Origin of the sequence: uncultured Brevundimonas sp., from assembly GCF_963974615.1 — a bacterium.
In the GTDB taxonomy this organism is placed as follows: Bacteria; Pseudomonadota; Alphaproteobacteria; order Caulobacterales; family Caulobacteraceae; genus Brevundimonas.
In genome coordinates this window covers 55,592-111,920 of record NZ_CAXBDH010000010.1, presented here as the reverse complement: position 1 = coordinate 111,920, position 56,329 = coordinate 55,592, and the positions used below count along the sequence as shown (strand labels likewise).

The window sequence follows — 56,329 nt, the reverse complement described above, 5'->3', positions numbered from 1 at the left end:
TCTTCAGGCGCGGTCCGATCCAGTCATCCACAGCCCGTTCGGCAGCGGCTTCGCTCTCCCCGACCGAAGCATCGACAGACCGGGCCACGGCACGGGTCAGCACCATCTGCTCGGACATCAGGTCCTCGATCATCCGGCGTACAGCCAGGCGGTCGAAATGATCCGCCGAAGGGACTGCGCCCGCCGCCGCGCGCAGCCGATCAAAGTCGAACGCCGCACCGACCTGATGATACAGGCGCGCCATCAGAGGCTCCGGCCATTTGGCCTCACGCGCCAGGTCGCCGATATCGGACGTCGCCACCAGCGGCCGAAGCAGGGCAATGGTGCGCGCCATCTCAACCGGAGTGCCCAGGCCGATAAAGGTCTGCACCCGATGTTCCAGACGGTCCTGTTCGAAATGGGACAGGACCGCGCCGCCATTGGCGCGCAACACGTCGGCAGCCGGACGGTAGGCGGCGATCAACCCCCCGACGGTCGCGCCGGCCCGCGCGGCCCGGCGGGCCAGCCAGAAAGTCTGGCGGCGCAGAACCGTGCCGATCTCGGCATAGAGTCGGGTCTGGGCCTCGGCCGATATCTTCAGATCCAGCGCCGAGACCGCATCCCAGGCCTCGTCGAGCCGGAACACGCGTCGGGCCGCTTCGAAGGCAATGACCATGGCGGTGGTGTCGCACTCGGCGCTGAGTCGCAGCCGCTCGGGAAAGGTCGGGCCGGCCATGTTGACGATCTCGTTGGCCAGGATCGTCGCCACGATCTCGCGCCGCAGCCGGTGACGCTTCATATCGGCCTCAAACTTCGCCAGCGGACCGGGGAAGTAGCGCACCAGGGTTTCCTCGAAGAACGGGTCTTCGGGAGCCGCCGATGCGACGATTTCATCAAACAATTCGATCTTCGAATAGGCAGTGAGGACGGCCAGCTCCGGGCGGCTCAGGGCCTGCCCGGACAATTTCATCTCGGCCAGTCGAAGATCGTCGGGCAAACCCTCGACCTTGCGGTCCAGCTTACCCCGGGCCGCGAGCTCGATCATGAAACCCTGCTGGGCCTCAAGGCCACGGGCCCCCTCGGCTTCCTGCAGGGTCAGGGCCAGGGTCTGGTCATAGTTGTGCGCCAGGACCTTGAGACCGACCTCGTCCGTCATTGAGGCCAGAAGCGCGTTGCGATCAGAAGCCTGCAACGCCCCCGAGGCGATCGCCGCCCTGGTCAGGATCTTGATGTTGACCTCATGGTCAGAGGAATCGACCCCGGCGGAGTTGTCGATGGCGTCGGTATTGATACGACCGCCGGCAAGACGCGCAAACTCGATCCGGCCCGCCTGGGTCAGGCCCAGATTGGCCCCCTCACCAACGACCCTGACCCGTAACTCGGCCCCGTCGACGCGAATGGCGTCATTGGTCTTGTCCCCGACCTGGGCGTCGGTCTCGTTTCCGGCCTTCACATAGGTGCCTATGCCGCCGAAATAGAGCAGTTCGGCCGGGGCCTTGAGAATGGCCTTCATCAGGGCCGCGGGATCGAGCTCCTCATCGGTGATGTCCAGCGCTTCCCGAATTTGCGGGGTTAGCGCGATCGATTTTGCCGATCGGGAAAAGACGCCGCCACCCTCGGAAATCAATGACTTGTCATAGTCCTGCCAGGACGAACGCGGCAATTCGAACATGCGCTTGCGTTCGACCCAGGAGGTGGCGGGATCCGGATTGGGGTCGATAAAGATATCCCGGTGATCGAAGGCGGCAACGATCCGGGTGGCCTTCGACAGCAGCATGCCGTTGCCGAACACATCACCCGACATGTCGCCGACCCCGACGACGGTAAAGGGTTCGGTCTGGATGTCCTTGCCCATCTCCCGGAAGTGGCGCTTGACCGCCTCCCAGGTACCGCGCGCGGTAATGCCCATGACCTTGTGGTCGTAACCGACCGAACCGCCACTGGCGAAGGCGTCGTCCAGCCAGAAGCCATAGGAGGCGGAAATGCCGTTGGCGATGTCGGAAAAGGTCGCCGTACCCTTGTCGGCGGCAACCACCAGATAGGGATCATCACCCTCCCAGATGATCGTGTCATGAGGATGCACCACCGAGCCGTCAGCGGCGATATTGTCCGTAATGTCCAGAAGGCCGGACAGGAAGGTCTTGTAGGCTCGGATGGCTTCGGCCTGAACGAGATCGCGGTCGCCGCCCTTGGGCAGGCATTTCGGATAGAACCCCCCCTTTGAGCCGACCGGCACGATCACCGCGTTCTTGACCTGCTGCGCCTTGACCAGACCCAGAACCTCGGTGCGGAAATCGTCCCGGCGATCCGACCACCTCAATCCGCCCCGCGCCACCGGGCCGAAGCGCAGATGCACGCCCTCCACATGAGGGGCCCAAACGAAAATCTCGCGGTACGGGCAGGGTTTGGGCAGGTATTCGAGTTCGCGCGAAGCGATCTTGATCGAAATATAGGGCTTGGGAGCCCCGTCCGGACCCGACTGATAATAGTTGGTTCTCTTGATCGCCTGAACCAGCAGGGCAATGCGGCGAAGGGCGCGATCATCGTCGAGACTTTTCACGTCCTGCAGGAGCCGGGTTATCCGCCCGGTCAGCTCCGTAACCCGCGTCTTGCGGGCTGCAGTGTCACCGCCCTCCAGATCGAATTTGGCCTGAAACAGAAGCAGAATAGCCCGCGCTACCTCGGGATATTGGCGCAGGGCCTCTTCCTGCACCACCTGGCTGGGGTCGAGGCCGGTTTGCTGCCGGTACCGGGCCAGGGTGCGAATCAGTGCGGCCTCACGCCAGCTGACGCCCAGTTCAAGCACCAGTCTGTTGAACCCGTCACTTTCGGTTCGCCCGGACCAGACCGCTGAAAAGGCCTCCTCAAACGGCCCCTTGATGTCGCCAAACGTCAGGGCCTCGCCGTGTGGGTCCTCAAGCAGGAATTCATGAACATGAATGGGGTGATCGCCAATCGGACGGATCGGATGGCCCCACTCCTCCAGCGCCTTCAGGCCCATGTCGGCCAGGATCGGCAAGACATCGGACAGCGGCACCGCCGCCCCTCGCCGATAGAGCTTGAACCGGAAATGCAGGACTCCGTCGGTCGGGGTTCTGAAGGCCCGAACCGAAACCGGCTCTCCGCCATCAAGACGTCCGGAGTTGTTCAGGCGGTCAATCGCCTGAAGGTCCTCAACAGCCTCGGTCGCATCATAGCGATCGCGATAGCCGGCACCGAAAGCCTCGGCCCATTTGGCACTGACCGGTCCGACGGCGACCTCATCGAAATTGGCCGCCCGAACGGCGCTTTCGAAACGGTCGATCCAGCTTCGGCCGGCCTCCACCACAGCCGCTTCCAGCACGGCCTGGTCCGGACACGGATGATCACCCGGAGTCACCCCGATGATATAGTGGATCCGCACCAGGGGCTGATCTGACAGCTGCGGATACCAGGCTGAAAGACGCCCCCCCCAGGCCTGGGCCAGGATCCTGCCGATCCGCTCACGTACGCCGGCGTCAAAGCGTTCACGGGGGATGAAGGTCAGTACAGAAACGAACCGGTCGAACGGGTCGGGTCGGGTGAAGGTCTTGATCCGTGGCCGATCATAGAGATGGAGAATGCCGTTGGCGATCTCCAGCAGCTCATCCTCGCGGATCTGGAACAGCTCGTCGCGGGGATAGTTCTCGAGAATGTTGCGGAGCCGCTTTTCATTATGGCTTCCCGGCACCTTGCCGGCGCGGGCCAGGGCATTGGTCACCTTGCGACGCACCAGGGGGACCTGGGATGCCGTGCGATCGTAGGCCTCGGCCGTAAAAAGGCCGACGAAGCGGGTTTCGCCGGACGGCCGTCCGTCCGCGCCATACCGTTTGACCCCGATGTAATCCATATAGGCCCGACGATGGACGCGCGAACGGAGGTTGGCCTTCGCCACCGTCACCGGCTCCGACATATCCAGCTGCCGCTTCATCTGCCGGGTCAGGACCGCCGGCTCATTGGCGCGACGCAGGACGGTTCGCTCGGGATCGCTGAGCACCCCGAGGCCCTCACCGGACTGGCTGAGCGGGGCCTCCGCCTCATACCCCCCGTCGGCGCTGCGCGGATATTCATAGTCGCGGGCACCGAGGAATACGAAATGGTCGTCGTTAAGCCAGCTCAGAAAGGCCAGATTTTCCTCGAGCACGGCGGGATCGACACCCGGAGGACAGGCTTCCAGATGGGCGATCGATCGCGCCATCAGTCCGTTCATGGCGGCATGATCGACCACCGCCGCCCGCACATCGCTCAACGACCGGGCCAGGCCTTCACCCAGGGCGTCGCGTCGCTCCTGGGGCAGGGGGTCGATAATCACGATGATCATGGAGGTGCGCGCGAGATCGCCGCCGGGCCCGGCCACCTCGACCACCGGATGGAACAGGGCCCGCACGGTTACGCCGGCCTCAGCCAGCTCGCCCATGACACTGTCGACCAGGAAGGGCCGGTCGTCCTGAATGATCTGGACACTGTCGCAACCGGTCAGACGTCCGTCGGCTCCGGTCAGGGGACCGATAGTGATCCGGGCCGCCCCCCCGGCCTTGCGGCCCACCATGGAGCGCCAGAATGCGGCCAGCACGACAGCAAGGTCGTCACCCGCGATCTCGGGGGTTTCTTCAGCGGCATAATCATCAAACGCCTGCCGGAGATAGGACTGCTCAAGCGCATCCGGCTCCGGCTTGCTCAGGATCTTCGCAAAGCTCTTACCCAGAGCCTCCAGCGTTATCGGCTGCGAGGACTCGCTACGGGCTTCGCCAGACATGGGCAGGGTCTCTTAAAGCGCGGCCGCAAGCCGCTCATGGAACGTTCGGATCAGACACTAGAGTGGTTTGGAGCCCGGAGGAAACCGCTCCGTTACGGGCTTTCGACACTGTCGCTGACTAGGCCAGCGCCGCGGCCCGTGGAAGCCCCAAAACGCCCTCGCACCCGCCGCCCCGTCCCGGGCCGTCGCGACCGGCATCGTTGCTGCCTGAATGTTGTTTTTCTGCCTCAGACGACAAGGCCGCCGGACTCGCATCCGACGGCCTCTTTGGGGTCGACTCCGCAGGGGAGGGAAAGGTGTCGACCGCCCGGCTCCGCGGTCGGGGGGGAGGGATGACCGCGGCGTCAGCAAGAAGATGGGATCCGTTTCTCGCCCCGCAAGGGACGAGGTCGGGGATCAGGACCGTGGGGGGCGCGACCTCTTGACGCGGCCTGGAGTCGGACGCGGCGGCGGTGTCGGCCTGGTTTCGTTGGCATAGGGCTGGCCGTCTCCCGACAGCAGGACCGCCATCCAGCGGGAGCCCTTGAACTCGGCGAGAATGGCCATGGCCATCACCGCCAGTGGCGTCGACAGGAACATACCGACGACACCCCAGAGGTGGCCCCACAACGCCAGGGACAACAGCACCACGACGGGATCAATGTTCTGGTTGTCGCCCTGCATTCGCGGCTGAATCATATTGCCGACCACGAACAGGATCGCCTGCAGACCCACCAGCAGGACCAGGGCCGGCCAGTAGGCCGGAAACTGGACCAGGGCGAAAACCGGCGGAGCCAGGCCGGCGATGGCCCCACCCAGCACAGGGATAAAGCCGACGATGAAGATGACGAAGGTCCAGAATTCGGCATTGTGCAGACCCACGGCCCGCATCAGCAGCCAGGCGGCGGCGCAGATCATCACGCCGGTCACGGTCTGGACCCACAGATAGCCCTCGACCCCGGAACGGACCCGCTGGAAGACGGCGACCGCCTCGGACCGGGCCTCAGGACCGGGGAACATGGACACCAGCTTGGTCCGGAAGCCCGCCTGGGAGGCCAGCAGGAAGCCCAGATAGACCAGGACGAAGAAGGCCCCGGAGGCGATACCCTGCACCTGCAGGGCCAGCATCGTCACATAGGAGCGGATATCGAGCCCGGCGATCAGGTCATTGGCCGTCGGGGCCGTTCGTACGCCCAGCAGTCGCGAACCGTCGGTCAGAATTTGGTCGAGCCGGGGGCCGATGCCGGAAGACACACCCGTCGCATCGCTGAAGAAGCCGGCGGCACCGTTCACGATGATAGCGATGGAGGCGAAGAAGCCGAGAATAACGACTACCAGGGCGGCGATGCCGGCCCAGCGGGCGTTCAGGGGTGTGCGTTCCTCGATCACCCGCTTCACGCCGTCGATCATGATCATCAGGAAGATGGCCAGTGCCAGCGGCGTAAGAATGTCCCGCAGCCAGTACAGGCCCGCACCGGCAGCGACCGCCGCCAGCAGGACCAGGGCGTTGCGCGAGACCGCAGAGGCAGGGACAGCGTGGGCGGGTTTCATAACCTTACTTGTCGAAGTGTGGGCCCCCGGCGTCAATCGGGATTGTCCGGATCGTGCGGATCACTAAGCTGGACCGACCCCAGATATGGAGATCCCCATGGCCGACTCCGGCACCGCTGGCCTGTTCCTCGGCCAATCAACCGAACGCGAGGAGCTGTTGTTCAACCGCGTCAACCGGCACGGTGTGGTCGCGGGGGCCACGGGCACCGGCAAGACCGTGACCCTGCAGATCATGGCCCAGGGCTTTTCCGACGCCGGGATTCCGGTGTTCTGCGCCGATGTGAAGGGCGACCTGTCCGGAATCTGTCAGCCGGGCACGCCGAACGACAAGCTGCTGGCCCGGGCCGCGGGCATGGACCTGACGCTGAAACCGGCGGCCGCCCCGACCGTGTTCTGGGACCTGTATGGCGAGAAGGGCCATCCGGTCCGGGCCACGGTCAGTGAAATCGGACCGCTGCTGCTGGCCCGAATGCTGGACCTGAACGACGTCCAGGAGGGCGTGCTGGCGGTGGTCTTCCATGTCGCCGACAAGGAAGGCCTGCTGCTGCTGGACCTCGACGACCTGCGCAGCCTGCTGACCTATGTGGCCGAAAACGCCCAGACCATCGGTCGCGAGGTCGGCAATGTGGCCCCGGCCTCGATCGCCGCGATCCAGCGCAGCCTGCTGCAGCTGGAGCAACAGGGCGGCAAAGCCTTCTTCGGCGAACCGGCCCTGCGACTGGAGGACATGATCCGCACCGGCCTGGACGGCCGCGGCCAGGTCAATGTGCTGGCGGCCGACCGGCTGATGTCCAGCCCGCGCCTGTATGCCGCCTTCCTGCTGTGGCTGATGTCGGAGCTGTTCGAACAGCTTCCCGAGATCGGTGACCCGGACAAGCCGCGCCTCGTCTTCTTCTTCGACGAGGCCCACCTGCTGTTCAACGACGCCCCTCGGGCCCTGCAGGAAAAGGTCGAGCAGGTGGTGCGGCTGATCCGCTCCAAGGGCGTCGGGGTCTATTTCGTCACCCAGAACCCGGCCGACATCCCCGACAGCGTGCTGGGCCAGCTGGGCAACCGTATCCAGCACGCGCTGCGGGCCTATACGCCCGCCGACCAGCGCGGGCTGAAGGCGGCCTCGGAGAGTTTCCGGCCCAATCCGGCGTTTGACACGGCCGAGGCCATCCAGAGCCTGGGGGTCGGCGAGGCCCTGGTCTCGACCCTGAACGAGAAGGGGGCCCCGAAGGTGGTGGCCCGCACCCTGATCCGGCCGCCGGACTCGCGCCTGGGCCCGGCGACCGAGGCCGAGCGGGCCGCGGTTATGACCCGGAGCCCGGTGCGCGGCGTCTATGACCAGCTGGTCGACCGCGAGTCGGCCGAGGAGATCCTGGCCGCCCGGCACGCCGCCACCGACGAGGCCGCCGCTGAGGCGGCTGCCCTGGAGGCCAAAGCCAAGGCCGAGGCTGCCGCCGCAAAGACCGCGGACAAGACCGAAGCCGCCGCCGAGAAGGCGGACCGGGCCCGGGCCCGCGCCGCTCCCAAGGCCCGGCGCTCGACCCGACAGTCGCCGATGGAGGCGCTGACCAAATCGATGCTGCGCACGGCCGGCTCGACCCTGACCCGCGAACTGCTGCGTGGGGTGCTGGGCGGCTTGAAGCGACGCTAGGTTCTGTGACGACGGAGCCAATGCCCTCCCCGGGCTCAGTTTACCTGTCCCCGGAGTCCCCACGCTTGCGCGGGACCAGACGCCACATGCGCAGCGGATGGCGCACGGCCCCCGCCTCGGCCCCGGCGGACTCACCACGGCCCATATAGAGGTCGGCGCGGACCGGGCCGCGAATGGCCGAGCCGGTGTCCAGTGCCACCACCGCCCCCTGATAGCTGCCGCGGGCCCCCCGCAGATTACCGCCGTCAGCGCTGAGCCAGACGAGGTCGCCGTAGCGCCAGTGGGCCGGGTCGACGGCGATAGCGCGGCGGGCGGGCAGGGCAATGCCGGCGGCCCCGGCCGGGTCACCGCCATCATCAGGGTCGAGCCGGAAAAAGATGTACCGGGGATTCAGGGCCATGACCGCGCGGGCCTCGGCCCCGCGGTGGGCAGCCAGCCAGGCCCGGATGGCGTCGCCCGAGGTGCCGTTGGGCGGCAACAGGCCGTCACGGGCCATCGGCCGGGCGATGCCGACGAACGGAGCCCCGTTATCACCGGCATAGGCCAGCCGGGCCTGACTGCCGTCAGCAAAGGTCAGATAGCCAGACCCCTGAATCTGCAGAAAAAACAGGTCCTCGGCCCGCATCCAGGCGAGCGGGGCAACCGGCATAGCTGCCTCGATCACCGCGCGCTCGGGATAGGGGCCGGTGGAGCCATCGGCCTGCCGCTGCATAGCCTGGCCGTCCCGGCGCACCAGATCGGCGGGCACGCCCAGCACCGGGGCGTCAAATTCGGCATCAGGCTGACGCCGGGCCTCATATTCCGGTGCGAAATAGGCGGTCAGCAGGCCGGGAGACCCGTCATCGGCCCGGGCTGGAATGGCGACAAAGCCGGTCTCGAGAAAGGCGCGGGCGTCGGACGGGGAGACGGGGCCATGGGCAAGGGTTCGGGCCTGAGCGCACAGGGTCCGGGCAGCCGGGTCACGGGCGACGCCGCAGCCGGTACGCCAGGCGTTGAAGGCCGCCAGATGATCCTCATGATCCCAACCGGGCAGGGCCGTAAGGGCCAGACCGGTCGCGGTTGCGCCCCCGGTCGCGACCTCGGGTGCCGGACCGACGGGGACGGCCGGAACGGACACGGGGGCGGCGGGCCCGCTCACCGGCGTGGTGGCGCAGGCCGAAAGCGCCAGAACCGCGATCAGAACCGCGGCGGCGGCCCCCCGGCGCGACGCAGACACGGGCCGTCCACTCACGCGCTGGCGGGTTCGACCCGGGCCAGCACCCAGTTCGGATCATTGGCCCCGAGCAAACGCTCGAAAGTCCATTGTTCGGCGGTACGCCGTTCCTCGACCCGTTCCTCGCCACCGGCCGGCGTCAGCCGGTTACGCAATTCAGCGAGAAAGCGAACCCGGGCCACAGCACGGTCACCCTCGACCGTCGCCAATTCCAGGTCCGCGCGGGGTGGATGAATGAATTCCGATTGTTCGACATCACCGCGCGCCTCGCGCGCCGAAATACCGGCCTCGAACGACTCCATCACGCGAGACGTCAGCAGAGGTTTCAGCGTTTCCCGCTCGCCGGCAGCATAGGCGCGCACGATCGATTCATGCGCTTGCCGCGCGCCCTCCAGAAAGCGCGACGGGTCGAAGGCGGGGTCGCGGGCCTTAAGACCCGAAATCGCGGCGGCTGTGACCGCGTCCAGCGCCGGCGTACGCGACGCGGTTTCGGGCGGAGTCGCCGCCACAGGAGTCGCAGCGGCGGCCCGGGCATTGTCCTCGGGCTGCCGACCGACCTTCTTGCCCAGGACGTTATAGAGCTGGAACAGCACAAACAGTGCGATCACGGCGAAGATGACGAGCGGAAGATTCACCGGACGGGGCATCCTTAAACTGGCACCCGAAAATTCGGACAGGGCGCTGAAACTGACGATTACGGACTGATATGGGGTGTTGCAAGGCACACTGCACCCCTTGGCGACATTGACCCGGCCACTCGAGGCCGCCCCGGTCAGATATCAGTGTCAGGTGTCCATCGTTGCCGCAGGGGGTCTGACCGTGCTAGTCGCCGCGCCTTCACCGCAGGCCTGATCGCCTGTTCCGGCTTTCTTTCTCGAAACCACGGCACCCCGTTCATGACCGATTCCCCTCCTACCGCCGACACTCCCGATGCCGACACCACGAACCCCGAGACGAATGGCTCCCTGGCCGCCCCGACCGGCCCGACCGGCCCCGGCTTCCGCATCCTGGCCCAGTATGTTCGCGACATGTCATTCGAGAACCCCAAAGCCCCCGACAGCCTGCGCGTCGAAGGCAAGCCGGCCATCGATCTGGGCGTCGAGATGAATGCCCAGGGCCGTCAGGACGGCCTGTTCGAGGTCGAGCTGAAACTGTCGATCAAGGCCTCGACCGACGCCATGACCATGTTCCAGATCGAACTGCAGTACGGCGGTCTGTTCGCCCTGCACGGTGTTGAGGAAAAGGACATCGAGCCGATGCTGCTGATCGAATGCCCGCGCTATCTGTTCCCCTTCGCCCGCGAGATTATCGCCGGAGCCACGGCCGATGGCGGCTTCTATCCGCCGTTCATGATGGACCCGATCGATTTTGCGACCATCTATGCATCCCGGAAACAGGACGTCGCCCGCGGCGCTCCCGTCGGCCAGGCCTGAATCTCTTTCAGAGCCGATCCGGAAAGGGCGTTCGTCAGTCGACGGACGCCTTTTCCATGTCCAGACCATAGCCGGCCCAGAGGGACTGATCCTTCAGCACGGCCCCGAGAAAGGCCCGGTGCGCGGCCCGCTCGTCAGCGGTTGACCGGGGAGTCAACGGCCGGGGCCGGGCCGCATGCCCGCCGGACGCCATAAAGGCTGCGGTCGCCGCCACCGCCGTGGTGCGGCCGCTGCTGAGATCCAGCACCCGCTCCTTGCCGCCCTTCAACTCCAGATACACTTCGGCCAGCAGCCGGGCGTCGATCAGGGCTCCGTGCAGACTGCGTTCGGCCAGCGATATCTTGAACCGGCGGCACAGGGCATCGAGCGAATTGCCCATGCCGGGAAAGCGTTTCTGGGCCAGCTTCAGGGTGTCGACCCAGCGCGCTTCTTCGAGCACCGGCTGACCGCACAGGGTCATTTCGTGGTTGATGAACCCCCGGTCGAAGGCGGCGTTATGGGCCACGACCGGCGCATCGCCGATGAAGGCCATCAGGTCGGCGGTGATGTCGCGGAATTTGGGAGCATTGCGAACCTGTTCGTCCGTAATGCCGTGCACCCGGATCGCATCGGGATCGATCAACCGTTCCGGATGGACCAGACGGTGAAAGGTGCGGCCGGTCGGCAGCAGGTCCTCGATCTCGATACAACCGACCTCGATGAGCCGGTGGCCCTGACGCGGATCCAGTCCGGTGGTTTCGGTGTCGAGGACGATTTCGCGGGCCATGCTCCTTAATGGGGCGGTTTGGTCGTGTCCGGAAGACCCCGACGCGGCGCAGACCAGCCCGGGGCCAGGACTGTCCCCACGATTTCCCCCACCCGGACCCGGGCCGGGTCCAGCCCATGACCGGTATCGATGACGAAATCGGCCCGATGGCGCTTGTCCGCGTCCAGCATCTGGCGAGCGAGAATGGCGTCCAGTCGGGCAGGAGTCATGCCGGGCCGGGCCAGCACCCTTTGTCTCTGAATGTCGGCATCAGCGGTGACCACGACCACGGCGTCGACCGCCGCATTCCCGCCGGTTTCATACAGAAGGGGGATGTCGAGCACGGCCAGCTTCACACCCTGCGCCGCTGCCGCGGCCAGGGTCTCCAGCCGGCCGGCCAGAACCAGGGGATGGACGATGGCTTCCAGTCGGGCGAAGGCAGCGGGATCATCGCCCAGCGCCGCCGCCAGCCGGGCCCGGTCCACGGCCCCGTCGATCACCACCCCGGGAAAGGCCGCGCCGACCGGGCCGACGGCGACCCCGCCGGATGCATAGAGATCATGCACGGCGTCATCGGCGCTCCACACCAGGGCTCCTTCATCGGCGAACATGGCCGCCGTGGTCGACTTGCCCATGCCAATCGATCCGGTCAGGCCGAGAACGATCATCATGCGACCTCATCGAGGGCTGCAAGCGCCAGACAGCGCACATCGACCGCAGGCGGCTCCATATCGAACAGGGCCCGAAACGACGGCCGGGCCTGACCGATCAACATGGCCAGACCGTCGACCACCGTCAGACCCCGGGCGCGTCCGGCAACGAGGAAAGGGGTCGTCAGCGGGCGATAGGTCATATCCATCAGTACCGCGTCATCGCGCAGAACGGACAGGTCAATGTCCGGCGCGACACTCAGGGCATTGACCACCAGAATCGCCTGCTCCAGCGCGGCCGGACCGGCGACCGTGGCTCCGAGCTCAGCCACCAGCCCCTCGGCCCGGGCCCGGGTCCGGTTCAGCACCGAGACTCCGGCTCCTGCCGCCATCAGGGCCGCGACCGCCGCCCGCGCGGCCCCGCCGGCCCCAAGGACCACAACAGTCTGGTTGCGCACATCAAGATCCGGAGCCTGTTCAGCCAAAGCCGCCATCAGACCGGTGCCGTCGGTGCTGTCGGCCGTTATCCGGCCGTCGACGAACAGCAACAGATTGGCCGAACCACAGATCCGGGCCGTCGCCGTGGCGGTGTCAGCCATAGCCAGGGCCTCGGCCTTGAACGGCGCGGTGACATTGAGGCCGCGCAGCTCTCCCCGTCGTCCTCGCTCGATCAGGGCCCGAAAGCCCTCAACGTCAGGAGGATCGTATCGGTCATAAACGGCATCAAGACCGGTCGCCCGGATCCAGGCTCCATGGATCAGGGGACTGAGCGAATGAGCGACTGGCTGGCCGGCGACCCCGGTCGCGACGGTCACGTCACCAGCACCCCGGCCCGGCGCAATTCGGTCAGAACCGGCCACAGCGGCAGGCCCAGAACGGTGAAATAGTCACCGTCGACAACCTCGAACAACTGCGCACCCATGCCCTCGAGTCGGTAGGATCCGACGCAACCCAGTAAGGCCTCGCCCTCGGTTGCCAGATAGGCGTCAAGAAAGGCGTCGGAAAAATCACGCATGGTCAGGGTCACCGTATCAACCCCGGACCAGACCAGCTGGCCGCCACGGGCCAAGGCGGCCCCGGAATGGAGTCGATGGGAACGACCACGCATGGCCGTCAGCCGCTCACGCGCCGCAGACAGGGACGGAGCCTTGGACACCAGACCGCCGTCGAATTCCAGGGTCTGGTCACCGCCCAAAACCCAGGCGTCGGGATCATGGCGCGACACGGCCAATGCCTTGGCCCGGGCCAGTTCCGTGGCCAGTTCAGCCGGGTCGACATGGGGCAGGGAGGCCTTGATCGCCGGTTCGTCGACGTCGGCGGCCTGGACGACAAAGGTCACCCCGGCCCCGGCCAGCATGGTCCGGCGCGCCGCACTGGCCGAGGCCAGGATCAGTCGCTCACCCCGCCCGGCCGTCACCAGCTGGCTCCGGCGCGCCGGGTGCGACGTTCGCTGACCATATTGATGATGGCAGCAGCAGTTTCCTCGACCGAGCGTCGGGTCACGTCGATGACCGGCCAGCCACGGCGTTCAAAGGCGCGCCGGGCCTTAACGGTCTCGTCGCGGACAGCCTCACGATCGACATAGGCGGACGTCCGGCCAGCGTTCAGCCCGTCCATCCGGTTCTTGCGGATCTGCACCAGCCGGTCCGGCGAGACAGTCAGACCGATGATCAGGGGATTCTTCAGCCCGGCCAGACGTTCACCGTCCTCCTGACCCGGCACCAACGGGACATTGGCGGCACGAATGCCGCGATGAGCCAGATAGATACAGGTCGGGGTCTTGGAGGTGCGACTGACGCCACACAGGACCACATCGGCTCCTTCCAGCTGTTCAGCCGTGCCCTGGCCATCATCATGGGCCATCGCGAAATCAAGGGCCGAAATCCGGTTGAAATATTCATAGTCCAGCGTGTGCTGGGCTCCGACCCGGGTCGACAGGGCCGCACCGAGATAGCGCGAGAGGGCCCCAACCAGCGGATCCAGCGCCCCGATCTGAGGCATGTCGAGTCGACGGCAGCCGTCTTCAAGCTGTTGTCGCAACTCACGATCAACCAGAGTGTGCAGCACGACTCCGGGGGCGTCAGCGATCTCTTCCAACACCCGATCCATCTGACGGGGTGAGCGCACCAGGGCATAAATGTGCTCAATCGGAATGACGCCGTCGAAACGGGCTGTCACCGCCTTGGCCATGGCATTCAGCGTCTCGCCGGTAGAGTCCGAGACCAGATGCACATGAAAATAGGTGGCCAGTCGCGAGGATCCAGGAATGCGGGCGGGGTTCATCGGCGATCTCGCGTCATTCCGGGTTCATCAGGCAAAGACTCCTGGGGGCGAAAGCGTGTGCGACTGTGTGTGCGCGACCACAGCCAGGGCAGGAAAACCTATAGCCGGACCAGACCCGGGCGGCGAGCGGGGATGACACGGGACGACGACAGCACTGTCCCTTCCGATCATCCCCCGGACAAAAGGTGGGACCACGAGACATGTGGACAGGCTTAACAAAACCTTAACGTCCCACGCCGTCATCCCGGGGCCGGAACTGCTGGAGGACCCGCTCCGTTAAGGTTTTGTTAAGCTTATCCCCGCTCTCAACAGGCCCGAATGCGGTCGATCCCTGCCCGCTTCCGGTCCGGGGAAAAGCCTGAAAAAGAGACGAGACTCTCGGGTCTTATCCCCGTCGTCCCCGGTCCAACCTCCTACCTCCATTCCTTTTCAATTCTTTTATTAAAAGGGTTGGGAAGGCCGAGGCTTGAGCGAAACCGGCCCGGCCCGTAAAGCCCGATGCATGACGAGCCCCATGCTTCTTCGTGTCCTCGACGGTGAGACGACCGCCCGGCCTCCGGTCTGGTTTATGCGCCAGGCCGGTCGGTATTTGCCGGAATACCGGGCGCTGCGGGCAACGACGCCGGATTTCATCTCCTTTTGCCTGACGCCCGAAAAGGCGGCCGAGGCGACCCTGCAACCGATGCGGCGGTTCGGCTTTGATGCAGCCATCGTCTTCGCGGACATATTGCTGATCCCCCGGGCCCTTGGCCAGGAGGTCTGGTTTGAGGCCGGCGAAGGCCCGCGGCTGGGAGCGATGCCGTCGATTGAATCCATGCGTGACCGGGCTGAAGGAGCCGGAGAGGCGCTGAAGGAGGTGGGCCAGACCCTGTCTCTGGTGCGCGCGACGCTGGATGCGGACAAGGCGCTGATCGGCTTTGCTGGAGCCCCGTGGACGGTGGCCACCTATATGCTGGACGGGGTGGCGCGCAGCATCGGCAAGGGTGAGCGGGCCACAGCCCGAACCTATGCCTATGCCGAACCGGACAAGGTTGATGCCTTGCTGGCGGTACTGGTCGAGGCTACGGCCCATTATCTGAAGATGCAGGCCGACGCCGGGGCCCAGGTGTTGAAGATCTTCGAGAGTTGGGCGGAGGGCCTGCCGGAAGACCTGTTCGAGCGGCTGGTGCTGGGACCGCATCAGGCCCTGGTACGGCGAGTGCGTGAGCTGGGGGTGACCGTGCCCCTGATCGGCTTCCCACGTGGCTCGGCGGCGCTGGCTGAGCGCTATGCGCGCGAGACTGATTTCCAGGCGGTGGCGCTGGATACAGCCTGTCCACTCGAGGTCGGATGTCGGGTCCAGGTCATTCGGCCGATCCAGGGCGCGCTGGATCCCTTGTTGCTGCGGGTTGGGGGTGAGGCCCTGGACCGGCGGGTCGATCAGCTACTGGAGGTCTGGGGCCAGGGACCATGGATTTTCAATCTCGGCCACGGCATTCTGCCGGATGTGCCGATCGCGCATGTCGAACAGGTGCTGAGGCGGATCGGGGCCCAATGACCAGCGAGAGCGGACGGCGTATTGCGGTGGTGGTGTTCAACCTCGGCGGACCGGATCGCCGGGCCACGGTAAAGCCGTTCCTGTTCAACCTGTTCAACGACAAGGCCATCATCGGCCTGCCGGCCCCGCTACGGACCTTTCTGGCCTGGCTGATTTCATCGCGGCGGGAAAAGCCGGCCCAGGCCAATTATGCGCTGATGGGTGAAAAGTGGAACGGGGGATCGCCGCTGTTGCCGCAGACACTGGAACAGACGGCGGCGCTCGAGACGACCCTGACCGAACGGCTGCCGGGCGATACGGTGCGGGTATTTACCGCCATGCGCTACTGGCATCCGATGACGGCCGAGACCGCGACCCGGGTCGCGGCCTGGGACCCGGATGAGCTGGTGTTGCTACCGCTGTATCCGCAGTTTTCGACCACGACGACCGGATCATCGCTGAAGGCCTGGAGCGATACCTATCGCGGACCAGGGGTGGCGCACACTGTCTGTTGCTATCCGCAGGCCCCGGGCTGGGTCGAGACCCAGGCGGCGAGTGTGCGCACCCTGCTGGACCAGGCCGGTGACCGGCCGATGCGGGTGCTGTTTTCGGCCCACGGCATTCCCGCGCGTCTGGTGACGAAGAAGGGTGATCCCTATCAGGCCCAGATTGAGGCCGGTTGTGCCGCCATTGCGGCGCATGCGGGACTGGAAGACTGGGCCATCTGCTACCAGAGCCGGGTCGGGCCGATGAAATGGCTGGGGCCGTCAACGCCTGAGGCCATCTGTCAGGCGGCTGTGGACGGGGTCGGGGTGGTGGTGACGCCGGTTGCCTTTGTCTCCGAACATATCGAGACCCTGGTCGAGCTGGACATCGAATACGCCGAACTGGCCGAACAGCTGGGGGTTCGTCCCTATCTGCGAGTGGCGACAGTCGGGGTGGCACCGGCCTTCATCGACAGTCTGGCCGATGCGGCGGTCGAGGCCCTGGACCGGACCGGACCGGCCTCGTTCGGACCCGGCTGCCGGGGCGACTGGACGGCCTGTCCCTGTCAAACAAGCCGGAGAGCGGCATGAACGCCTATGATCTGGCCCGGGGCCTGCACATTCTGGCGGTGATCGCCTGGATGGCGGGGATGCTGTTCCTGCCGCGTCTGTACGCCTATGACGCCGAACAGGCCGACAAGGCCGAACCGCTGCGTTCGGAGATGCAAGGCCTGCTGCGTCAGTGGCAGACGCGGTTGCTGCGCATCATTGTCAACCCGGCCATGATTATGGCCTTCGTCTTCGGCGGCTGGTTGATCTGGCTGGACGGGGTGGCCCGGGGCTGGGGCTTTCTGCTGGAGCCGTGGATGATGACGAAATTGGCCGGGGTCGTGGCCCTGTCGGCCTGGCATGGCTTTCTGGCGAGTGAGCGTAAACGGATTGCGGCCGGAATTTCGACCCGCAGCAGCCGTTTCTGGCGCATGACTAATGAAATCCCCTTTATCATCGCCGTGATCATGGTGCTGTCGGTGACGACTGAATGGCGACTGTAGGCCGTCCCGCTTGACCTGACCGGGCCGGCGTGGTTTCGCTGGCGACGAGCCGTTCCACAATTGTCCGGAACGGTCCCTCTCTTCAGTGACGCCCGCGGCCCTGCCTCGGGGAAGACCCGTCGCTCCTCCTTCCGGCCGCGAGGCCAGACATCGCCAAGCCCGCCCCGATCTCGCTTCCGGCGGGAAATCGCGGTCGCGCGCAGACCTGTAAGATCATGACCGACCAGACCGATACGCCCGAGACCGAAACGCTTGTCGAGACTCCGGAGGTCGAGGCCCCGGATGTCGACAACCACGGCGTCCGCGAGGTTTCGGCCGCCGACCTACCCATGGTCGATCAGGAGTCGGACGACGACGATGACGATGACGACGGTGAGTCGATCGTGCCCAACGGCCGCATCACCCTGCAGGAGCTGAACGACAAGACCCCGGCCGACCTGGTCGCCTTTGCCGAACAGCTGGAGATCGAGAACGCCTCCAACCTGCGCAAACAGGACCTGCTGTTCGCCATCCTGAAGACGCTAGCTGACGAAGAGGTCGAGATCATCGCCTCGGGCGTGCTGGAGATCCTGCCGGACGGGTTCGGCTTCCTGCGTAGTCCGGACGCCAATTATCTTCCGGGTCCGGACGATATCTATGTGTCGCCGTCGCAGATTCGCCGTTTCGGCCTGCGCTCGGGCGATACGGTGCACGGGGCCGTGCGTGGCCCGCGCGAGGGCGAGCGCTATTTTGCCCTGCTCAAGGTCGACACCATCAATCTCGAGGACCCGGAGACGGTCCGCACCAAGGTCCTGTTCGACAATCTGACGCCGCTCTATCCCGACGAGCGCTTCAACATGGAGATCCAGGACCCGACGCTGAAGGATCGCTCGGGTCGGGTGATTGATATCGTCGCGCCGCTGGGCAAGGGTCAGCGGTGTCTGATCGTGGCTCCGCCGCGGGTCGGCAAGACGGTGATGCTGCAAAACATCGCCAAGTCGATCGAAAAGAACCATCCGGAAGTCTTCCTGATCGTGCTGCTGATCGACGAGCGTCCGGAAGAGGTCACCGACATGCAGCGCACGGTGAAGGGTGAGGTCATCGCCTCGACCTTCGACGAGCCGGCGACCCGGCACGTGGCTGTGGCCGAGATGGTCATCGAAAAAGCCAAACGTCTGGTCGAGCACAAGCGTGATGTGGTCATACTTCTCGATTCGATCACCCGCCTGGGTCGGGCCTACAACGCGACCGTGCCGTCGTCGGGCAAGGTCCTGACCGGGGGTGTCGACGCCAATGCCCTGCAGCGGCCGAAACGCTTCTTCGGTGCGGCGCGTAACGTCGAACAGGGCGGCAGCCTGACCATCATCGCGACGGCCCTGATCGATACCGGCAGCCGGATGGACGAGGTCATCTTCGAAGAGTTCAAGGGCACCGGCAACTCCGAGATCGTGCTGGACCGCAAGGTCGCCGACAAGCGGATCTTCCCGGCCATCGATGTGCTGAAGTCCGGCACTCGCAAGGAAGAGCTGATCACGCCGAAGGATCAGCTGGCCAAGACCTATGTGCTGCGCCGTATCCTCAATCCGATGGGGCCGCAGGACGCGATCGAATTCCTGCTCGACAAGATGCGTCAGTCCAAGAACAACAGCGACTTCTTCCAGTCGATGAACACCTGATCCGGACCCGGACGGATCCTTGTTTCACGTGAAACGGAGCCAGAGGCGATGAAGGTCACAATCGAGGTCGACTGCGAACCGGCCGAGGCCCGGGCCTTTCTGGGCTTGCCCGACGTCGAGCCACTGAACGCTCATATGGTCGCGGAGATGCAGCGGCGCATGGACGAGAACATGGCGGCGATGAAGCCCGAAGAACTGATGAAAAACTGGACCAGTTTCGGCATGCAGGCCCAGGACCAGTTCCGCAAGCTGATGGAAACGGCGGCGGGCGGCGCGACGAAATAAACCGTCTCCTCCCCACGTCGTAGGGAGGTGGCGCGGCGCGTCAGCGACGTGACGGAGGGGTTTGTCGATCGCGGACGGGGTCGCCCTGACCCCTCCACCGCTTCGCGGTCCCCCTCCCCATCGCTGCGAGATAGGGAGGAGACCCCTTTGACAATCGACACCATCTTTGCCCTGGCGACTGCGCCGGGACGCGGGGCCATCGCCATCCTGCGGCTGTCCGGCCCCGGCGTAGATGCGGCCTTGACGGCTCTCGGGGCCGGGGGGTTGACGCCCCGGATGGCCAGTCTGCGGACCCTTGTCCATGACGGCGAGGCTCTGGATCAGGCGCTGGTGCTACGATTTCCAGGACCGGCCAGCTATACGGGCGAGGATTGCGCTGAACTGCATCTGCACGGGGGGCGCGCCGTGGTCGAGGCCGTGTCCCTGGCCTTGTTGGCCCTGGGGTTGCGTCCGGCCGAACCGGGTGAATTTACTCGTCGGGCCTTCGAGCACGGCCGGATGGATCTGGCCCAGGCCGAGGCCGTGGCCGATCTGATCGATGCCGAGACCGGTCGCCAGCGGGCCCAGGCCCTGGGCCAGCTGGACGGTGCCCTGTCCCGAACCTATGCCGGGTTCCGACGCGACCTGCTTGAGGCGCTGGCGCTGGTCGAGGCCGAGATCGACTTTCCCGACGAAGAGATCCCCGACAACCTGTCGCACCAGGCCGGACCGGTACTGGACCGGCTGATTGGCGAACTGAAGACGGCTCTGTCCGACGCTGACCGGGGGCAGAGGGTGCGCGACGGCTATCGCATCGTGCTGATCGGGGAGACCAATGCCGGCAAGAGCTCGCTGTTCAATGCCCTGGTGGCGCGTGAGGCGGCCATCGTCACCGCGATCGCCGGCACGACGCGCGATGTGCTGGATGCCGAACTGGTCATCAACGGCTATGCCGTGACCTTGTCGGACACGGCCGGCCTGCGCGACAGTCTCGATGTTGTCGAGATCGAGGGTGTGCGGCGGGCCCGGGCCCGGGCCGAGACCGCTGACCTGCGCCTGTGGGTGCGGGCTCCCGGAGACGCACCGGGGTCCGCCGCCGAGGTCTTCCGGCCGGGAGACTTGAAGGTGCTGACCAAGGCGGATCTGGGCCCGCTAGCCGTGACCGGTGCGGACGAGGTGGTGGTCAGTACGGTGAGCGGTGAGGGACTGGCCAGCCTGCATGACCGGATCGCCGCGCGGCTGGAAGCGGACCTGGCCGGATCGGACTTCCCGGCGGTGACCCGAGAGCGCCATCGGCGACGACTCGATGAGGCGTTGGCGGCGGTCGAGGCGGCCCGGACGGCCCTGGATCGGGGGCCGGAACAGACGGCCGACGACCTGCGCCGGGCGGCCCGGGGGCTAGGTCGGGTGACCGGGGCGATCGGGGTCGAGGACATCCTCGGCGAGGTCTTCGCCAGTTTCTGTATCGGCAAATAGGGTTTCACGTGAAACACCGCGATGGTGGCGTCGGGCGGGCTTTTCCCCTATGTCCCGGGCATGAGCCTGAACTACGACGTCATTGTTATCGGAGGCGGTCACGCCGGCTGTGAAGCTGCGGCGGCGTCTGCGCGCGCCGGGGCCACGACCCTTCTGCTGACCCAGAAGCTGGAGACGGTCGGCGAGATGTCGTGCAACCCGGCCATCGGTGGTCTGGGCAAGGGCCATCTGGTGCGTGAGATCGACGCCATGGACGGGATCATGGGCCGACTGGCTGATGTCTCGGGGATCCAGTTCCGCCTGTTGAACCGCTCGCGCGGCGCGGCGGTGCGCGGGCCGCGTAGCCAGATCGATCGCCGGCTTTATCGCGAGGCCATGCAGATCGAACTGGCCGGAACGACCAACCTGACCCTGATGGCCGGAACGGCCGAGACGCTGATCCTCGACGGGAAACGGGTCGTGGGCGTGGTGACCGGTGACGGCCGCACACTGCGGGCCGGGGCCGTGGTGCTGACCACAGGGACCTTCCTCAACGGGGTCATCCATCGTGGCGACGAGCGGATTCCGGCCGGGCGTGACGGGGAGGCTCCCTCGACCGGACTGGCCGCCGACCTGTACGGGGCCGGACTGCAGATGGGGCGGTTGAAGACCGGGACGCCGCCGCGGCTGGACGGACGTACCATCGCCTGGGACCAGCTGGAGATGCAGGCAGCCGACGCGACGCCGGTGCCCTTTTCCTTCCTGACCGAGCAAATCACCGTGCCGCAGATCGCCTGCGGCATCACACACACCACGGAAGAGACCCATCGGATCATCACTGAAAACCTCGGCGAGAGCGCCGTCTATGGCGGGCACCTGACCGGAAGGGGTCCGCGCTATTGTCCGTCGATTGAGGACAAGGTGGTGCGGTTTGCCGACAAGACCAGCCATCAGGTGTTTCTTGAGCCCGAGGGCCTCGATGATCCGGCCGTCTATCCCAACGGCATCTCGACCTCGGTGTCGCCGGCGACCCAGTCGGCCTTCCTGCGCACGATGCCGGGGCTGGAGGCGGTCGAGGTGTTCCGCTTCGGCTATGCGATCGAATACGACTATGTCGATCCGCGGGAACTGACGCCTGCTCTCGAGGTCAAGCGCCGGCCGGGTCTGTATCTGGCCGGTCAGATCAACGGCACCACGGGCTATGAGGAGGCCGGGGCCCAGGGTCTGATCGCCGGGCTCAACGCCGCCCGCGCCGCGGCCGGATCCGAACCAGTCATGCTGGGGCGGGACCAGGCCTATATCGGGGTGATGATCGACGATCTGGTGACGCGCGGGGTGACCGAGCCCTATCGGATGTTCACCAGTCGCGCCGAATACCGGCTGACCTTGCGGGCCGACAACGCTGATCAGCGGTTGACGCCACTGGCCATCGCCGCCGGTATCGTATCGCTGGAACGTCAGCGGCAGTTTACGATCAAGGCGACCCAGCTGGCGGCCGCGACGACCCTGGCCCGGGATACCCGCTTCACCCCGAAAGAGGCCGGAGCGCTGGGTTTGAGCGTCAATGCCGACGGCCAGCGCCGCTCGATGCGCGATCTGCTCGGCTATCCCGATGTCGACCTGAGCCATTTCGAAACCGCCTTTCCGGCTATTTCCAGCTGGAGTCCGGCGGTGCGCGAACAGATCGAGATCGACGCCGGCTATGCCGGCTATCTCGACCGCCAGGCGGCCGAGGCCGTGGCCCTGCGTCGCGAGGAAGATCTGCAGGTGCCGTCGGATCTGGATTATGCGGCGATCGGCGGCCTGTCGCATGAGGTGCGCGAGAAGCTGTCGCTGGTGCGGCCTCAGACGCTTGGTCAGGCCGGCCGGATCGAGGGTGTGACCCCCGGGGCGCTGACGGCCTTGCTGTCGCATGTGAAGAAGCGCCGGTCGGATTCCGTTGCGACGGTCGACACCTGATGACTCTGGCCATGCAGGAAACGACCGCAGCCAGCTTTCAGGCGGACAGCGGAGCCACGGCAGCACAGATGGCGGACCTCGACCGGTTCCGTGACTTGCTGACCGAGGCCAATGCGGTGATGAACCTGGTCGGCCCCGGCAGCTTGCCGGAGTTCTGGAGTCGGCATGTGCTGGACTCGGCGCAATTGTTGGCGCTGGCCCCTGAGGCCCTGACCTGGGCCGACCTCGGGGCCGGGGCCGGATTTCCCGGGGTGGTGCTGGCCATTCTGCTGAAGGGTCAGCCCGGGGCCCATGTCTGGCTGATCGATAGTCTCGGCAAACGCTGTCGCTTTCTGGAGACCGTGGTCACGTCGCTGGACCTGCCGGCGACGGTGATCAACGGCCGGGCCGAGACCCAGGCCCTGAACGTCGATGTGGTCACGGCCCGGGCCTTGGCACCGCTGGATAGCTTGCTGGGTTATGCACAACCCTACTTCAAGCGTGGCGCGAAAGGCCTGTTCCTCAAGGGAGAGAAGGCCGAAGCTGAAATCGCCGCCGCCCGGGCCAACTGGCGTTTCGATGCCGAGCTGTCGCAGTCGCGCAGCGATACCCGCGGTCGTATTGTTCAAGTCCGGAGTCTTCGCCGTGTCCCCTGAAGCCGTGATTGACCGCAAGACCCGGGTTCTGGCCGTGTCCAACCAGAAGGGCGGGGTCGGCAAGACCACGACTGCCATCAATCTGGGCACGGCCCTGGCCGCGATCGGCGAGAGGGTGCTGATCGTCGACCTCGACCCGCAGGGCAATGCCTCGACGGGCCTCGGCGTTTCACGTGAAACGCGCCGGGTCACCATCTATGACGTGATCGTCGACGGGCGTGCCGTCGACGAGGCTGCGGTCCAGACCTCGGTGCCGGGCCTGTTTATCGTTCCCGCCGACAGCGACATGTCGGGGGTGGAGATTGAACTCAGCCAGGCCGACCGCCGCTCCTATCGTCTGCGCGATGCGCTGGAGGCCCAGGGGGGCGGGGGCCATACCCGGTATGACTATGTGCTGATCGACTGCCCGCCGTCGCTGAACCTGCTGACGCTGAACGCGATGGCCGCGGCCGATGCGGTGCTGGTGCCGTTGCAGTGCGAGTTCTTCGCCCTCGAGGGCCTGACCCAGCTGATGAAGACCGTCGACATGGTGCGTCAGAGTCTGAACCCGACACTGGAGATCCAGGGGCTGGTCCTGACCATGTACGATCGCCGCAGTTCACTGTCGGGGCAGGTCGCCAGCGATGTGCGGGCCCATTTCGGCGACAAGGTCTATGAGGCGGTGATCCCGCGCAACGTCCGGGTGGCCGAGGCCCCGTCGTTCGGCAAGCCCGCCCTGATCTATGATCTGCACTGCGCCGGCAGCCAGGCCTATCTGCGGCTGGCGCGCGAGGTTGTGATGCGTGAACGCCAGCGTCGGCTCCAGGCCGCCTGAGCCCCCTGAACAGAACGGAACAGCTGAAGTGTCAGAACGTCAAAGAGGATTGGGTCGCGGCCTGTCGGCCCTGCTGGGTGAACAGATCGTCGATACGGTGTCGGTCGTCGGTGGATCGATGCCGGGTGGCGTGGCCATGGCCCCGATCGAGAGCCTGCGGCCCAACCCGGACCAGCCACGCAAGATGTTCGATCTGAACGAGCTGGAGGAGCTGGCCACGTCGATCCGTGACAAGGGTGTGCTGCAGCCGATTCTGGTGCGGACCCAGCCCGGGGTGGACGGTGTATGGCAGATCATCGCCGGCGAGCGCCGCTGGCGTGCGGCCCAACTGGCGCGTCTGGTCGAGGTGCCGGTGATCGAGCGCCAGATGGACGATCTGGAGGTGATGGAGGTGGCCATCATCGAGAATGTGCAGCGCACCGACCTCAATCCGCTGGAAGAGGCCAATGCCTATTCGCTGCTGATGGAGCGGTTCGGCCGCACCCAGGACGCTGTGGCCGGGATCGTGGGCAAGAGCCGCAGTCATGTGGCCAATACCCTGCGTCTGCTGCAGCTGCCGCTGGGCGTGCTCGAACATGTGATGGCGGGGCGTTTGTCGGCCGGTCATGCCCGGGCCCTGATCACCGCCCCGGACCCGGCCGTTCTGGCCGAACAGGTGCTGGAGCAGGGTCTCAATGTGCGCCAGACCGAGGCCCTGGCCCGCCGCGCGGCCGAGGGCCCCAAATCCGCGCCGGTGCGCCAGCCGCGTGTCGAGAGTGGATCCGCCGACGTTGCGGCCCTGGAACAGGACCTGGCCGACGCCCTGGGTTTGAAGGTGCAGCTGGTCGATCGTGGCGGCAAGGGCGAGCTGACCATCCGCTACGCCTCGCTGGAGCAGCTCGACGATCTGTGCCGACGGCTGATGCGGGGTTGATCCCGGCTGTGCTATGAAGGGTCCATGACCGACAAACCCGAGACGTCCGAAACCGCCGCCGAAGCCCTGAAGCGCGTGCTTGCCGCCAAGCGCGGGGCCGCGCCGGCGCACGCCGGACTGGACGGGGGCAAGACGGGGGAGCGTGTGATTGCGGCCAGGAACGCCGCCCTGGCCAAGCCGGCCTTCCGCAAGGCCTCGAAGCGGGGCTAGGTCATTTTTGTTTCAGGTCGATTCGACCTGAAACAGAAAAATGCCCCAACTTCAAACGGGAGCGAAATTTGAGCCGGGCCGGACCCTCGTCCAGCTCAACCGATTTCGCTTTAGAGCCCCAGCCGTCGCGCGCGGGCGGCGATTTCCAGCAACAGACGTTCGGCGATCAGACTGTCGGGGGATCCCGTGGTCTTGGTCGCCACATCGGCGACATTGATGCTGTCGAGCACCTTTTCGATGTCTTCCAGTCGCCAGTTGCGGGCCTGGCGCAGCAGTTCGCCTTCCTGTTTCCAGAACACCCCGGCGGCCTTGGCGGCCTCCCGGGCATTGGCCCCTCCAGCCTGAAGAACATTGATTCGACGCAGTTTTCCAAGGTGGATCGAAGCCTGACGTACGGCCATGACCGGGCTTTCACCTTCGGCCAGGGCGCGTCTGAGACCGGCCTGGGCCGGGCCGGGCCGGCCACCGAAGGCCTGGAGGGCGGCGTCCTGCAGCGAGGCGTCCGGTTCGACCCCGAGGTGGGCCTCCAGCTCCTCGACATCGATGGTGCGTCCGGATCCCGGGCCGATATAGAGAGCCAGGCGTTCGATTTCCTGACGCATCAGACCCCGTTCGCGCGGCAGGCTGCCGACGAAGCGGTCCAGCGCGTCTGATGTGAGGCCCACCTTGTCGGCGGCCAGGGCCTCGCGGGTCATGCGGGCGACGTCGCCGGTCTCGTCCTCGTAGCAGACGATCGCGGCGGCCCCCTTCGACGCCTCGGCGGCCTTGCGCAGGGCCGAGTCGCGCCCGAGGGCCCCGGCCTCGATCACCAGCATGGCATCGGGATTGTAGCCGTCGTCGGCGTGAATCTTGAGGGCCGCCGCCAGCATCTTGTCGATCGCGGCCTTTTCGGTGGACAGGCGAACCCGCACCAGACGGCGGCCGCCGATCATCGACAGGGCTGTCAGGGCCTCTTCCAGCCGGATCCCGTCTCCGTCGATGTCGCTGTCGGTCAGCAGGGTGACGTTGAAGGGGTCGTTCAGGTCCGGAGTCACGGTCCGGCACAGGGTCGTGGCCCGCTCACCGACGCCGGACCGGTCCTTGCCGTGGATCAGCACCGCCCGGATGGCCGGATCGGGTCGGCTCAGGAAGCGGTCGATCTCGGGTCGTTTGGACAGGATCACGGCTGCGGGGGCGTCCTCGACAGCGCGCGCAGCAGGTCGAGCCGGATCTGGCGCGCCAGGGCCGCGGCGGCACGGTCCTCGCCGTCCTGCTGGGCGGCGATGGCCGCATAGGGCTGGTCCGCGGCGGCATAGGTGGTGGTGACGGTTTCGGTTCCGCCCAGCGGCGTACCGCCGGACACCGGAGTCAGGGTCCAGGCCCCGCGCACGGTCAATTCATAGCGGGTGGCCGTATCGTCGACACGGCGGCCCAAGGGTCGGCGCGACTGCTCGACTGTGGTCTGCAGCCGCCACAGGGGCGGTCGGGCGGCGTCCCGGGCCAGGGCATCCTCGAGGTGTTCGCGCAGGCGGTAGCCGAGACGGGTGTCTTCGGTGGAGACGGCAATCCGTGACAGGCTGGACCCGGCACCGGCCTCGCCATACAGGGGCGTGAATCCGCATGCCGACAGGCTGGCGGCCAGCACGGTGAGGGCGAGCAGTCGCCGCATCAGCCGACGACCAGATTGACGATGCGATCCTGGACCACAATGACCTTCCTTACCGAGACGTTGTTGGCCGAAAGATAGGCCTGAACGGCGGTATTGGCGAGGGCCGCAGCCTCGACCGCGGCGCTGTCGGCCCCGCGCGGCATGGTGATCTCGCTGCGGCGCTTGCCGCTGATCTGGATTGGCAGGGCCAGTTCGTCATCGGCGGCCAGCGCCGGGTCCCACAGTGGCCAGGGGGCGTCGAGCACCAGGCCGGTCTCACCCAGCCGGGCCCAGCATTCTTCGGCCAGATGTGGGGTGAAGGGGGCGACCAGTCGGGTCAGGGCCGACAGGGCCTCGCGCCGCGCCGCGCCACCGGCCTTGTCGTGGGTCCGGACCGTGGCGACGAAGGCATAGAGCTTGGCGATGGCCGAGTTGAAACGGAAGCTCTGAACCCCCTCGGTGACGGCGCGGATCACTTTGTGGGTTTCCCGGCGCAACGCGGTGTCGGCGGTGTCCTCACCTGGCTTTTCGGGGTCAAACGCGTCGAATTCGGCCCAGACGCGCTGGACGAAGCGGGACGCGCCCTCGACCCCGCCGGTGGTCCACTGCACGTCCCGTTCGGGCGGGCTGTCGGACAGGACGAACAGGCGGCCGGCGTCGACGCCCCAGGTTTCGACGATCTGCTGCGGCGCGACGACATTCTTCTTTGATTTCGACATTTTCTCGATGTCGCCGATGGTCAGGGCCTCGCCGGTCGAGATCTGGCGGGCCGATCGCTTGCCCCCGTCATTGGTCAGGTCGACGTCGGTCGGCTCGACCCACTGGCCGTCGGCGCGACGGTAGGTTTCGTGCACCACCATGCCCTGGGTGAACAGGCCGGCGAAGGGTTCGCGGACATTCATCAGACCGGCGTCGCTGAGGGCGCGGCTGATGAAGCGGGCATACAGCAGGTGCAGGACCGCGTGCTCGACCCCGCCGATATATTGATCGACTGGCAGCCAGTGGTCGGCGGCGGCGCGGCTGATCGGTTCGGCCGCCGTCGGGTCGGTGAAGCGGGCGAAATACCAGCTGGAGTCGACAAAGGTGTCGAGGGTGTCGGTTTCGCGCGTCGCCGCCTCGCCGCAGGTCGGGCAGGCCACGTGTTTCCACGTCGGGTGCCGGGCCAGGGGGTTGCCGGGAACGTCGAAGGTGACGTCATGGGGCAGGACCACCGGCAGCTGGTCGGCCGGGACAGCGACCGCGCCGCACGACGGGCAGTGAATGATCGGAATCGGGCAGCCCCAGTAGCGCTGGCGACTGACGCCCCAGTCACGCAGGCGATAGATGGTCGCACCCTCGCCAGAGCCGGCGACTTCGATACGGCCGATGGCCTCGGCCTTGGCGGTTTCGATATCGAGACCGTCGAGAAAGTCCGAATTGAAGATCGTTCCGGGACCGACATAGGCCTCATCGGCGACCGAGAAATCGTCGCCCGCACCCTCGGGCCGGACCACGGGCAGGATCGGCAGGTCGTATTTGCGGGCGAAATCCAGATCGCGCTGGTCATGGGCCGGGCAGCCGAAGATGGCTCCGGTGCCGTATTCGGACAGGATGAAATTGGCGATCCAGACGCTGATCTCGCGACCGTTGAACGGGTGCAAGACCTTGAGGCCGGTGTCCCAGCCGATCTTTTCGGCCTGTTCGATGTCGGCCTGGGAGGTACCGCCGGCCCGACAGCGGGCGGTAAATTCGGCCACCCTGGGGTCGGCGTCAGCCAGGGCCCTGGCGATCGGATGATCCGGGGCGATGCCCATGAAGGAGGCCCCGAACAGGGTGTCAGGCCGGGTGGTGTAGATTTCCAGCCCGTCCGGCGCGGCGGCCGGGGCGGCACCGGCCCAGGCGAAGGTCATCTGCAGACCCCTGGAGCGGCCGATCCAGTTCTCCTGCATCAACCGGACCTTGTCCGGCCAGCGATCGAGGGTCTCGAGACCGTCTATCAAATCGTCCGCATACTGGGTAATGCGAAGAAACCATTGGTTTAGCTTGCGTTTTTCAACAATCGCCCCGGAGCGCCAGCCCTTGCCGTCGATGACCTGTTCATTGGCCAGCACGGTATTGTCGACCGGATCCCAATTGACCACGCCGTCCTTGCGATAGACGAGGCCGCGTTTGTAGAGCTCAAGGAACCAGGCCTGCTGCTGGCCGTAATAGACCGGGTCGCACGTGGCGAATTCACGCGACCAGTCCAGCGACAGGCCCAGCAGCTTCAGCTGTTCGCGCATCGCCGCGATATTGGACCAGGTCCAGTCCCCGGGATGGACGCCGCGCTCCATGGCGGCGTTCTCGGCCGGCATGCCGAAGGCGTCCCAGCCCATTGGGTGCAGGACGTCGAAACCCTGGGCCCGTTTGGACCGGGCCACCACATCGCCCATCACATAGTTGCGGGCGTGTCCCATGTGGATGTTGCCCGACGGATAGGGAAACATCTCCAGCACATAGTATTTGGGCCGGCCGGTGCCGGTCGTGGGCATGGAAAAGGCGTCGGCGGCCTGCCAGCGCGCCTGCTGGCGGGGTTCGGTGATCTTGGGCTCGTAGCGGGCCACGGACTATCCTGAAGAGAGCTCCCCAGGAATGCGGCCTGAGAGAGGCTTGGGAAGGGAGCTGGGGCCTTAGCCCGCGCGGGACAGGTTCAGCTGGCGGGCCTTGGTGAGGATGGCGTTTTCCAGATCGGTTTCGGTCTGGGCGGCGACCGGGGCGGCGACCCATTCACCGGCCTCGTTGCGAACCTGTTTGGTCACGGTGACGTTCAGCGCATCGGCACGCAGGCGCGTGTCGAGGATGAAGACCGTGGCCTTGAAACGCTCGCCGGGGGCCTGGGGGTCTGAATACCAGTCATAATTGACCACGCCACCCCACGGGTCGGCGTTCAGCAGCGGCATGAAGCTGAGAGTGTCGAGGGTGGCGCGCCACAGATAGGCGTTCACCCCGATGCCCTGCTGGGCACTGGCGGCCGGCTTGCGGCCTTCTCCGAGGTGGAACACCTTGCCCACCGTTGGGGCAAGGCAGCCCGAGAGCATCAGACCGGATGCGATCAGGGCGACCGAAGCGCCACGAACCAGGACCATAGAGACTCTCCGTTCAGAAATGGACGTCGTACACGCCGCAGAAGGGACCGGGTAACCGGCGTTGACCCGGGGATGGGGCGTGTACCGTAACAAGGCTCTATAACACGGTGAAAAGGGGCGATGACAAGGCGAAGTCGCGGTCGCGGTCTTCGAGGGGTTGGTGGTGGTCGCAGAGATGCGGCCCCTCGCCCGTCAGGCGAGTCATTCGGGCCCGATTCCCGTGACGCATGCGCCACAGGACTCGGCTAGAGTCGGGTTGAATGGCGATTCATCCTCGACCTTTCGTTGACCCGGCCGGTCCCGGGTGTCTTATCATTGACAACCCGGTGCTGAAATCGGGAACAAAATGAAGCCTTCGCCGGTTGTTCGGGGAAGATACAAAGGTTGGACATGCGTCGGGATCTGGTCATTGCAGCCGTAGTCGGAGGTCTGGCGGTCGTCGCCGCGACCCACGACGCCTCGGCCCAGACCGCCCGCAGCCGCGCGCCCGCCGTGTCCCTCAGCGAGGCGAACGCCAGCCGCACCACGACCACGGTGCGTCGGGGCCTGCAGTTCAGCGAAAACGGCCGCTGGGGTCTCAATTTCAACCTCAGCCAGCCTGTCGGCCGTGAAGCCGACTGGGGCGACGTTGAGGCCGGAGCCTATTATCGCATCAATCCGCGCTTGCGCGTCGGCGCGGCCGCCGGTCTGGCGGTCCCCGAGACCGACCCGGCCCGCCCCCCCGAGACGGACAGCCGCACCGCGCCGCGCTTCCGGCTGGAATCCATCTTCAAATTCTGACCCCGCTCAGCCGTTGAAGGCTGACTGGATCGCGGCGACTCCGGCCAGGCCACAGGCCCCGGAGCCCTTCAGCGTGTCGGCATTGGCCGCGCCGATCCCGCCCAGGGCATAGACCGGGACCAGAGCGGCGCGCACGGCAGCGGTGAAGGCCACGAGACCCAGGGCCGGGCGCGACCCTGAGGCCCCTCCGGCGGCGAACACCGGTGACAGCACCGCCGCCGACAGGACTCCGGCTCCGGCCAGGGCGGCGGCCGAATGGACCGCTCCGGTGACCTGCCAGTGCGGATGACGCCGTCTCAGCGCGGCGGCCCGCTCGAGGGCTCGCTCGGGCAGGTGCACACCGTCGGCTCCGACCGCCTCGGCCAGGTCCGCGTCGAGGCCGATCAGCAGTCGCACCCCGCGTTCCGCCGTCACCCGGCGCAGCCGCTCGGCCACAGTCCGGGCGTCGGCGGCCCCAAAGGCGCGATAGACGACCCCGGCCCCTGGCGGCAGGCCCGCCGCCGTCAGCCACGGCTGTGGCGTGCGCACGGGGTCGGTGAAGAACAACAGGGCCGGCCGGCCCGGGTCACGGCTGACACCGGCGGCGGCGCGGGCTAGACCTGTGGCGGCCCCCCACAGGGTTTCAGCGTCTGCGGACAGGATCATGACCTCTTCTTTGCCTGCTTCCCCGCTCCCGTCCATCTCCCCGCCCGCCGACAGCGTCGCCGCGCGTCTGGCCGGGGTGCGGGCCCGGATGTCGGTGGCGTGCCGCGCGGCCGGGCGGGCTCCGGGGTCGGTGACCCTGACCGCCGTGTCCAAGACCCAGTCGCCCGAAGCTATCGACGCGGCCCTCACTGCCGGACAGCGGGTATTCGGCGAGAACCGGGTGCAGGAGGCCCAGGGACGCTGGCGACCGCGTCGGGCCGGGTTGCCGGACCTTGAATTGCGCCTGATCGGGCCGCTGCAGACCAACAAGGTCGCTGACGCCCTGGCCCTGTTCGATGTGATCGAGACCCTGGACCGCGAGAAGCTGGCCCGGGCCCTGGCCGACCGGGCCCTGATCACCGGCGTGGCCCCGCGGGTGCTGGTTCAGGTCAATACCGGAGCCGAGTCGCAGAAGGCCGGGGTGTTGCCGGATGCTGCCGACGCCCTGATCGCCACGGCGCGGGGCCTGGGGCTGACGGTCGACGGGGTGATGTGTATTCCGCCGGTCGCGGTCGATCCGATTCCGCATTTCGATCTGCTGGCCGGACTTGCCCGGCGCAACGGGCTGGCGGTGCTGTCGATGGGGATGAGCGCCGACTATGAGGCGGCCATCGGTTGCGGCGCGACCCATGTTCGGGTCGGATCGGCGCTGTTCGGGGAACGAAACACCGTCTAATTCGCCTCTAAAGGACGAGTTTCCCCGAAATCGACCTTCCAAGCCTTGGCGCGGGGGGCAAGCCTCGCCATTCTTGCATCATGCCCACGCCCAAAACGCTGCTGATCATCGACGACGACAATGACCTGCGCGAGGCGTTGGCCGAACAGCTGGCGCTGCATGAGGAATTCCGTCCGGTCCAGGCGGCGACGGCGACCGAGGGCATCCGGCTGGGCCGCGAGATTCGCGCCGACCTGATCCTGCTGGACGTCGACCTGCCCGACATGGACGGGCGCGAGGCCTGCCGCCTGTTGCGCAAGAACGGGGTCTCGACCCCGATCATCATGCTGACCGGCCAGTCGTCGGAGTCCGATACGGTGCTGGGGCTGGACGCCGGGGCCAATGACTATGTCACCAAGCCGTTCCGCTTCGCCGTGCTGCTGGCCCGGATCCGGGCCCATCTGCGCAGCCACGAACAGTCCGAGGATGCGGTGTTCCGCATCGGCCCCTATGAGTTCCGCCCGGCGGGCAAGATGCTGCTGGACAGCCAAGGCAAGAAGGTGCGGCTGACCGAGAAGGAAACCAACATCCTCAAATACCTGTACCGCGCCGGGGCCAAGGCCGTGTCGCGCGAGGAACTGCTGGCCGAGGTCTGGGGCTACAACGCCGGGGTCACCACCCACACGCTGGAAACCCACATCTATCGCCTACGCCAGAAGATCGAACCCGAGCCCGGTCAGGCCCGGCTGCTGCTGACCGACACGGGTGGCTACCGGCTGCAGCCGTAGGTTCCTAGACGTCGATATCCATCGTGATCGGGCAGTGGTCGCTGGGCTGGGTCCAGGCGCGGACCGGCTCGTGGATCACGGTGCTGCCGGCCACCACGGCCGGGGTCAGGCCCGGCGAGGTCCACAGATGGTCGAGGCGCAGGCCGCGGTTGGACTTGCGGAAATCGGCGGCGCGATAGCTCCACCAGCTGGCCAATTTGGCCGGTTCGGGGTTCTGGTCGCGGATCACGTCGGCGAAGCCGCCGGCGGCCTGCAGGCGGCGCAGGGTCTCGACCTCCAGCGGGGTGTGGCTGACGATCTTCGACATATAGCGGTGGTTCCAGACGTCGTTCTCGCCGGGCGCGATGTTGAAATCTCCGGCCAGCACCAGCGGCCGCTGCTGGTCGCGCCCGGCCATTTCGGCGGTCAGCCGTTCGTAGAAATCCATCTTGTGATCGAATTTCGGGTTCTCGACCCGATCCGGCACGTCGCCGCCGGCGGGGATGTAGAAATTCTGCACCTCGACGTCATCGACCATGACGCCGACGCAGCGGGCGTGGCCCTCACGGCAGACGTCGAGGACCGGGGCCTCGGTGATCGGCTTGCGACTGGCGATGGCTACGCCGTGCCAGCCCTTCTGGCCACCGATCTTCAGGTGCGGCAGGCCCATGGCCTCGAAGGCGGTACGGGGAAACTGGTCCTCAAGACATTTGATCTCCTGCAGGCACAGGACGTCAGTTTCGGACTCGGTCACGAAGCGCGCGACCTGGTCAATGCGCAGACGGACGGAGTTGATGTTCCAGGTGGCGATACGAAGCATGGGTGTCTTCTAGTCGGACCGCGCTCAAAAGGCTTCGCCTTTTCGACCCGACGCGGTCGACGCTTCGCGCCCTCGCCGCGAGCCGTTGCGCGGGGAGTCGTGGTGCCCGACGTGCCAGCCCAATAAAAAAGCGCCCGGCGGGGGGCCGGGCGCTTTGAGGTCGTTTCGCTCTCGCTGCGGGTAAAGGGGATGATACCTGCAACGGTCAGGGCGGCCGTCGCCACCTTGCGGCCAATTTGTCACGCGGCGGAAGAAAAGTAAAGAACAATTTCGCCTATCGGTTGAAACGGTTTCCCGTCGCGCCGGATAGCCGGCGCAACTTAGTTGCGTCGGGGGCGACGGGTCGGGTCGCGCAGCCGGAACAGGCTGGCCGCCAGGTTCGGGGCCGCGCTCAGACTGGTCAGTTGGGTGCGGGTACGGCCCCCCTGGGCGTCGGTGATGGTCCACTCCTGCAGCCGCGCCGGATTGCCGGCGAAGGCGAGGATGACGGACCCCTCGTTCGGCTTGGCGGCGTCACGGGCCGTGATAGCGAAGGCTCCCGACGCCATCCGGGTGACCCGGTCGATACTCACCCCCTGGTCGAGGCGCACATTGCGGGCAAGGAAGGTCGACAGCGGCGTGGCGCTCAGCGGCACCTGGCGGAAGACGTTCAGGCGCGGATCATAGCGTTTGACGTTGGACCCGTCCGACACCACCAGCAGCCCGGCCGGATCCGTATATTCGAACCGCATCCTGCCCGGGCGCTGCAGCCAGAAATGGCCGGTGCGGCGCTGGCCGCCGGGTCCGGTCTCGACAAACTCACCCTGGGCCGAAGTCAGGTTCTGCAGATAGGTCTGGGCCTGGGCCAGGGTGGCGCGGTCCTCGGCCGACAGGCCGGCCTGGGCAGCGACGGGCAGGCCCGCCAAGGCGGCGATGGCAAAGGCTCCGGTGGCGAGACCGAAAGCGCGGCGTGAAACAGTCATTCAGGGTTCCTCCCGTTCGGGATGGGGATATTGATGCGGCCAGAATGGCGGTCCGTCACGGCGGCGGCATGACGGGACCCTGACCATATTCGGACCTTGCGATGAAGTCCTGTTCAGGTGCGGGCCCTCCAGAACGCCCGGGAAGGCCGCCGGTTCAGTGGTTCGGGCTTCAGGCCATCGGTGGCGGACCGGCCAGCACGTCGCGCTTGCCGGCGTGGTTGGCGGGGCTGACCACGCCTTCCTGTTCCATCCGCTCGATCAGGGTGGCGGCGCGGTTGTAGCCGATCTGCAGCCGGCGCTGGATATAGGAGGTCGAGGCCTTGCGGTCGCGGGTGACCACGGCCACGGCCCGGTCGTAGAGGTCGTCGCCGGTGGAGACGCCCTCGTCGCCGAAGACATTGTCGCCGTCGCCGTCGGGGTCGTCGGTGACCAGGTCCAGATAGTCGGGTTCGCCCTGGGCCCGCAGATGGGCGCAGACCTCCTCGACTTCCTTGTCGTCGACGAACGGGCCGTGCAGGCGGGTGATACGGCCGCCGCCGGCCATGTAGAGCATGTCGCCCTGACCCAGCAGCTGTTCGCCGCCCTGCTCACCGAGGATGGTGCGGCTGTCGATCTTGGAGGTGACCTGGAAGGAAATTCGGGTCGGGAAATTGGCCTTGATGGTGCCGGTGATGACATCGACCGACGGGCGCTGGGTGGCCATGATCAGGTGAATACCGGCGGCCCGGGCCATCTGGGCCAGACGCTGCACCGCGCCTTCGACGTCCTTGCCGGCGACCAGCATCAGATCGGCCATCTCGTCCATGACCACGACCAGATAGGGCAGGGGCTCGGGGCGGATCTTCTCGGATTCGTAGACGGGTCGGCCCTGGTCGTCGAAGCCGGTCTGGACCGTGCGTTCGAAATGCTCACCGCTGGCCTGGGCCGCACGGGCCCGGTCATTGTAGGAGGCGATGTTGCGCACGCCGAGCTTGGACATCCGCCGGTAGCGGTCCTCCATCTCGCGCACGGTCCATTTCAGCGCGACGACGGCCTTCTTGGGATCGGTGACGACCGGGGCCAGCAGGTGTGGGATGCCGTCATAGACCGACAGCTCCAGCATTTTGGGGTCGATCATGATGAAGCGGCATTCGGCGGGGCTTAGCCGGTACAGGATCGACAGGATCATGGCGTTGACCCCGACCGACTTGCCCGAACCGGTGGTGCCGGCGATCAGCAGGTGCGGCATGCGCGCCAGATCGGCGACATAGGGCTCGCCGCCGATGGTTTCGCCCAGGGCCAGGGGCAGCAGGTGGGTCGGCTTGTCGTATTCGGCACTGGCCAGCAGGTCGCGCAGATAGACGGTCTCGCGTTTGGCGTTGGGCAGCTCGATGCCGATGGCGTTGCGGTTGGGCACGACCGAGATGCGGCAGGCGCGGGCCGACATGCTGCGGGCGATGTCGTCGCTGAGGGCCACGACGCGGCCGTGTTTGACGCCGGGCGCGGGGACCAGTTCGTACAGGGTCACCACCGGACCGGGCCGGATCTGGTCGATCGAGCCGCGCACGCCGAATTCGGCCAGCACGCCTTCCAGCATCTTGGCATTGGCCTTGAGAGCTTCCTCGTCGACCGCGGCGACCCGTTTGGCCGGCTTGGCCAGCATGCCCAGCGGTGGCAGGTCGAACGCGCCCTCGGGACGCACGAAGTCGAAAGCGGCCTGACCGTCCTCGACGGCGCGGCGTGAGGGTTTGGGAGCCTTGGTGGTGGCGACCTTCGGCTCGGGAGCCGCGCGGGCCGGGGCCGGCCTGGGCGCGCGATCCTCCCACGGCGGCGCGTCCTCGTCGGGACCGATGTCGGCTTCCGGCTCGGGCCGGGGGCGCGGCCGACGGGCGGTCCGCCGGGCCGGGACGTCCGGAATCCCGGGCGCGGGCCGGCGCAGACCCCGCGCCCAGGCCAGGCCGTCACCCAGATCGGAGACGCGCAGGCCGATGGCGTAGCCTATGCTCCACAGGCCGAGCGGCAGGAACAACAGGCCGGCGATGATCGCGCCGCCCGGGACGCCCAGCGCCGTCAGACCTGAAATCACCAGACCGGTCAGGCCGTCGCCCCACAGGCCGCCGAGCCCGGTGGCCAGCGGCCAGGCGGCGGGGGCGGCCAGGGCCGAGAGGCCGGCGGACAGGCTGAGCGCCCCCGCCGTGGCCGCCAGGGCCTTGCCCGGGGAAGGCTTGAGTCTTTGCTGAATAGAATCGCCGATGGCACCGGCCAGACCGAAAGCGATCAGCAGCAGGGCCGCCGGCCAGGCGGCCAGACCCAGTGACTGCATGGCCAGGTCGGCGAACAGGGCCCCGTTGGCTCCCAGCCAGTTGGACGGGATCTGGCTGGAGGCGGCGTTGAGGCTGGGGTCGGCCGGATTCCACGACAGCAGGGCCACCGCCAGCAGCACGGCCAGCAGGGCCTGCAGCACGCCACGGAACCGCGCCACAAACGGTGCATCCCAGAGGGTGCGGGCGCTGTCGAAGGCGCGTTGGCCGATGACGAGGGCGGCAGACATGCGGCGGAAAGCTCCGGACGGTCGAACAGACCCGCCCTTGTCACCCGCCCAGGGTTAAGAGGCTGTTTACCAGACCGCGTGGGCGCGCTTTTTGATGATCCCGGCCAGACTGCGACCTCGCGCCTCTGGACGCCGCGGTGCGGCGGCGCGACAACCAGATCATGACCCAGACCGACCGTTATGACGTCATCATCGCCGGGGCCGGCCTGGCCGGGGCCAGTTTCGCCCTGGCCGCGGCCCAGGCGGGGCTGAAGGTGGTGCTGGTCGACCCCCAGCCGTTCACGGCCCAGCTGGCCCCGACCTTCGACGGGCGTTCGACGGCCATCGCCTTCGCGACCTTCCGCATGCTGGATGTGCTGGGGGTCGGCGCGACCCTGAGACCGCAGGCCTGTCGCATGGACCGGATCCTGGTCACCGACGGGCGGCGGCCCGGCGCGGCGGCGCGGCCCGCCTCGCCTGCCTTCCTGCGTTTCGACGCCGGCGAGATCGGCGCGCGGACCGGCGGCGAGCCGCTGGGCTATATGGTCGAGAACCGCCACATCCGCGGGGCCCTGGCCGGGGCCGTCACGGCCGCCGGGATCGAGGTCCTGGCCCCGGCTTCGGTGGCCGCGGCGGTGGTCCGGCCCGGTTGCGTGCGGGTGACCCTCGACGACGGTCGCGAACTGGACGCCGCCCTGGTGGTCGGGGCCGAGGGGCGAAACTCGAAAGTGCGCAAGGCCGCCGGCATCGACACGGTCGGCTGGGGCTACGGCCAGAGCGGGGTTGTGGCCACGGTGCGGCTGGGCCGTGACCACGGCAATGTCGCGCATGAATATTTCCTGCCCGCGGGACCGTTCGCCATCCTGCCGCTGACGGACCAGCGCGCCAGCCTGGTGTGGACCGAGACGACACGCCGGGCCGAGGCCCTGAGGGGGGCGTCGGACGCGGCCTTTTCGGCCCATCTGATGCGACGCTTCGGCGAATTCCTCGACGGAGCCACGGTCGAGGGGCCGCGCTTCGTCTACCCGCTGTCCCTGTCACTGGCCGAACAGATGACGGCCCCGCGCATGGCCCTGATCGGGGACGCGGCCCACGGGGTGCATCCGGTGGCGGGTCAGGGGCTGAACATGGGGTTGAAGGACGCCGCCGCCCTGGCCGAGGTGCTGGCCGAGGCGATGCGGCTGGGCGAGGACATCGGGGCCGAGACGGTGCTGGACCGCTACGCCCGCTGGCGGCGCTTTGACAATACGGTGCTGACGGTCGGGTTCGACGCCTTCGTGCGGCTGTTCTCCAACGATCTGCCACCGGTGCGGCTGGCGCGTGACCTGGGCATGGCCGCGGTCAACCGGATCGCGCCGCTGCGCCGGGCCTTTATGCAGGAGGCGGGGGGTGCCACCGGGGACCTGCCGAGACTGCTGAAGGGTGAACCGGTCTGAGCGGGTTGCCTAGTCGAGCTTGCGGGCCTCGTCGGGCAGCATGATCGGCACGCCGTCGCGGATCGGATAGGCCAGTTTGGCCCCCTTCGAGACCAGCTCCTGACGGGTGCGATCATAGGTCAGCCGGCCGCGGGTGACCGGGCAGATCAAGGTCTCCAGCAGGCGCGGATCGACCGAGACGGGGGTGTGGAAATTGTCGCTCATGGCTCACTCATACGCCCCGATCGTTCCGCACGGTAGCGCGGATCATGGCTCGGCCGCGCTCAAGCAGGCCAAGGGCCGGTAGCGCAAGCTACTGTATGGAGGGCGGGGTCTCGCCATCGCCGGTGTCGGCGGCGTCGATCCGCATCAGGGCGGTCAGGACCGCGCACCGGTCCATCAAGCTTATGGCCTCGATCAGGGCCTGTTTCTCGGGCGGGTCGAACGGCAGGGCCATCGACAGGCTGTTGACCAGAGCCTCGGGCGGGGCTCCGGCGGCGGTGTCCCAGTCGACCTCAAGTCCCCGGCTCTCCAGATAGGCGCGCAAGGCCTCGAGCAGGGTTTCGCGATCGATGTCCAGATCCTCCCGGGGTGAGGCCAGGTCAGACTCGAAGGCAGAGAAATCGGCGCGGACGTGACGATAGGGGGTCTGGGTGGACAGTTCGCCGGTTACGCGGAAGCGGGCGCATCCGGTCAGGGTGATCAGGTAGCGACCGTCGGAGGTTTCGGCGAAATTGGTGATGCGCCCGGCACAGCCGACCGGCGACAGGACCGGCAGGTCGACCGGGCCGCCGAGCGGCTGAATCATGCCGATCATGCGGTCCGCGGCCATGGCATCGTCGATCATGTTCAGGTAGCGCGGCTCGAAGATGTTCAGCGGCAATTGTCCGCGCGGCAACAGGATGGTTCCCGACAGCGGCAGCACCGGGATGACCTGCGGCAGATCGGCGGCCTTGATATATCCCTGGGCCATCACCGGCCCCTAGGCGAACAGGATCGAGGACAGGCGGCGGCGACCGTCGCGGGCCACTTCGGACGAGGCTCCGGCGGCTTCGAACACCGTCAGCAGCTGTTTGCGGGCGGCCTGGTCGTTCCAGTCGCGGTCGGCCCCGACGATGTGCAGCAGGTGGTCAACGGCCCCCTTGAAGTCCCCCGCGGCGGCGCAGGTTCCGGCCAGATCGAAACGGGCCTGATGGTCGCCGGGATCGGCGGTCAGCCGGGCCTCGAGCGCCGCAGTTTCACCGGACGGAGCCTCGGCGGCCAGGGCCAGCTGGGCCCGCACGGCGAGGACGGCCGGTTCGGTCGAGTCCTGCGGGGCCATGGCGATGGTCTGGCGCGCCTGATCGGCGTCGCCGTCGGCCAGATAGACCCGGGCCATGCCGGCGATGGCTTTCTGGTTGTCGGGCTCCAGAACCAGCACGTCGGCGAAGGCCTGCGCGGCCCCGCCCATATCGTCCACCGCCAGGGATTCGTCGCCCAGCGACAGCAGATGGTCGATGTCGGCATTGGCGCTCTCGCCGCCGGTCAGCTTGTCGATAAAGGCGCGGATCTGGCTTTCGGGAACGCCGCCCTGGAAGCCGTCGACCGGTTGGCCGTTGACGAAGGCATAGACGGTCGGGATCGACTGGACCTTGAGTTGGCCGGCGTAGGCGGGGTTCTTGTCGACGTCGATCTTGACTAGGGCTACGGCTCCGCCGGCGGCACGCACGGCCTTTTCCAGGGCCGGGGTCAGCTGGCGGCACGGTCCGCACCATGGGGCCCAGAAATCAACGATAACCGGCCGGGTCTTTGAGGCCTCGACGACGTCGGTCATGAAGCCGGCGTCCGAGCCGTCCTTGATCAGGTCGTCGTCTTTCCGGGTCGGGTCGATGAGAGTCATGGGCACTCCATGGGCGTACAGGGAACAGGTCTGGAGCTTCAGATGGTCGCGATCGGACCGCGCATCAAGCGAGAGTGTTGAAATCGACCACCATTGGCTCACGTTCCAGCCGCGCGAGGAAGGTCTGGAAGTCGTCCCGGGTCAGGGTCGTGGTGGCTGTATTGACCAGCGGATGGAAATTGACAGCGTCGGCCGCCCACAGACGCTGGTCCAGCACGAAGGTGACCCGGCGCTCGACATCATTGATCAGGCCGAGGGCTGTGACCGCGCCGGGCCGCACGCCGAGGGTTGACCACATCAGGGCCTCGGGGCCGAACGACAACCGGTCCGAACCGATCGCAGCCGGAGTGCGTTTGAGGTCGATGACTGTGTCCTGATGGGCCGAGATCAGCCACAGCCGGCCTTTTTTATCCTTAAGGAACAGGTTCTTGGTATGGGCCCCGGGCAGGGTGTCCTTGATCTCCGCCCCCTCGCCGACGCGGAACACGGCCGGGTGGTCGAGGGTGGCCGGGTGCAGCCCGGCCGTGGTCATCCAGGCCAGCAGACTGTAGCGATCGAACGCGGGTGGCTTGTCTTCGGTCATCGGCGCTGTCTAGGAAAAGGCATCACCTTCGATACCCGCCGGAGCCTGACTGTGGAACTGGAATGCTATCCGATGACGGCGCGGCCGCCCGATCTGGTGCCGGGCCGGCAATCCCGCAACTGGATGGACGCCTTCGCCAGCCGGCACCCCTATCGTTGCCTGCCGCTGACCATGGCCAATACCACCGGCTGGGAAATCCTGTGCCCGTTCGGCTTTACCGCCGAGTGGAACGGCGGCCCGCGCCAGGAAGACATCACCATCACGCCAGAGCGGCCGACTCGCGAGCTGGATCATTTCGTCACCTCGCATTTCTCGCGCGGCGTGCTGACCATGCATCCGCAGTATCTGTTCCGGACGCCGCCGGGCTGGGGCATGACCTGTTCGGGTTCACCCAATCATGTGAAGGACGGGATCCAGGCCCTGGTCGGGCTGATCGAAACCGACTGGCTGCCGTTTCCCTTCACGATGAACTGGATCTTCACCCGGCCGGGGCGGATCAAATTCGAGCGCGGCGAGCCGTTCTGCTTCATCAATCTGATCGAGCACCGCAAGGTCGAGGAATTCCAGCCGGTGATCCGTTCGCTGGAGTCCAACCCCAATATGAAGGGCCAGTTCGAGGCGTGGAACCGTCAGCGCACGGACTTCAACACCCGGCTGGCCTCGGGCGACCCGGAGGCGGCCAAGGAAGCGTGGCAGCGGTTTTACTTCAAGGGCGAACTGCCGGAAGCCCTGGGTGAGGCGCCCGACAGCCACGTCAACAAACGCCGGCTGAAGACGCCGCGGATCGGTTGAGGTCCCTGCCACGGCACCATGCCGGGGCAGGGGTCCATTACGGACGCGACAGGCGGGGACCGATGTTCTGGATCACGTCGCGGGCGTCGAAGGCATTGGGGTCGTCGGCCGGCTTGGTGCCGTGGCTCATGACGATTTCGGTTGAGGCCTCATAGCGATCGATCTCGCGCATGTCGAAATCACGGCCGAAGGGGTCGCTCCATGGGCTCCACAGGCCGCCGTGATAGAACTGCCAGTAGGGGCTCCAGTAGCGGTACCGTTCATAATAGAAGGGGTCGGGGGTGGCCCCGTAACGCACGTCCCGATCGGTGGCGCGATTGACGGTGGCGAACCAGTCATAGCCGTCCTGGACGGTCAGTTCGGCGGCGCGCAGTAACAGGGCCATCTCCACCTGCTCGCGCGTGGTTACCGAATTGCCGGCGAAGGACACGCGATAGCGGTTGGTCTCCAGTTTCTGCTCGGCATAGCCGCCGCGCTGGCCCTGGTAGCCGGCGGGTTGATAGGGGGTGGCGGTGGCGCAGGCAGACAGGGCAAGGGCCGCGGCGGCGGCGATGACCACCGGTTTGTTCAGCAGATGTCTCATGCAACTTCTCCTCTGGAGTCCACGGGCAGGCCCCTGATTTCAACGATGGTTGAACGCACCGGTTCCAATGTCAGCAGGCCCTCATAAACGCGATACAATCAACAGCGCGGCCAGCAGCAGAAGGAGTCCGGTCAGGAGCCCGAAGCCGCGCCGGAAGCGAGGCTCGGCCATCCGTCGGGCCAGCGCCGCTCCACCCAGACCGTAGGCGGACATGGTGATCACGTCCATGCCGATGGTGGCCAGGGCGAACAGGGCCAGCTGTGGCGCGGCGGGACGGTTGACGTCGAGAAAGGGCGGTAGAACGGCGGTGAAAAACAGCACCGCCTTGGGGTTGGAAATCTGGACCATGAACCCGTCCAGCAGCGCGCTGCGACCGAGACGGATGTCGACCGACTGCGGGTCCGCGGCGGTGGCGAAAACGCCGCGCAGGGCGCGCACACCCAGCCAGGCGACATAGAGGGCTCCGCCGATCGAAACGATCCGGAAGGCAGCCGGAAAGGCGGTGACCAGGGCTCCCAGACCGAGCGCCGCCGCCGCGAACCAGACCAGGGTGGCCGCGTTCATGCCCAGCACCCCGGCCAGGGCCCCGGCCGGGCCGCGCTTCACCCCGTTGGCGACCGAGAACAGATTGGCCGGGCCCGGCGTGACCGCCATGACGGCCATCACGCCGAGAAAGGTAGCGTAGAGGTGGGGGTCGACCGGCAGGATCATGCCGCCCTGTCGGACGCGGAGCGGATCAGGTCAAGGGGGCTCAGCGGGCGTCCGGAGCCGCGGGCGTGGCGGGCGCGACCTGTTCGGTCTCGATCGCGTCCATGGCCTGGCCGAGAACATAGTCGGCCATCAGGCCGTATGTGACCATATGTTCGGGGTCGTTGGAGGCCCAGGCCCCGTTGCGGGCCACACCGCCGGCGACGGCGAGGACCCCGTTCAGGTCAACACCGGCGAGAGCCTCGGCGGCGACTTTCTGAAGGTCGATATCGGCCAGGGCATCGGCGGCAATGACCGAGGCGTGCTGTGCTGCCGTAGCGGCAAAGGCGGCGACGTCGGGCTGATATTCGGCCCACAGGGCGGCCATGCGGCGTTCGCGTTCGGCTTCCGGCAGGTCGGTATTCAGCGACAGGGCCGCAGCGTGTTGGCCGAACGTCTCCATGCGGGCCTCAAAGGCCGTGGCGGCGGTCTCGAGGGCCGCTTCGGAGGGGTTTGTGGCCTGCTGGGCCATGGCGGCAGACAGCGGCAGGAGGGCGAGGGCGGCGGCGAGTGACAGGGCCTTGATCATGGCGCGGTTCCTTCGAGCGATGATCAAGGGTCCGCCGAACGCCGGTCGCGCTCAAGTGAAATCGCGGTAAGGCGGAAACCAGGTTCGGGCCTTCGCCTTACCGGCGGTCGCCAGCTACTGCGGAGCCGTTCCCGGAGCGGGGTCGGGACTGAGCGCCTCCCGGGCACCGTTGCGCAGATCATCGGCCATGCCGCGCAGGCTGGGGCCGACGGCGTCCTTGACCGACATCAGTTCCTGACGCGCCGCGTCGTCGGGGGCCGCTGTGGCCCGGGCGTCGATATAGGCGTTAAAATCCGCAATGAACCGGTCGATGTCGGGCTGGTAGCGGGTGAGCACGACCTCGACGTCGGCCATGCCGCGGGTCTGGTCCCCGCCGGCACCGGTGATGGCGGCCTGATAGTCGACCTGCATCTGGCTCATCCGGGACTGGAAGGCCTGGGCCCGGGACTCGAAGGCGATGTCCGCCGCAGATTTGGCGGCGGGGGCCGACGGGGCCGGACTCTGTGCCAGGACGGGCGACGAGAGGCCGAGCAGGATCGCCGCTGCGATCGGGGTCATCATACGCATGAGAGAAAGGCTCCGTTTGGGGTCTGGTGGCAACCATTGCGCCGGCTCATGGCGAGAGCAAGTCCGGCCCTGATCGATGTCGTCAATCAGAGGGCGAAAAAGACCCTAGCTTCCGCTGCGCTTGTCGCGTTTCGCCAGCACGCGCAGGCGCAGGGCATTGAGCTTGATGAAGCCGGCGGCGTCGAGGTGATCATAGGCCTGGACGCCTTCCTCGAAGGTGACGAGGTCCTGATCATACAGGCTGTCGGGGCTTTCGCGGCCGATGATGGTGACGTTGCCCTTGTAGAGCTTGACCCGGACCGTGCCGTTGACGCGGGTCTGGCTGTGGTCGATGGCCGCCTGCAGCATCTCGCGCTCGGGTGCAAACCAGAAGCCGTTGTAGACCAGATGGGCGTATTTGACCGCCAGCTCGTCCTTCAGATGCATGGCTCCGCCGTCCAGCGTGATCGACTCGATGCCGCGGTGGGCGGCCAGCAGGATAGTGCCGCCGGGAGTCTCATAGACGCCGCGTGACTTCATGCCGACGAAGCGGTTCTCGACCAGGTCGAGGCGACCGACACCGTTGTCGTGGCCGTATTCATTGAGTTTGGTCAGCAGGGTCGCCGGCGACATGGCCACGCCGTCGATGGCGACCGGATCGCCCTTTTCGAAGGCGATGGTGATGACGGTGGCCCGGTCCGGCGCGTCTTCGGGGCTGATAGTGCGCTGATGCACGAATTCCGGGGCCTCGACCGCCGGGTCCTCCAGCACCTTGCCCTCCGAGGAGGAGTGCAGAAGGTTGGCGTCGACACTGAACGGAGCCTCGCCGCGCTTGTCCTTGGAAATCGGGATCTGGTGGGCCTCGGCGAAGGCCAGCAGGGCCTCGCGCGACTTGAATTCCCATTCACGCCACGGGGCGATGACGTGGATGTCGGGCTCCAGCGCATAGTAGCCGAGCTCGAACCGGACCTGGTCATTGCCCTTGCCGGTGGCTCCGTGACAGACGGCGTCGGCCCCCAGCTGGCGGGCGATCTCGATCTGGCGCTTGGCGATCAGCGGCCGGGCGATCGAGGTGCCGAGCAGATACTGGCCCTCATAGACGGCGTTGGCGCGGAACATCGGGAAGACGAAGTCGCGCACGAACTCCTCGCGCAGATCGTCGACGAAGATGTTTTCGGGCTTGATGCCCATCTTCAGCGCCTTCTCGCGCGCCGGGGCCAGCTCTTCACCCTGGCCGAGATCGGCGGTGAAGGTGATGACCTCCGCATTGTACTCGGTCTGCAGCCATTTCAGGATGATCGAGGTGTCGAGCCCGCCGGAATAGGCGAGGACGACTTTCTTGACGGGTTTTTCGGCGGGGCTGGACATGGCTGGACCTTCAGGAGCGCGCGGGTCAGATCGGGGTCGGGCGGTGGTCCGCGCTTAAACGGCGAGATGGACCGTGATGCAAGGGCAGGAATAGGGCAGCTCCGGTGACGGGACCCGAACCGGAGCGGTGGGGATGACGAAACGCCCGTCCGCACCTATGTCCCGGTCATGACCGAACAAACCCCACATGCCGCCGCGCCGGCCTTTAATGCCGATGTACCCGATGCGACGCCGGACCGGCCCCTGGATGAGACCGCGCGCCGGGCCCTGCTCGAGGCAGCGGAACGACGTGCGCAGGCCGCAACGGTCGAGGCTGAGGTCGAACATGGCGGCCCCGCCGGGCCCGAACCGACCCGCTACGGTGACTGGGAGAAAAAGGGTCTGGCTGTCGATTTCTGAAGCCGGGGCCCGGCTTCGGGGTCGATGCGAACGAAGCGGCGCGTCCGGCGTTAACCTTTCTCAACCGGAGAGGAAGACGCCGTGATCACCCATCGTGCCCTGTTCGCAGGAGCGTTCGTTATTCTGGCGTCGCTGGCCACTGGCGGGGTCGCTGCGGCGCAGGCTCCCTATGGCCACATCTGGTCTGGCTCGCCGCGGTCCGAGGTGAACACGCGGGCCTATGTCCGAACCGGTCACGCCGCTGACGGCTACAGTTTCCGCTATTATCCGTCGTCCCGCGATCACCGGTATCATGTCCGGCCCCTGTGGCGGTCCGGCCCGGAGACCCGGGCCTGGCGGGACCGCGGTGGTCGTTACGGCTACAGCGCCGCCTATGGCCACAACAGGTCCGGGGCGCGACCCGCGCCGGGTTATCGTGACCGGTGGGGTTATGACGACGACCGGCCCCCGGTTGGCCGATCGGGTCGCGGCGACCGTCATCGCGCGCGACATGACGGGTGGCACGCGTGCGGCTGTGCGGACGTCTATCTCTATGATCGCTGACCTGGGCCGAGCGGGCCCGGGTTAACGCCAACGGGGGAAATCCGCGGAGCTGTTTCCCCGTTCCGGTGCATCCGGCCCCGCCTGACGGCAGGACGTCTAGAATGGCCGGCCTGTTTGGTGTGTGGAGGACAGGTTCATGCGGAATGTCATCATGGTGGTGGGGATTGCCCTGCTGATCGCGGCTCCGGCGCTGGCGGGTGAACGCGGCGGTGGCCCACGGGGCGGCCACCATCCCGCCCCGCGGCCCTGTTGCGCCCATGCGGGCGGCGGCAACGTCAACGTCAATATCAATGCCGGAGCCACGGCCAGCGCCCGCGCGGCCACCTATGGCTCGGCCCGGAGCTGGAGCCACGGCGGCGGGCAGGTGACACGGGTCTATGGCGGTGGTTACCGGAGCGGAGGGTATGGAGGCGGCTATTGGGGTGGCGGCGGTCCCGTGATCGGGGTGCCGGTCTATGGCTATATCGACCAGGGTCTTGATGTCCGGAGCACCGCCGGCCCCAGCGCGCCGTTCGGCTATGCGGTTCACGGTTTCGGTCGGGACTATCGTGACGCGCCCTATGTGCCCACGCCCGTTCGCGAGTCCCGCTACGGACACGGTCACCATGAGGCCCCGGCCTATGGGGAGTCCTATTACAGCGAGTCCGCCTACGGGATGTCGTCCCGTGAGTCGCGGTCGTACGAGGAGTCGACCTACAGCTGGAGCGACCGGCGCGAGGACCGGGGCGACGATGACCGGGGCCGGACCTGTGACTGTTACGATACCGGGCCGGTACCCTATACGTCTTCAGCGGTTCCCTATGAGTCATCGACCGCGCGGGACTATTACGGCGACCTGCCGCCGCCGGATTATGTCGCGCCGGAGGCCCCGCCGCCGCATCACAATTATCGCCAGGAACCCGGCGAGCGCGGCTAGGCCCGGCCTGTTCCGACGCCGTCCATTTCAGCGGCGATACGGGCGGCGGCCATGACCGGATCGGCATCGGCGATGACCGGGCGGGCCACGACCAGATGGCTGGCTCCGGCGCGCAGGGCCTCGGCCGGGGTGGCGACGCGCTGCTGGTCGCCGACATCGGCCCCGGCGGGCCGGACCCCCGGGGTGACGATCAGGAAGTCGGGCCGGCCGGCGGCCTCGGCCAGGGCCCGGGCCTGGGCGGCTTCCAGCGGACTGGAGACCACCCCGTCGACGCCGCAGTCCAGCGCCTGGCGTACCCGACGCGCGACCAGATCGGCGGGGCTGTAGCCGTAACCGATATCGGTCAGGTCGGCCTGGGACAGGCTGGTCAGGACGGTGACGGCGAGGATTTTCGTGTCCAGATCCCCGCGACCGCGCACGGCCCCCTGCATGACCTGGGGCTCGGCATGGACGGTCAGCAGATCGCAGCCGCCTTCGGCCACGGCGCGGGCCGCGCCTTCGACCTGGGCTCCGATGTCGTGCAGTTTCCAATCCTGGAACACAGCCTTGCCCCGGGCGCGAAGCTCGTGGGCGAAGGCGACGCCGCCGGGCCGCGCCAGCAGGCTGAGGCCGACCTTGTAATGGGTGACGACGTCGCCGAGACGATCGACCATGGCCCGGGCGGCGTCGATCGAGGGCAGGTCGAGGCCGACGATCAGGCGCGGATCGTTGAGCAGCGGAGAGGTCATCGACGGGCTCCGGATGACCGGCTAAGGGTGGACGTGAAACACGTCGCGCCCGACCGGGGTGACACCAAGGATGGGAGAAGCAGGCAATGGACGCGGTCGATCTGGGGGTCAACCTGTTCGTGGCGCTGTTCGCCCTCGTCGATCCGATCGGCAACATCCCGATTTTCGCCGCCGCCACGGCCGGGGCCAGCGTACGCCAGCGGATGCAGGTCACCGGCCTGCTGTGTCTGTTCATCGTTGGCTTTCTTGTGGTGTTTTTCTTCACCGGCCTGACGCTGCTGCAGTTCTTCGGCATCTCGCTGGCGGCCTTCCGCATCGCCGGCGGTATCCTGCTGCTGCTGCTGGGTCTCGACATGACCCGCGGTGACTTCCTCAAGATGTTCGCTGACGCCGACGCGGTGGCCGATGCCGCTGATGTGCGCGGCTATGCCAAGCGTCGCTTCCAGCGCCTGGTGGTACCGTTCGCCATGCCGCTGCTGATCGGGCCCGGCGCGATCTCGACCATCATCATTCAGGCCGGAGAGGCCCAAAAGCTGGGCGCGGCCGGGACTGTCGCCGGTCTGGTGGCCATCGGCGCGGCCGGGGTGGCCACCTTCGTCTGTTTCACCATGACCGGCCCGATCAGCCGGGTGCTGGGCGACGTCGGCATGACCATCGTCGTGCGGGTGCTGGGCCTGATCCTGTGCGCCCTGGCCATTCAATTCATGCTGGCCGGTCTCGGCGAAGCCCTGCCGGGCATGTTCAGCGGCGATGTCACGGCCCCCTATCCGGCCGGCGGTCACTGAGACGACGACGGCCGGATCGCCTCAGATCCGCTTCAGCCGTTTCGCATGTCCGCCGATGATTCCCAGGGCGACGCCGTCGGGCAGGAGTCTGGGAATGAGGGCCAGCAGATTGTTCATCGCGCCCGGGATGACCTTCGGCCGGTTGGCCTCGCAGGCCTGATAACCGACCTTCGCCACATGGTCGGCGGTCTGCCACATCCAGGCCGGATAGGCTGAGGACACCTGGTCGCGGCTGCCGTTGACGTCATGGAATTCGGTATAGGTGTAGCCGGGGCACAGGGCGGTGACGTGGACCCCGCTGCCGCGCAGTTCCAGATGCAGACCGGCCGAGGCCTTGGTCAGGAAGCTCTTGATCGGGCCATACAGGGTGTCGCCCCCGGTGGCCGGCATCTGGCCGGCGAGCGAGGCGACGTTGAGGATGCGGCCGTAACCGCGCGCGACCATGGCCGGGGCGAACAGCCGGGCCAGTTCGATCGGGGCGGTCAGCATGACCTGAAGCATGGCCGCGTGATCGGCCGGATCGGTGTTGAGAAAGCCGGCTGTGCGGCTGAATCCGGCATTATTGACCAGACCGTCGACGCTCAGCCCTTCGGCGCTGACGGCAGCGGCCAGCCGGGCCGGGGCTTTGGGGTCGGCGAGGTCCTCCATCAGGACGGTGGCGTTGATTCCGTGGCGAGTCCGCAGCTCATCGGCCAGGGCCTGAAGCGGCGCGGCGCGACGGGCGGTCAGGATCAGGTCCCGGCCGTGGGCGGCATAGGTCCGGGCCAGGGCGGCCCCGATACCGGCCGAGGCTCCGGTGACCAGAACGGTGCGGCGCGCGACGCTCACGCGGGGATCTTGACCGGCAATGTGATCCCGGCCAGCGACGGGGGGTCATCGGCCAGCAGGTCGGCGATGGTGATGCGCGACAGGGCCTCGGCTGCGGCGGCGTCGGCGGCGACCAGCGCCTTGCCGACCTGGCGCGGAATATGTTCACCGACCGGGCAGCCCCGGGCTCCCGGCGGCGGTGAACCGAGGTGGGCACAACCGTGAACCGCGTTTAGCACGGCATCGAGGCGGATGTTCTCGGGCCGCTGCAACAGCCAGGCCCCCCCGCTGGCCCCCGGACGGGTGGCGATCAGCCCGGCCTTGGCCAACAGAGCGGTGACGCGGCGGACCACGACGGGATTGGTCGGCACTGAACAGGCCAGAACGGCACTGGCGATGGCCTGGCCGGGCGCAAAAGCGCTCTTGTGGGCCAGATAGGCCAGCACATGGGCGGCGACGGGAAAGCGTTGGCTGTCTGACATGATGTGACCTGGAAGGTAGGGCGTTGGCGCGGGATGCACAATCAGTACCCCACTGTCCCCCGCCCACGATTGAACCCGCACGGGAAAGGGACTAAAGGCTCGCCGCTCTTGATGGGACCGTCTCCTGCGGCACCCGGAGGATGTTCATGGTCGGGGCCCCTCCCCACGGCGAAGGCGAACCGCCAATCGCCGCTTCAGACACGCCCGCATCCGACGCGACGGTCGCCCCCCGCCATCCGCACCCTGCGGCAGCGGGCGAGGGCGGGCACGTCAAGGCGGGCAAATGGGGCCTGATCATCGGCGCGATCGGCGTCGTGTTCGGCGATATCGGCACTAGCCCGCTGTATGCGATGCGCGAGGCCCTGCACCATTCCAAGAGCGGCGGCACGGCCGACCTGGCCATTCTGGGTGTGGTTTCGCTGGTGTTCTGGGCCCTGATCCTGGTGGTGACGCTGAAATATGTCGTCTTCCTGATGAAGGCCGACAACAAGGGCGAGGGCGGGACCCTGGCCCTGATGGCCCTGGCCCAGCACGCCGTGGGACGGCGCTCCGGTCTGATCTTCATCCTCGGCGTCTGCGGCGCGGCGCTGTTCTACGGTGACGGCGTCATCACCCCGGCGGTGTCAGTGTTGTCGGCGATCGAGGGCCTGCGTGACGCGCCGGGCGTCTCGGGTCAGCTCGACAGTTTCGTCGTGCCGATCGCAGCCGGGATCCTGATCGCCCTGTTCATGATCCAGTCGCGCGGCACAGCCAGCATGGCCCGGTATTTTGGGCCCCTGACCCTGGTCTGGTTCCTCATTCTGGCCGGTCTGGGCATCTGGCACATCTTCGACGACCCCTCGATCTTCCGCGCCTTGTCGCCGCACTATGGCGTGTGGTTCCTGTTCGACAACGGCTTCCTTGGCTTCGTCATCCTCGGCAGTGTCTTTCTGGCCGTGACCGGAGCCGAGGCCCTGTATGCTGATATGGGCCATTTCGGAAAATCGCCGATCCGCACCGGCTGGCTTTGGGTGGTTCTGCCCTGTCTGACGCTGAACTATCTGGGTCAGGGCGCGCTGGTGCTGGACAACCGCGCCGCGGCCGCCAATCCCTTCTGGATGATGGTGCCGGAAGTGGCCTACTGGCCGGTGCTGATCATGGCCACCATCGCCACCGTCATCGCCAGCCAGGCGGTGATCACCGGGGCCTTCTCCGTGACCCAGCAGGCCGTTCAGCTGGGCCTGCTGCCGCGCATCGACATCCGCAATACATCGGAAAGCCAGGCCGGGCAGATCTTCGTGCCCTCGGTCAACATGCTGCTGATGGTCGGGGTGCTGGCCCTGCTGGTGACCTTCCAGACCTCGACCAACCTGGCCGCGGCCTACGGCATCGCGGTGACCGGTTCGATGTTCGTCGACAGCCTGCTGGCCTGGTTCATCGTCCGCAAGCTGTGGAAATGGAGCCTGCCGCTCAGCCTGCTGGTGATCAGTCCGCTGGTGGCGCTGGATCTGGTGTTCCTGACCTCGAACATGCTCAAGATTCCGCAGGGGGCCTGGTTCCCGCTGGCCCTGGGTGCCGGTCTGGTGGTGCTGATGTGGACCTGGGTGCGCGGCACCCGGATCCTGACCACCAAGACCCGCAAGGACAGCCTGCCGCTGACCGACCTGATCGACATGTTGCGGGCCCGACCGCCGCATCGGGCCCCGGGGACGGCCATCTTCCTGACGTCGGACCCGGATATTGCTCCGGTCGCCCTGATGCACAACCTCAAGCACAACAAGGTCTTGCACGAAAAGAACATCGTCCTGACCGTGCGCACCACCGACCGGCCCCGTGTCGATGCCGCCAGCCGCATCACGATCGAGCCGATCAACGACGACTTCAAGAAGCTGACCATCAGCTACGGATTCATGGAGCGACCGAACGTGCCCAAGGCGCTTGGACTTTGCCGCAAGCAGGGGCTTAAGTTCGACATCATGTCGACCAGCTTCTTCCTCGGCCGTCGCTCGGTGGTGGCCTCGGCCAGCCAGGGCATGCCCCTGTGGCAGGACCGGCTGTTCATCTTCCTGATGCGCAATGCTGCCAATCCGACCGACTTCTTCCATATCCCGCCCGGTCGGGTGGTCGAGCTGGGCACCCAGGTGTCTGTGTGAGCGGGGGAACCCCGAAAGGGCGCAGCAAGGGCGGGGATTCCGCCGCGCGCGGCCGGCGCATGGCCGACAAGGCCCGGGGACCGCGTCCGGAGCGCCCGCAACCCGTCCGTAGCGAGCCTGACGACTCCGCCGACATCGGGGTCGAGGCGCGTATCGCCGCCGGCCTGCTGCTGAACGGAGCCCTGATCCGCCGCGGCGGTCTGGACGAGGCCCTGGCCCTGCCGGCGGTCACCGCCCTGCCCGGTCCCGACCGGGCCTTCGCCAGGGCCGTGGCCATGGCCACGCTGCGGCGACTGGGCGAGATCGACCAGATCCTTGACCGCCGCCTGCAGAAATCTCCGCCTGAGGCCGTGCGCACCATCCTGCGCATTGCCCTGGCCCAGACCCTGGTGCTGGAAACGCCGGCCTTCGCCGCCGTATCGACGGCGGTCAAGCTGGCCGAGCGGGACCCCAAGACCCGGCCCTACAAAAATCTGGTCAATGCCGTGCTGCGCGGTATCGGCCGCGAGGGGCCGGGCCTGACCACGGCCGAGTCCAATCTGCCCGAATGGATCGCGGCCCGCTGGCGCCAGACCTATGGAGAGGCGACCCTGGCCGGCCTGGCCCTGGCCGCGCGCGAAGAACCGCCGACCGATCTGACCCTGAAGCCCGGCGAGGACCCGGCGGCCCTGGCCGAGCTGGTCGAGGGCGACGTCCTGCCCGGCGGCTCGGTGCGTACCGGCCGTCACGGCGACGTGGCCGGCTGGCCCGGCTTTGAGGACGGTGTCTGGTGGGTTCAGGATGCGGCAGCCGCCGTGCCGGTACGTCTGCTGGCTCCGCTGGCCGGCGAGACGGCACTGGACATGTGCGCCGCGCCCGGAGGCAAGACCATGCAAATGGCCGCCGCCGGGGCCGTGGTCACGGCGCTGGACCGGTCCGAGGCGCGGTTGAAGCGGTTGCGGCGTAATCTGGAGCGCACGGGGCTGGACGCCGAGGTCGTGGTTCGCCCGGCCGAGGATTGGCTGGACAGTCGCACCTATGACGCGGTGCTGCTGGACGCGCCCTGCACCGCCACCGGCACCTTCCGGCGCAATCCCGAGGCACTGCGCGCCACCAAGCCGGCCGAGGTGGCCAAGCTGGCCGATGTGCAGCACCGGCTGCTGGACGCCGCCGCCGAGCGGGTCGGGCCGGGCGGCCGCATGGTCTATTGCGTCTGTTCGCTGGAACGCGAGGAGGGCGAGACCCAGATCATCGCCTTCCTGCGCCGCAACCCGGCCTTCCGCACCGTGCCGGCCGATCCGTCCGCCGTGGGCGCACCGGAAGAGGCCCTGACGCCGGAGGGTTGGCTGCGCATCCTGCCCTCGATGTGGGCCGAGCGCGGCGGGGTCGACGGCTTCTTCGTGGCCAAGCTGGAGCGGATCTGACCCGACGACCCGGTGGTGCGGCGAGGTCACGCTTGCCCCTCGCGGCCAGCCGTCTTATCCCGGTCCCATGTCCACGCCCCTGATCTGCCCGTCGATCCTCGCCAGCGATTTCGCCCGTCTGGGCGAGGAGGTGGCCGCGATCGAGGCGGCCGGGGCCGACTGGATCCATGTCGATGTGATGGACGGCCATTTCGTGCCCAACATCACGCTCGGTCCGGACGTGGTGAAGGCGCTGCGGTCGCACACTTCCCTGCCGTTCGATGTGCATTTGATGGTCGCCCCGGTTGACCCGTGGCTGGAGGCCTATCGCGAGGCCGGGGCCGACATCCTCAGCGTCCACCCTGAAAGCGGGCCGCACCTGCACCGGACCCTGGGTCGCATCCGTCAGCTGGGCGCGAAGGCCGGGGTGGTGCTGAACCCGGGTACGCCACTGGCCGTGCTTGAGGATGTGATCGACCTGGTCGATCTGGTGCTGATCATGTCGGTCAATCCGGGCTTCGGCGGCCAGTCCTTCATCGACTCCTCGCTGCGCAAGATCGAACGGGTACGGACCTTGCTGGATGCGGCCGGTTCGAAGGCCCATCTTCAGGTCGACGGCGGTGTCACCGCTGCCAATGCCGGGGCCTGTGTCGCGGCCGGGGCTGACGCTCTTGTGGCCGGCACCGCCGTGTTCCGGGGCGGGCCTTCGGCCTATACCGCCAACATCCGCGCTCTGAAGGGAGCCGCGTGAGCCCCGTCGGCCCGTTCGCCCGCGCCGAGCCTGTCTCGCCGGCCCCGGGAGACATCCCCGGACTCCGTGGCGCGCCGATGCGGACGCCGGTGCGCACGGGCGGTGCCGTCACCGGACCCGGTCTGTGGCCGGCGATTGTCGGACGACTGTTGAGCCGTCAGCTCTGGATCGAGCTCTACGGCCTGCCGGGCTACGGCCTGACGCTGGGCGGTCGCAAGGCGACGGCCTTTGCCGCCACCCCCCGTGATTTCCGCCCCGCCGAGGCGGCCCTGGGCAAGGCGGTCATGGGGGGACGTTTCGCTCTGGCGGGCACCACGCTGGAGGCCCCCGGCCCGGCCGATCCGTGGAACCGGCCGAGCCCGACCAAGGCCTTCGCCGTCGACTTGCATGCCTTTGTCTGGTTGCCGGCACTTATGCTGGGCGGTGACCGCGGGGCCCGGGAGGCCTTGCGGCTGACCCTGGCCTGGGGCGATCATTTCAGCCGCTGGTCACCCTTCGCCTGGCGGCCTGACATTCTGGCCCGCCGGGTCTATGCCACGGCCTGCGCTGCCCGCCGGATGAGCGCGGTGGCCACGGAAGCCGACCGGTTGCGACTGGCCGATACTCTGGGCCGTCAGGCGCGGCAGTTGTTGCGGCCGCCGGGCGGGCTGGCCGGCAAGGCAGAGCGACTGACGGCCGCCGCCGTGGCTGGTTGCGTATTGGCGGGCCCCGTCGGGGATACGATACGCCGGGCGGCCCTGCGCCGTCTGCCCCGGGCCCTGGGCGAGACGGTCGGGCCGGACGGCGGCCATGCGTCGCGCAGTCCGGAGGCGGGGCTGGAGCTGTTGCTCGACCTGCTGACCCTCGACGACGCTCTGGCCCAGATCGCCGAGCCGACGCCGGATGCCGTGCGCGCCGCGGTTGAGCGTCTGACCGCGGCCTTGCAGACCCTGTCCCTCCCCGACGGTCGACTGGTGGCGGTCCAGGGCGGGGGACCGTCCAGTCCCGAACGGGTGGCCGCGGCCCTCGCCGGAGATGAGGACGTGCCGGTGGAGTCCGGCGTGACGGTCGGCGGGATCGTGCGCATTCACAGTCCGCTGCTGACCATCGTCGCCGACGCCGCCCCACCGGGCCGCGGGGCCTGGTCAGCGGCAGCCTGCGCCCAGCCGCTGGCGCTGGAAATCGTCTGTGGACGCGACCGGCTGATCTCGGGTTGTGGCTGGACGCCGCGCGCCGCCGACCGGCAGGGGTTGCGGCTGACTCCGGGTCATTCGACCCTGACCCTCGGTGAAACCTCGATCGCCGAACCCCTCGGTGGCTGGAAGGCAGACCTGCTGGGGGCCCGGTTGGTCGGCGAACCCCTGCATGTCGAGGTGGAACAGCGGACCGGCGACGGGGCTGTGTGGCTGGAGGTTCAGCACGACGGCTGGGTCACCCCCTATGGCCTGTTACACCAGCGCCGCCTGTACCTGGACCAGCGCCTCGACGAATTGCGTGCCGAGGAGCGACTGTATCCCGCGCCGGGTCAGACGGGAGTCGTGCGGGTCATCGCCGCGCCCTATGCGGTTCGATTCCATCTGGAGCCCGGGGTTCAGGCCTCGCTGGCGCGAGACCGGCGCTCGATCCTGCTGCGCGGTCATTCGGGCCGGGGCTGGTGGTTCCGCACCGATGGACCGGACGTGGCCATCGAGCCTTCGGTTCATGTCGACGATGGCCTGACCCGGCGTTCGCTGCAGATCGTCGTGCGCGGCTCGGCCCGGACCGACGCCGAAACCAAGATCCGCTGGAAATTGAGTCCGGCGGGGGCTGCAGGCGACCCGGTCTAGAGGGTGACGCTGGCGGTCGGGGATGCTAGACGGCCCGCGCCT

The 56,329-nt window shown here is 67.2% G+C and carries 55 protein-coding genes (1 of these 55 only partly in view); 26 read left to right on the top strand and 29 right to left on the bottom strand.

What is annotated here, in order from left to right:
* Positions 1–4,753 carry the 5' portion of an NAD-glutamate dehydrogenase gene (locus AAC050_RS08675; RefSeq protein WP_339914680.1) on the bottom strand. 119 nt of this gene lie to the left of the window's left edge, so 4,753 of the gene's 4,872 nt are visible here — the first part of the coding sequence; the start codon lies at positions 4,751–4,753; its stop codon lies off the left edge, out of view.
* Between the two features lie 396 nt (positions 4,754–5,149).
* Positions 5,150–6,283 (bottom strand): AI-2E family transporter, encoded by a 1,134-nt coding sequence (locus AAC050_RS08670; protein ID WP_339914679.1) that lies wholly within the window; start codon positions 6,281–6,283, stop codon positions 5,150–5,152.
* A 97-nt stretch (positions 6,284–6,380) separates the two neighbouring features.
* Between AAC050_RS08670 and AAC050_RS08665 the strand changes: the two genes are divergently transcribed.
* Positions 6,381–7,925 (top strand): helicase HerA-like domain-containing protein, encoded by a 1,545-nt coding sequence (locus AAC050_RS08665; protein WP_339914678.1) that lies wholly within the window; start codon positions 6,381–6,383, stop codon positions 7,923–7,925.
* A 40-nt stretch (positions 7,926–7,965) separates the two neighbouring features.
* Here AAC050_RS08665 and AAC050_RS08660 read toward each other — a convergent pair whose 3' ends face one another.
* Both AAC050_RS08660 and timA read right to left on the bottom strand, forming a co-directional pair.
* Positions 7,966–9,141 carry an MltA domain-containing protein gene (locus AAC050_RS08660; RefSeq protein ID WP_339914677.1) on the bottom strand — a complete coding sequence of 392 codons (1,176 nt, stop codon included), beginning with the start codon at positions 9,139–9,141 and terminating at the stop codon, positions 7,966–7,968.
* A gap of 11 nt (positions 9,142–9,152) precedes the next feature.
* A complete protein-coding gene (gene timA, locus AAC050_RS08655; protein WP_339914676.1) occupies positions 9,153–9,773 on the bottom strand; it encodes a TIM44-related membrane protein TimA in 621 nt (206 codons plus the stop codon).
* A 261-nt stretch (positions 9,774–10,034) separates the two neighbouring features.
* On the opposite strand from timA, the gene secB reads away from it, so the two are divergent.
* The gene (gene secB / locus AAC050_RS08650; protein ID WP_339914675.1) at positions 10,035–10,571 is read left to right on the top strand and encodes a protein-export chaperone SecB; all 537 of its coding nucleotides are present in this window, start codon (positions 10,035–10,037) and stop codon (positions 10,569–10,571) included.
* 34 nt (positions 10,572–10,605) lie between these two features.
* On the opposite strand, the gene dnaQ is transcribed toward secB, so the two are convergent.
* From dnaQ to AAC050_RS08625, 5 genes are read right to left on the bottom strand one after another with little or no spacing between them, the layout of a single operon-like run.
* The gene (gene dnaQ, locus AAC050_RS08645) at positions 10,606–11,337 is read right to left on the bottom strand and encodes a DNA polymerase III subunit epsilon (RefSeq protein ID WP_339914674.1); all 732 of its coding nucleotides are present in this window, start codon (positions 11,335–11,337) and stop codon (positions 10,606–10,608) included.
* A gap of 5 nt (positions 11,338–11,342) precedes the next feature.
* Positions 11,343–11,984: a dephospho-CoA kinase gene (gene coaE, locus AAC050_RS08640; protein WP_339914708.1), complete on the bottom strand. Its 642-nt coding sequence runs from the start codon at positions 11,982–11,984 to the stop codon at positions 11,343–11,345.
* Positions 11,984–12,781, bottom strand: a complete 798-nt coding sequence (locus AAC050_RS08635) for a shikimate dehydrogenase (protein ID WP_339914673.1) — start codon at positions 12,779–12,781, stop codon at positions 11,984–11,986. Before AAC050_RS08635 ends, coaE begins: the two co-directional genes overlap by 1 nt.
* The gene (locus tag AAC050_RS08630) at positions 12,778–13,383 is read right to left on the bottom strand and encodes a nucleoside triphosphate pyrophosphatase (protein ID WP_339914672.1); all 606 of its coding nucleotides are present in this window, start codon (positions 13,381–13,383) and stop codon (positions 12,778–12,780) included. The genes AAC050_RS08635 and AAC050_RS08630 overlap by 4 nt, the downstream gene beginning before the upstream one ends.
* Positions 13,380–14,249 carry a pyruvate, water dikinase regulatory protein gene (locus AAC050_RS08625; protein ID WP_339914671.1) on the bottom strand — a complete coding sequence of 290 codons (870 nt, stop codon included), beginning with the start codon at positions 14,247–14,249 and terminating at the stop codon, positions 13,380–13,382. The genes AAC050_RS08630 and AAC050_RS08625 overlap by 4 nt, the downstream gene beginning before the upstream one ends.
* Before the next feature lie 502 nt (positions 14,250–14,751).
* Between AAC050_RS08625 and hemE the strand changes: the two genes are divergently transcribed.
* The 11 genes from hemE (at position 14,752) to AAC050_RS08570 (ending at position 25,207) form a co-directional block, all read left to right on the top strand.
* Entirely contained in the window at positions 14,752–15,786 is a 1,035-nt protein-coding gene (gene hemE, locus AAC050_RS08620) for a uroporphyrinogen decarboxylase (RefSeq protein WP_339914670.1), read from the top strand.
* Positions 15,783–16,841, top strand: a complete 1,059-nt coding sequence (hemH, locus tag AAC050_RS08615; protein ID WP_339914669.1) for a ferrochelatase — start codon at positions 15,783–15,785, stop codon at positions 16,839–16,841. The genes hemE and hemH overlap by 4 nt, the downstream gene beginning before the upstream one ends.
* The gene (locus AAC050_RS08610; RefSeq protein ID WP_339914668.1) at positions 16,838–17,302 is read left to right on the top strand and encodes a CopD family protein; all 465 of its coding nucleotides are present in this window, start codon (positions 16,838–16,840) and stop codon (positions 17,300–17,302) included. The genes hemH and AAC050_RS08610 overlap by 4 nt, the downstream gene beginning before the upstream one ends.
* 215 nt (positions 17,303–17,517) lie before the next feature.
* On the top strand, positions 17,518–18,957 hold the full coding sequence (rho, locus tag AAC050_RS08605; protein ID WP_339914667.1) for a transcription termination factor Rho: 1,440 nt from the start codon (positions 17,518–17,520) through the stop codon (positions 18,955–18,957).
* A 48-nt stretch (positions 18,958–19,005) separates the two neighbouring features.
* A complete protein-coding gene (locus AAC050_RS08600) occupies positions 19,006–19,242 on the top strand; it encodes a DUF6489 family protein (RefSeq protein WP_339914666.1) in 237 nt (78 codons plus the stop codon).
* A 147-nt stretch (positions 19,243–19,389) separates the two neighbouring features.
* Entirely contained in the window at positions 19,390–20,697 is a 1,308-nt protein-coding gene (mnmE, locus tag AAC050_RS08595; protein ID WP_339914665.1) for a tRNA uridine-5-carboxymethylaminomethyl(34) synthesis GTPase MnmE, read from the top strand.
* 60 nt (positions 20,698–20,757) lie between these two features.
* Entirely contained in the window at positions 20,758–22,635 is a 1,878-nt protein-coding gene (mnmG, locus tag AAC050_RS08590; protein WP_339914707.1) for a tRNA uridine-5-carboxymethylaminomethyl(34) synthesis enzyme MnmG, read from the top strand.
* 11 nt (positions 22,636–22,646) lie between these two features.
* Positions 22,647–23,270, top strand: coding sequence for a 16S rRNA (guanine(527)-N(7))-methyltransferase RsmG (rsmG, locus tag AAC050_RS08585; RefSeq protein WP_339914664.1), 624 nt, complete (start codon positions 22,647–22,649; stop codon positions 23,268–23,270).
* 4 nt (positions 23,271–23,274) lie between these two features.
* Positions 23,275–24,084 (top strand): ParA family protein, encoded by an 810-nt coding sequence (locus AAC050_RS08580; RefSeq protein WP_339914706.1) that lies wholly within the window; start codon positions 23,275–23,277, stop codon positions 24,082–24,084.
* A gap of 28 nt (positions 24,085–24,112) precedes the next feature.
* Positions 24,113–24,997 carry a ParB/RepB/Spo0J family partition protein gene (locus tag AAC050_RS08575; RefSeq protein ID WP_339914663.1) on the top strand — a complete coding sequence of 295 codons (885 nt, stop codon included), beginning with the start codon at positions 24,113–24,115 and terminating at the stop codon, positions 24,995–24,997.
* 24 nt (positions 24,998–25,021) lie between these two features.
* Positions 25,022–25,207 (top strand): hypothetical protein, encoded by a 186-nt coding sequence (locus tag AAC050_RS08570; protein ID WP_339914662.1) that lies wholly within the window; start codon positions 25,022–25,024, stop codon positions 25,205–25,207.
* 110 nt (positions 25,208–25,317) lie between these two features.
* Here the strand turns inward: AAC050_RS08570 and holA are convergent, their stop codons facing one another.
* From holA to AAC050_RS08550, 4 genes are all read right to left on the bottom strand, one after another.
* Positions 25,318–26,370 carry a DNA polymerase III subunit delta gene (gene holA, locus AAC050_RS08565; RefSeq protein ID WP_339914661.1) on the bottom strand — a complete coding sequence of 351 codons (1,053 nt, stop codon included), beginning with the start codon at positions 26,368–26,370 and terminating at the stop codon, positions 25,318–25,320.
* Positions 26,367–26,855, bottom strand: a complete 489-nt coding sequence (lptE, locus tag AAC050_RS08560; protein WP_339914660.1) for an LPS assembly lipoprotein LptE — start codon at positions 26,853–26,855, stop codon at positions 26,367–26,369. The genes holA and lptE overlap by 4 nt, the downstream gene beginning before the upstream one ends.
* Positions 26,855–29,416, bottom strand: a complete 2,562-nt coding sequence (gene leuS / locus AAC050_RS08555) for a leucine--tRNA ligase (RefSeq protein WP_339914659.1) — start codon at positions 29,414–29,416, stop codon at positions 26,855–26,857. Before leuS ends, lptE begins: the two co-directional genes overlap by 1 nt.
* Before the next feature lie 66 nt (positions 29,417–29,482).
* The gene (locus AAC050_RS08550) at positions 29,483–29,938 is read right to left on the bottom strand and encodes a DUF3576 domain-containing protein (protein WP_339914658.1); all 456 of its coding nucleotides are present in this window, start codon (positions 29,936–29,938) and stop codon (positions 29,483–29,485) included.
* Positions 29,939–30,328: 390 nt separating this feature from the next.
* Here AAC050_RS08550 and AAC050_RS08545 point away from each other — a divergent pair, with 390 nt between their 5' ends.
* The gene (locus tag AAC050_RS08545) at positions 30,329–30,718 is read left to right on the top strand and encodes an NtrZ family periplasmic regulatory protein (RefSeq protein WP_339914657.1); all 390 of its coding nucleotides are present in this window, start codon (positions 30,329–30,331) and stop codon (positions 30,716–30,718) included.
* A 6-nt stretch (positions 30,719–30,724) separates the two neighbouring features.
* Here AAC050_RS08545 and AAC050_RS08540 read toward each other — a convergent pair whose 3' ends face one another.
* Entirely contained in the window at positions 30,725–31,363 is a 639-nt protein-coding gene (locus AAC050_RS08540; RefSeq protein WP_339914656.1) for a thiamine phosphate synthase, read from the bottom strand.
* Here AAC050_RS08540 and AAC050_RS08535 point away from each other — a divergent pair.
* Both AAC050_RS08535 and AAC050_RS08530 read left to right on the top strand, forming a co-directional pair.
* The gene (locus AAC050_RS08535) at positions 31,362–32,078 is read left to right on the top strand and encodes a YggS family pyridoxal phosphate-dependent enzyme (protein ID WP_339914655.1); all 717 of its coding nucleotides are present in this window, start codon (positions 31,362–31,364) and stop codon (positions 32,076–32,078) included. The two genes, AAC050_RS08540 and AAC050_RS08535, sit on opposite strands and share 2 nt — an antisense overlap.
* Positions 32,079–32,158: 80 nt before the next feature.
* Positions 32,159–32,845 (top strand): response regulator transcription factor, encoded by a 687-nt coding sequence (locus AAC050_RS08530; protein ID WP_339914654.1) that lies wholly within the window; start codon positions 32,159–32,161, stop codon positions 32,843–32,845.
* A gap of 4 nt (positions 32,846–32,849) precedes the next feature.
* On the opposite strand, the gene AAC050_RS08525 is transcribed toward AAC050_RS08530, so the two are convergent.
* The 3 genes from AAC050_RS08525 to AAC050_RS08515 all read right to left on the bottom strand — a co-directional run bounded on the left by AAC050_RS08525 (position 32,850) and on the right by AAC050_RS08515 (position 37,136).
* Positions 32,850–33,644, bottom strand: a complete 795-nt coding sequence (locus AAC050_RS08525; RefSeq protein WP_339914653.1) for an exodeoxyribonuclease III — start codon at positions 33,642–33,644, stop codon at positions 32,850–32,852.
* Positions 33,645–33,964: 320 nt separating this feature from the next.
* On the bottom strand, positions 33,965–34,606 hold the full coding sequence (locus AAC050_RS08520) for an outer membrane lipoprotein carrier protein LolA (protein WP_339914652.1): 642 nt from the start codon (positions 34,604–34,606) through the stop codon (positions 33,965–33,967).
* 169 nt (positions 34,607–34,775) lie between these two features.
* On the bottom strand, positions 34,776–37,136 hold the full coding sequence (locus AAC050_RS08515) for a DNA translocase FtsK (protein ID WP_339914651.1): 2,361 nt from the start codon (positions 37,134–37,136) through the stop codon (positions 34,776–34,778).
* 161 nt (positions 37,137–37,297) lie between these two features.
* On the opposite strand from AAC050_RS08515, the gene AAC050_RS08510 reads away from it, so the two are divergent.
* Positions 37,298–38,551, top strand: a complete 1,254-nt coding sequence (locus tag AAC050_RS08510) for a UbiH/UbiF/VisC/COQ6 family ubiquinone biosynthesis hydroxylase (protein WP_339914650.1) — start codon at positions 37,298–37,300, stop codon at positions 38,549–38,551.
* Between the two features lie 9 nt (positions 38,552–38,560).
* Here the strand turns inward: AAC050_RS08510 and AAC050_RS08505 are convergent, their stop codons facing one another.
* The 4 genes from AAC050_RS08505 to AAC050_RS08490 all read right to left on the bottom strand — a co-directional run bounded on the left by AAC050_RS08505 (position 38,561) and on the right by AAC050_RS08490 (position 40,992).
* Positions 38,561–38,755: a Trm112 family protein gene (locus AAC050_RS08505; RefSeq protein ID WP_339914649.1), complete on the bottom strand. Its 195-nt coding sequence runs from the start codon at positions 38,753–38,755 to the stop codon at positions 38,561–38,563.
* A gap of 88 nt (positions 38,756–38,843) precedes the next feature.
* A complete protein-coding gene (locus AAC050_RS08500) occupies positions 38,844–39,503 on the bottom strand; it encodes an LON peptidase substrate-binding domain-containing protein (protein ID WP_339914648.1) in 660 nt (219 codons plus the stop codon).
* 9 nt (positions 39,504–39,512) lie between these two features.
* A complete protein-coding gene (locus AAC050_RS08495) occupies positions 39,513–40,409 on the bottom strand; it encodes a co-chaperone YbbN (RefSeq protein WP_339914647.1) in 897 nt (298 codons plus the stop codon).
* Between the two features lie 64 nt (positions 40,410–40,473).
* On the bottom strand, positions 40,474–40,992 hold the full coding sequence (locus AAC050_RS08490) for a prolyl-tRNA synthetase associated domain-containing protein (RefSeq protein ID WP_339914646.1): 519 nt from the start codon (positions 40,990–40,992) through the stop codon (positions 40,474–40,476).
* Between the two features lie 51 nt (positions 40,993–41,043).
* Between AAC050_RS08490 and AAC050_RS08485 the strand changes: the two genes are divergently transcribed.
* Positions 41,044–41,784 carry a DUF6065 family protein gene (locus AAC050_RS08485; RefSeq protein WP_339914645.1) on the top strand — a complete coding sequence of 247 codons (741 nt, stop codon included), beginning with the start codon at positions 41,044–41,046 and terminating at the stop codon, positions 41,782–41,784.
* Between the two features lie 37 nt (positions 41,785–41,821).
* On the opposite strand, the gene AAC050_RS08480 is transcribed toward AAC050_RS08485, so the two are convergent.
* From AAC050_RS08480 to AAC050_RS08460, 5 genes are all read right to left on the bottom strand, one after another.
* Positions 41,822–42,367, bottom strand: a complete 546-nt coding sequence (locus AAC050_RS08480) for a hypothetical protein (protein ID WP_339914644.1) — start codon at positions 42,365–42,367, stop codon at positions 41,822–41,824.
* 81 nt (positions 42,368–42,448) lie between these two features.
* Positions 42,449–43,078 (bottom strand): LysE family translocator, encoded by a 630-nt coding sequence (locus tag AAC050_RS08475; protein ID WP_339914643.1) that lies wholly within the window; start codon positions 43,076–43,078, stop codon positions 42,449–42,451.
* A 40-nt stretch (positions 43,079–43,118) separates the two neighbouring features.
* Positions 43,119–43,643 (bottom strand): hypothetical protein, encoded by a 525-nt coding sequence (locus AAC050_RS08470; RefSeq protein WP_339914642.1) that lies wholly within the window; start codon positions 43,641–43,643, stop codon positions 43,119–43,121.
* A 114-nt stretch (positions 43,644–43,757) separates the two neighbouring features.
* On the bottom strand, positions 43,758–44,210 hold the full coding sequence (locus AAC050_RS08465) for a hypothetical protein (RefSeq protein WP_339914641.1): 453 nt from the start codon (positions 44,208–44,210) through the stop codon (positions 43,758–43,760).
* Positions 44,211–44,315: 105 nt separating this feature from the next.
* Entirely contained in the window at positions 44,316–45,557 is a 1,242-nt protein-coding gene (locus tag AAC050_RS08460) for an argininosuccinate synthase (protein ID WP_339914640.1), read from the bottom strand.
* Between the two features lie 168 nt (positions 45,558–45,725).
* Between AAC050_RS08460 and AAC050_RS08455 the strand changes: the two genes are divergently transcribed.
* From AAC050_RS08455 to AAC050_RS08445, 3 genes are all read left to right on the top strand, one after another.
* Positions 45,726–45,956 (top strand): DUF1674 domain-containing protein, encoded by a 231-nt coding sequence (locus tag AAC050_RS08455; protein ID WP_339914639.1) that lies wholly within the window; start codon positions 45,726–45,728, stop codon positions 45,954–45,956.
* An 81-nt stretch (positions 45,957–46,037) separates the two neighbouring features.
* A complete protein-coding gene (locus AAC050_RS08450; protein WP_339914638.1) occupies positions 46,038–46,499 on the top strand; it encodes a hypothetical protein in 462 nt (153 codons plus the stop codon).
* A 136-nt stretch (positions 46,500–46,635) separates the two neighbouring features.
* Positions 46,636–47,415, top strand: a complete 780-nt coding sequence (locus AAC050_RS08445; protein WP_339914637.1) for a hypothetical protein — start codon at positions 46,636–46,638, stop codon at positions 47,413–47,415.
* On the opposite strand, the gene pyrF is transcribed toward AAC050_RS08445, so the two are convergent.
* Positions 47,412–48,131 (bottom strand): orotidine-5'-phosphate decarboxylase, encoded by a 720-nt coding sequence (gene pyrF / locus AAC050_RS08440; protein WP_339914705.1) that lies wholly within the window; start codon positions 48,129–48,131, stop codon positions 47,412–47,414. The genes AAC050_RS08445 and pyrF overlap by 4 nt on opposite strands.
* Positions 48,132–48,229: 98 nt before the next feature.
* Between pyrF and AAC050_RS08435 the strand changes: the two genes are divergently transcribed.
* Positions 48,230–48,928 (top strand): MarC family protein, encoded by a 699-nt coding sequence (locus AAC050_RS08435; protein ID WP_339914636.1) that lies wholly within the window; start codon positions 48,230–48,232, stop codon positions 48,926–48,928.
* A 21-nt stretch (positions 48,929–48,949) separates the two neighbouring features.
* On the opposite strand, the gene AAC050_RS08430 is transcribed toward AAC050_RS08435, so the two are convergent.
* Together AAC050_RS08430 and AAC050_RS08425 are read right to left on the bottom strand one after the other, a co-directional pair.
* On the bottom strand, positions 48,950–49,756 hold the full coding sequence (locus AAC050_RS08430) for an SDR family oxidoreductase (RefSeq protein ID WP_339914635.1): 807 nt from the start codon (positions 49,754–49,756) through the stop codon (positions 48,950–48,952).
* Positions 49,753–50,217 carry an Rrf2 family transcriptional regulator gene (locus tag AAC050_RS08425; protein WP_339914634.1) on the bottom strand — a complete coding sequence of 155 codons (465 nt, stop codon included), beginning with the start codon at positions 50,215–50,217 and terminating at the stop codon, positions 49,753–49,755. Before AAC050_RS08425 ends, AAC050_RS08430 begins: the two co-directional genes overlap by 4 nt.
* A gap of 146 nt (positions 50,218–50,363) precedes the next feature.
* Between AAC050_RS08425 and AAC050_RS08420 the strand changes: the two genes are divergently transcribed.
* The 4 genes from AAC050_RS08420 (at position 50,364) to AAC050_RS08405 (ending at position 56,287) form a co-directional block, all read left to right on the top strand.
* On the top strand, positions 50,364–52,349 hold the full coding sequence (locus tag AAC050_RS08420) for a potassium transporter Kup (protein ID WP_339914633.1): 1,986 nt from the start codon (positions 50,364–50,366) through the stop codon (positions 52,347–52,349).
* Positions 52,346–53,752, top strand: coding sequence for an RsmB/NOP family class I SAM-dependent RNA methyltransferase (locus AAC050_RS08415; RefSeq protein WP_339914632.1), 1,407 nt, complete (start codon positions 52,346–52,348; stop codon positions 53,750–53,752). The genes AAC050_RS08420 and AAC050_RS08415 overlap by 4 nt, the downstream gene beginning before the upstream one ends.
* 67 nt (positions 53,753–53,819) lie before the next feature.
* Positions 53,820–54,482: a ribulose-phosphate 3-epimerase gene (rpe, locus tag AAC050_RS08410; RefSeq protein WP_339914631.1), complete on the top strand. Its 663-nt coding sequence runs from the start codon at positions 53,820–53,822 to the stop codon at positions 54,480–54,482.
* Complete coding sequence (locus AAC050_RS08405) at positions 54,479–56,287, top strand: heparinase II/III family protein (protein WP_339914630.1); 1,809 nt, start codon at positions 54,479–54,481, stop codon at positions 56,285–56,287. Before rpe ends, AAC050_RS08405 begins: the two co-directional genes overlap by 4 nt.
* The last annotated feature ends 42 nt before the right edge of the window (positions 56,288–56,329 follow it).

Bases quoted from the DNA above. Each gene is read 5' to 3' on its own strand.
- AAC050_RS08495 (WP_339914647.1), bottom strand. From the start codon at position 40,409: ATGACTCTCATCGACCCGACCCGGAAAGACGACGACCTGATCAAGGAC.
- rsmG (WP_339914664.1), top strand. From the start codon at position 22,647: ATGCAGGAAACGACCGCAGCCAGCTTTCAGGCGGACAGCGGAGCCACG.
- mnmG (WP_339914707.1), top strand. From the start codon at position 20,758: ATGAGCCTGAACTACGACGTCATTGTTATCGGAGGCGGTCACGCCGGC.
- AAC050_RS08425 (WP_339914634.1), bottom strand. From the start codon at position 50,217: ATGTCAGACAGCCAACGCTTTCCCGTCGCCGCCCATGTGCTGGCCTAT.
- AAC050_RS08665 (WP_339914678.1), top strand. From the start codon at position 6,381: ATGGCCGACTCCGGCACCGCTGGCCTGTTCCTCGGCCAATCAACCGAA.
- AAC050_RS08610 (WP_339914668.1), top strand. From the start codon at position 16,838: ATGAACGCCTATGATCTGGCCCGGGGCCTGCACATTCTGGCGGTGATC.
- AAC050_RS08500 (WP_339914648.1), bottom strand. From the start codon at position 39,503: ATGGCCCAGGGATATATCAAGGCCGCCGATCTGCCGCAGGTCATCCCG.
- coaE (WP_339914708.1), bottom strand. From the start codon at position 11,984: ATGATCGTTCTCGGCCTGACCGGATCGATTGGCATGGGCAAGTCGACC.
- AAC050_RS08545 (WP_339914657.1), top strand. From the start codon at position 30,329: ATGCGTCGGGATCTGGTCATTGCAGCCGTAGTCGGAGGTCTGGCGGTC.
- AAC050_RS08470 (WP_339914642.1), bottom strand. From the start codon at position 43,643: ATGATCAAGGCCCTGTCACTCGCCGCCGCCCTCGCCCTCCTGCCGCTG.
- lptE (WP_339914660.1), bottom strand. From the start codon at position 26,855: ATGCGGCGACTGCTCGCCCTCACCGTGCTGGCCGCCAGCCTGTCGGCA.
- AAC050_RS08455 (WP_339914639.1), top strand. From the start codon at position 45,726: ATGACCGAACAAACCCCACATGCCGCCGCGCCGGCCTTTAATGCCGAT.
- AAC050_RS08625 (WP_339914671.1), bottom strand. From the start codon at position 14,249: ATGAACCCCGCCCGCATTCCTGGATCCTCGCGACTGGCCACCTATTTT.
- AAC050_RS08480 (WP_339914644.1), bottom strand. From the start codon at position 42,367: ATGAGACATCTGCTGAACAAACCGGTGGTCATCGCCGCCGCCGCGGCC.
- hemE (WP_339914670.1), top strand. From the start codon at position 14,752: ATGACGAGCCCCATGCTTCTTCGTGTCCTCGACGGTGAGACGACCGCC.
- AAC050_RS08505 (WP_339914649.1), bottom strand. From the start codon at position 38,755: ATGAGCGACAATTTCCACACCCCCGTCTCGGTCGATCCGCGCCTGCTG.
- AAC050_RS08530 (WP_339914654.1), top strand. From the start codon at position 32,159: ATGCCCACGCCCAAAACGCTGCTGATCATCGACGACGACAATGACCTG.
- AAC050_RS08445 (WP_339914637.1), top strand. From the start codon at position 46,636: ATGCGGAATGTCATCATGGTGGTGGGGATTGCCCTGCTGATCGCGGCT.
- dnaQ (WP_339914674.1), bottom strand. From the start codon at position 11,337: ATGGCCCGCGAAATCGTCCTCGACACCGAAACCACCGGACTGGATCCG.
- AAC050_RS08600 (WP_339914666.1), top strand. From the start codon at position 19,006: ATGAAGGTCACAATCGAGGTCGACTGCGAACCGGCCGAGGCCCGGGCC.
- AAC050_RS08515 (WP_339914651.1), bottom strand. From the start codon at position 37,136: ATGTCTGCCGCCCTCGTCATCGGCCAACGCGCCTTCGACAGCGCCCGC.
- AAC050_RS08520 (WP_339914652.1), bottom strand. From the start codon at position 34,606: ATGACTGTTTCACGCCGCGCTTTCGGTCTCGCCACCGGAGCCTTTGCC.
- AAC050_RS08475 (WP_339914643.1), bottom strand. From the start codon at position 43,078: ATGATCCTGCCGGTCGACCCCCACCTCTACGCTACCTTTCTCGGCGTG.
- AAC050_RS08435 (WP_339914636.1), top strand. From the start codon at position 48,230: ATGGACGCGGTCGATCTGGGGGTCAACCTGTTCGTGGCGCTGTTCGCC.
- AAC050_RS08535 (WP_339914655.1), top strand. From the start codon at position 31,362: ATGACCTCTTCTTTGCCTGCTTCCCCGCTCCCGTCCATCTCCCCGCCC.
- AAC050_RS08525 (WP_339914653.1), bottom strand. From the start codon at position 33,644: ATGCTTCGTATCGCCACCTGGAACATCAACTCCGTCCGTCTGCGCATT.
- secB (WP_339914675.1), top strand. From the start codon at position 10,035: ATGACCGATTCCCCTCCTACCGCCGACACTCCCGATGCCGACACCACG.
- rho (WP_339914667.1), top strand. From the start codon at position 17,518: ATGACCGACCAGACCGATACGCCCGAGACCGAAACGCTTGTCGAGACT.
- rpe (WP_339914631.1), top strand. From the start codon at position 53,820: ATGTCCACGCCCCTGATCTGCCCGTCGATCCTCGCCAGCGATTTCGCC.
- AAC050_RS08490 (WP_339914646.1), bottom strand. From the start codon at position 40,992: ATGACCGAAGACAAGCCACCCGCGTTCGATCGCTACAGTCTGCTGGCC.
- AAC050_RS08540 (WP_339914656.1), bottom strand. From the start codon at position 31,363: ATGATCCTGTCCGCAGACGCTGAAACCCTGTGGGGGGCCGCCACAGGT.
- AAC050_RS08570 (WP_339914662.1), top strand. From the start codon at position 25,022: ATGACCGACAAACCCGAGACGTCCGAAACCGCCGCCGAAGCCCTGAAG.
- AAC050_RS08510 (WP_339914650.1), top strand. From the start codon at position 37,298: ATGACCCAGACCGACCGTTATGACGTCATCATCGCCGGGGCCGGCCTG.
- AAC050_RS08670 (WP_339914679.1), bottom strand. From the start codon at position 6,283: ATGAAACCCGCCCACGCTGTCCCTGCCTCTGCGGTCTCGCGCAACGCC.
- hemH (WP_339914669.1), top strand. From the start codon at position 15,783: ATGACCAGCGAGAGCGGACGGCGTATTGCGGTGGTGGTGTTCAACCTC.
- AAC050_RS08420 (WP_339914633.1), top strand. From the start codon at position 50,364: ATGGTCGGGGCCCCTCCCCACGGCGAAGGCGAACCGCCAATCGCCGCT.
- AAC050_RS08465 (WP_339914641.1), bottom strand. From the start codon at position 44,210: ATGCGTATGATGACCCCGATCGCAGCGGCGATCCTGCTCGGCCTCTCG.
- AAC050_RS08460 (WP_339914640.1), bottom strand. From the start codon at position 45,557: ATGTCCAGCCCCGCCGAAAAACCCGTCAAGAAAGTCGTCCTCGCCTAT.
- AAC050_RS08550 (WP_339914658.1), bottom strand. From the start codon at position 29,938: ATGGTCCTGGTTCGTGGCGCTTCGGTCGCCCTGATCGCATCCGGTCTG.